The following is a 57,671-nucleotide window of genomic DNA, read 5'->3' on the forward strand; positions in this document are numbered from 1 at the left end:
GCATCGGCGGGTTGAGCAGCGTGGCGCCACCGGCCCGGAACAGCTGGGCCGGGCGGCCGCCCTGGCGTGTGGTCGTACCTCCCGTCGGAACGAGGAACCCCGGAGTCCCGGTGACCTTGCGGTGGAAGTTGCGCGGGTCGAGGGCCACCCCCCACACCGCCTCGTACACCCGGCGCAGCTCGCCGACGGTGAACTCGGGCGGGCAGAACGCGGTGGCCAGCGACGAGTACTCGATCTTGGAGCGGGCCCGCTCCACGCCGTCGGCGAGGATCTGGGCGTGGTCGAAGGCCAGCGGGGCGACGGGCTCGCCGTCGCGGCCGTAACCGCCCTGCTGGAGCAGTTCCTCGACCGGGGCCCAGCGTGCGTTGCTGGCGTCGCCGCCCGCGCGGGGTGCGGGCAGGTCGGGGGCGAGCGCGAGGTGTGCGACGCTGACCACCCGCATGCGCGGGTCCCGTCCGGGGTCGCCGTAGGTGGCGAGTTGTTCCAGGTGTGCTCCGTTGTCCTGCGCGGGGGCCGAGGGGTCGTGCGCGTGCAGCCCGGTCTCCTCGGCCAGTTCGCGCGCCGCCGCCTGGTTCAGGTCCTCGTCGGCCCGCACGAAGCCACCGGGCAGTGCCCACCGCCCCTGGAAGGGCGGCTCGCCCCGGCGTACCGCCAACGCGCACAGCGAATGACGGCGAACGGTCAGCACGACCAGGTCCACGGTGACGGCGAAGGGCGGAAAGGCTGACGGGTCGTAGGGCATGCCGCGATCATAGTCGTCTGCCTGACGATAAACACGTCCTTCCCTGGTGGGCACCGCTGACGCTTCCGCTTCGTCGCGTTATGGGGCGGGCCGCCTCCCGCCCGGTTCAGGTCGCGGTCTCCTCCGTTCCCTCGGTGCGGATACGGGTGCCCGCCGGGTGCCGGGTGCCCGGCCGCGGGGCCCGGCCGGGGGCCGGACCGGGGCCCGTCGGCCCAAGTCGCCGACCGGGCACGCGGGCGGCGCGGGGGCCGTCCCCGGCGGCGGCGACGGCGGACCGCAGCCGGCGGCGTCGGCGGATACGCGCGGCCGGATCCGGCGCGTCGGCCGGTACCGCTTCAGGGGTCGGTGCCGGGTCCGTCGGGTCCGTCGGGGCCGTCGGGGCCTCGGTCGCCGGTTTCGCGGCCGTCGGATGGGCGGGCTGCGGAGGTGTGACCGTGAGGTTGGCAGGTGCCGGTTCCGCGGCCGTCCGATTCGCGGGCGGTGCCAGGGGCTTCGCGGACGGCGCGCCTTCCTCCGCGGGTTCCGTGCCCGGCGCTCCCCCGGTCCGGCCCGGTCGCAGGCAGCGGCGGACCGACTCCACGTCCAGTCCGTCATTGCACGCCTGGTGCAGAAGGCGGGCGAAGAGGTAGTCCGGGTCGGCCGCCATCGCCATGGCCAGGGCCTCGCGGGCCTCCAGTTCGTCGCCGGTGGACCAGGCGACCCAGCCTGCCAGGGTCAGCGGAGCGGCGGCGTGCTCGGCGTACGGTCCGACGCAGCGGCGGGCGAGGGTGCGCCAGAGCCGGAGCGCCGGGGCCGCCTCGTCGCCCTCCATCCACGCGGCGGCGCGGTCGCGGGTGTTGCGGTCCTGGAGGCCCAGGATCAGCCGTGCCGCCTCGTCGTGTCCGATCAGGCCGTCGTCGCGCAGGTCGGCCGGGAGGGTGCCCGCCACCGGGGTCGCCGCGGCGAGGCGCTGGAGGGCGCGCTCGGCCAGGACGATGGTCTCCTCGGACACCTCCGCGCGGCCCGCCTCGTCGAGGATGCGGGGCACCAGCGCCACCCCGGCCGCTTCGAGGGCGGCCTCCTGCTCCCGCGCCGCGGCTGCCTCCCAGGGTTGCAGGCGGGCGCGCAACTCCTTGAGGGTTCCCCGGACTTGGAGGCCGGCGTAGGTGGCCGCGGCGGCGAGCACGGAGGTGCCGGGCAGCCCCATCGGCGTACCGTCCTCGGGACAGCAGTCCTCGACGGGGCAGCAGTACGACCAGTAGCGGCCGTCGGAGACGCACAGTGCCTCGATGACCGGCACGTCGAGGTCGCCGCACTGGACGCGCAGCAGCTGGACGAGGCGGGCGAGCCGGCGTTTGACGTCCCGGCCGCGCTCTCCTGGCGCGGGTTCCTGGCAGACGTAGGCCACCATCTGTTCGGGTTTGGCGCCCCGGCGCTCGCTGCCGGTCACCAGGCCCCTGGCCAGCTGCCGCGCGGCCTCTTCCCAGTCCTCCTCGTGCGCGGGGATGCCGAGCCGGGCCCGGCCGCCGAACCTGCCCTTGCCTCCGCTGTCGTGCAGGGCGACCAGGACCATGCTGTCCTCCGGCCGGTAGCCCAGCAGATAGGGGAGGGCGTCGGCCAGTTCGGCCGCGGAGCGCAGGGTGATCTGCGCGGTGGTGTCGCTGTGATTCGTCATGCGCCGACGATCTCGCGGATCCGCCGATCCCGCTCGGGCCTGTGGATAAGTCGAATCAGGGACACGACAAGGCGTCGAGGGTTGTCCACAGATCCGCCGCCGGCCCGCCCGTTCGTCGGTCCCGTCCTGTTGTATGGAACGCATGGAGCACGAGCACACGAGCAACGCGGATCTCCGGGCACGGGCGGATGCCGTCCTCGTCCGGCTCGTCGGGGACGCCACGGGCGCCGCCCGGCTGCGCGAGGACCAGTGGCGGGCGATCGAGGCGCTGGTCGCCGAGCGGTGCCGGGCGCTGGTCGTGCAGCGCACGGGATGGGGCAAGTCCGCGGTGTACTTCGTGGCGACCTCGCTGCTGCGGGCCCGCGGCAGCGGGCCGACGGTGATCGTCTCGCCGCTGCTCGCGCTCATGCGCAACCAGGTGGAGGCGGCGGCCCGCGCCGGCATCCACGCCCGGACCATCAACTCCTCGAACACCGAGGAGTGGGAGGACGTGCAGGCCGCGATCGCCGCCGGGGAGGTCGACGTCCTGCTGGTCTCGCCCGAGCGGCTCAACAACCCCGACTTCCGCGATCAGGTCCTGCCCAAGCTGTCCGCGGCGACCGGGCTGCTGGTCGTGGACGAGGCGCACTGCATCTCCGACTGGGGCCATGACTTCCGCCCCGACTACCGGCGGCTGCGCACCATGCTGGCCGACCTCCCGCCCGGCGTCCCCGTGCTGGCCACGACGGCGACGGCCAACGCGCGGGTGACCGCCGATGTCGCCGAGCAGCTGGGCACCGGCGGCAACTCCGACGCGCTGGTGCTGCGCGGCCCGCTGGACCGGGAGAGCCTGAGCCTGGGGGTGCTGCGGCTGCCGGACGCGGCGCACCGGATGGCCTGGCTCGCCGATCACCTCGACGACCTGCCGGGCTCCGGGATCGTCTACACCCTCACCGTCGCCGCCGCCGAGGAGGTCACCGCGTTCCTGCGGCAGCGGGGCCACACCGTCGCCTCGTACACGGGCAGGACGGAGAACGCGGACCGGCAGCAGGCGGAGGAGGACCTGCTCGCCAACCGGGTCAAGGCGCTGGTCGCCACCTCCGCGCTCGGCATGGGTTTCGACAAGCCCGACCTCGGTTTCGTGGTCCATCTCGGCTCGCCAGCCTCCCCCATCGCCTACTACCAGCAGGTGGGCCGGGCCGGCCGCGGGGTCGAGCACGCGGAGGTGCTGCTGCTGCCGGGCCGGGAGGACGAGGCGATCTGGGAGTACTTCGCCTCGCTCGCCTTCCCCTCCGAGGACCTGGTGCGGCGCACCCTGGACGTCCTCGCGCACGCGGACGGACCGCTGTCGCTGCCCGCGCTGGAGCCCCTGGTCGAGCTGCGCCGCTCCCGGCTGGAGACCATGCTCAAGGTCCTCGACGTGGACGGGGCGGTGCGCCGGGTCAAGGGCGGCTGGCTCGCGACCGGGCAGCCGTGGTCGTACGACGCCGAGCGGTACGCGTGGGTGGCGCGGCAGCGGGCGGCCGAGCAGCAGGCGATGCGGGCGTACGCGAGCACCACCGAGTGCCGGATGGAGTTCCTGCAACGGCAGCTGGACGACGAGGGGGCCAAGCCGTGCGGGCGCTGCGACAACTGCGCGGGGCCGCGCTTCACGGCCGACGCCTCCTCGGCGGCGCTGGACGCGGCGCGCAGCGATCTGGGGCGCGCGGGGGTGGAAGTGGAGCCCCGGCGGATGTGGCCGACGGGGCTGGGCGCCATCGGGATCGGCCTCAAAGGGCGTATCCCGGCCGGTGAGCAGGCGGCGCCGGGGCGGGCGCTGGGACGGCTCTCGGACATCGGCTGGGGCAACCGGCTCCGCCCGCTGCTCGCGCCGCGGACGCCGGACGGGCCCGTGCCGGACGACGTGGCCCGCGCCGTGATCGAGGTGCTGGCCGACTGGGCCAAGGGGCCCGGCGGCTGGGCGCCCGGTGCCGCGGGTGCCCAGCCGAGACCGGTGGGGGTGGTCACCGTCGCCTCGCGCAGCCGGCCCCGGCTCGTCCACTCGCTGGGCACGCGGATCGCGGAGACCGGGCGGCTGCCGCTGCTGGGGTCCCTGGCGTACGACGAGGACGCGCCCCGGATGTCGCGCAGCAACAGCGCGCAGCGGCTCAAGGCGCTCGACGGCACGCTGGTGGTACCGCCCGCCCTCGCGGCGGCGCTGGCCGGGGCGGACGGTCCGGTGCTGCTGGTCGACGACTTCACGGAGACCGGCTGGACCCTCGCGGTCGCGGCGCGTCTGCTGCGCCGGGCCGGTGCGAAGGGGGTGTTGCCGCTCGTGCTCGCGATTCAGGGCTGAGCCGGGTGAGGGGCGCACGGTCCCAGAGCCGGGGTTGTGCGACCCGAGGGCCGGGCGGCGATCGGGCCACCGAAAGCAGGGGGCGATCGTACGAACGCCCTGAAGGTGGGCTGGCGACCGACCCGACGGTCAGGCGAGGTTCGACCCGAGGGCCAGGCGATGACAGACCCGAGGGCCAGGCGATGATCGACCCGACGGTCAAGCGGCACTCGACCCCCCGGCCAGACCGCGACCGACCCGCCCGTCAAACGGCACTCGACCCCCGGCCAGACCGCGACCGACCCGACGGTCAAGCGGCGTTCGACTCCAGGGCCAGACGGCGACCGCCCGCCCGTCAAGCAGCACTCGACCCCCGGCCAGACCGCGACCGACCCGGCGGTCAAGCGGCACTCGACCCCAGGGTCAGACGGCGACCGACCCGAAGGCGGGGTGGCGATCGACCCAAAGGCCAGACTGGTGAACGGCCGCCAGGTCGGGCGGTGTCGGCCGTCAGGCCGGACCGGTGAACGGCCGTCAGGTCGGGCGGTGTTCGGTCGCAAGGGGGGGGGATGGCGTGCGTCCCCGAAGATCAGACGGCGAACGGCCCGAGGGCCAGACGGCGAACGGCCCGAGGGTCGCGCGGTGTCCGGGTTACCCGTCCTGGAGACGCGCGAGCGCCCCATGCGTCAGCCGTCCGAGCCTTGGGTAGGGATATAAGCCACGCACCACCCGATACCCGGCGGCAGCCCCAATTGCTCGTTGCCGCATTCCAGTTCGACAGGAAGAATTGAGATCCGCTCCCCGCACGGCCCGTCCGTGATCCGGTCGGGCTTCGCTGCGGTGCGCGGTCCCCGAATCCGACCTCGCCCGTTGTGTGGGCGCGTAGCCGAAGGGAGGAACGTGACCTTCGGATTCGCCTCGTCCCCGGCGGCCTCGTTGACGACGTCCACCGCTTCCGCCAGCCGTGTGCTGGAGCCGGCGGAGTGGGCCGCCGCGGGAATCCCGCTGCTGCGCAACCCGCGTGAGGTCGTCAGCGGACTGCACGCCCGGCATCAGCCGCGGCCGTCCACCGCGGTCGTGGCCGTCCTCGACCCGGAGGAGCGGCTGTGCGCCAGCGCGTCGTTCACCCGCCGGGCCGCTCCCGCGGACGGCTGGATGTTCCGCAACGCCCTGCTGTCCCAGCTGCGCCGGGTCATACCGCACGACCTGCGCCGCCGTACCCCGGTGCGCACCGCCGTGCTGCTCTACTGCCGTGAGGGCGACGCGCGTTGGACCGAGGAGGACGGCGCCTGGATGTGGGGGCTGCGCGACGCCTGCACGCTGCACGGGCTGCGGTGCGGTGCGTACATCACGCTGACCCACGACGGCTGGCAGGTGCTGGGCGAGGGGCGCGGTGGCCGCCGTCCGCATGCGCACTCGGCGCCGGAGCCGTTCGCCACGGCGGATGCGCCGCCGCCCGTACCGCGCACCGGCGGACCGGTCTCCGAGGTCCTGCGCCGAGCGGCGGCCCGCTGAGGGACGGCGCGGGTCCGGCAGCCCGACGCGCCTTCCCCACCGGGAAACCCCAGGCGATCACGGCACCGGGGAAGGCGGCAACCGCCCCACGGCCGGCGCCGAGGCGCGCGCACGGCATGCCGAAGGGCGCACCGTGCGGTGCCCCCTCGGGCGGCTGCCGGCTCCCGGAGCCCGGCGCGTGGTTCAGGCGCCGGTGCCGAGGGCCGCGTTGATCTGCTGCGGGTCGCCGCAGACGATCAGCAGGGCCTTGGCGCGGGCGTGGGCCAGCGAGAGGACGTCGGCGGAGGGGGCGCCCCCGTTGACGGCCACGACGACCACCGGGCGCGAGGCGGCGCGGGAGGCGATGGCGGCGTCCGTGTAGAAGACGTCGTCACCCGCGTCGTGCTGCGCCCAGTAGGCGGCTTCGCCGAAGGACAGCTCGTGCTCGGCCCACGGGTGCTGGGCACCCGTGGTGATCACCAGCACGTCGCCGGGGGCGCGGCCCGAGTCCAGCAGCAGGTCGACGGCCTCCTCGGCGGCGTCGATCGCACCCTCGGCCGAGGCCGGGATCAGCTGGATCTGCGGACCCGCGACCGCGGTGGGGGCAGCCGGACCGGAGGGACCGGGCTTGGCCGGAGCCACGTCACGCGGCGTGCGCTGCACCGGCGGCGTAGGCCGCTGAGGGCCGGGACGACCGGGGCGGGACGGCGCCGCGGGACGGGGGCCGGGTACGGGGCGAGGGGTCGGGGCGGTGCGGCCGCTGGCCGGCGTGACGCGGGGACCCTGGGCACTCTCGTGAATCTGAGGCTCCTCGGGAATGAGAGGCATGAGCTGATTTTTATCAAACGTTGAGGTGGCGCTGATGAACGGGGTGGCACATCAGTGCGATCGGAACCGTCAGAAGTCGAAGCCGAGCTGGCCCTCGATTTCCGGAACGCTTCCGTCCGCCCAGTTGCGGGCCTTCTTGAGGTGCCGCCACTGGGGCAGCGCATCAAGATACGCCCACGACAAACGGTGGTGCGGGGTGGGGCCCCGCTCCTCCAGTGCGGCCTTGTGCACGGGCGACGGGTACCCGGCGTTGTCCGCAAACCCGAAGTCTGCATGGTCGACAGCCAGTTCGGCCATCATTTTGTCGCGCTGAACCTTGGCGATCACCGAGGCCGCCGCGACGGCGACGCACGAGCGATCGCCCTTGATCACCGTGCGCACCTGCCACGGGGCACCGAGATAGTCGTGCTTTCCGTCGAGGATCACGGCGTCGGGGCGGACCGGCAGGGCGTCCAGGGCGCGGACCGCGGCGAGCCGCAGTGCGGCCGTCATCCCCATGCCGTCGATCTCCTCGGGGGAAGCATGCCCCAGCGCGTAGGCCGTCACCCACGACCGCAGGATCTCGTCCAGGGCGGTGCGCCGCTTGACGGTCAGCAGCTTGGAGTCGGTCAGGCCCGCGGGCGGTCGGCGCAGTCCGGTGATCGCCGCGCAGACGGTGACGGGCCCGGCCCAGGCGCCGCGCCCCACCTCGTCGACACCGGCGATGACCTTCGCTCCGGTCGTGGCACGCAGGGAGCGCTCGACGGTGTGAGTGGGAGGTTCGTACGGCATGGCGCCCTTAGATTACGCCGCCAAGTGCGCCCGCCGACACCCCGGCCTCACAGGGGACGGCGGAAGCACCGGCCGGCGGGGTGCCGTAGCGGAATCCGGATCACCGGATTTGCGACAGCATATCGAGTGGGGCCGTCGTCATGGTGGCCGCGGGAGGGCGGAAGGGGAGGAGTACCGGCCGTTCCCGGATGCCCGGATCGACCTTCCTCCCACCGGCGTTACCCCGAAGGTACGCACTCGTCGGTCGCCCCGGCCTCGCCCGTCCCACAAGCGGACCCTCCCGAGCCCGATCGCGTCCGCGAATCACACCTAGACCCTGGGGCCGGGCAGGTCAGGCGGTCTCCTTGCGCGGGACGTACCGGATGCTGAGGACGATGACGGCGAGGAAGCAGAGCGCCACCAGGACGACGCTCAGACGCAGGCCGAGCAGGGTGTCGGGCATGCCGATCAGGGAGCCGAGCAGCGCCACGCCCACCGCCATGCCCACCTGGCGGGCGGTGTTGAGGACACCGGAGCCGAGGCCGGCGTAGGCCGGGTCGATGGCCAGCAGCGCGGCGGCGTTCAGGCTCGGGGAGAACACGCCGCAGCCGAGGCCGGTCAGACCGGTGCCGACCGCGAACAGCGGCCAGCTGCCCTGATCGGTGACGCCCAGGAGCAGGGTGCTGCCGACCAGGGAGGACAGGGCGCCGGTCCACAGCAGGAACCGCGGGCCGCGGTGCACGAGGCGGCGGTTGAGGACGATAGTGCCGAAGACCCAGGCGACGGAGAAGGGCAGGAAGTACACGCCGGTCCGCTCGGCGCTCAGGCCCCACCGCTGCTGGAGGTAGATGGCGAGCATGAACTGGAGCCCGTAGCCGCCGAACTGGAAGGCGAAGCCGTTGGTGACGGAGGCGGAGAAGGCGGAGCGGCGGAAGACGGCCGGCGGAAGCATCGGGTGCGGGGAGCGGGCCTCGACGGCGACGAACGCGACGGCGGTCAGCACCGAGACGGCCAGCAGCAGGAGCGGGACGGGGGCGGCCCAGCCCAGCGAGCCGCCCTCGATGAGGTAGGCGACGCTCGCGGAGAGGGCGGTGATGCCGGTCAGCTGGCCGGGCAGGTCGGCGCGGGACGCGCGGCGGGGGGTCTCACGGGCGTGGCGCCGGGCGAGGTGGAGGGTGACCAGGCCGACGGGCACGTTGATGACGAAGATCGAGCGCCAGCCGAACAGTTCGGTCAGGGCGCCGCCGCCGAGCGGGCCGGCGACGAGGGCGAGGCCGCCGGTGGCACCCCAGACCGTGATGGCCTTGGCGCGCTCCAGCGGGTCGGGGTAGGTGCGGGCGATGATGGCCAGGGTGGTGGGCAGCAGACCGCCGGCCGCGATGCCCTGGAGGAAGCGGGCCGCGACCAGGACGGTCAGGTTCGGGCTGAGCGCGCACAGCAGGGAGGCGGCGGTGAACGCGGCGAGCGAGGAGACGAACAGCCGGCGCGCCCCCCAGCGGTCACTGATGCTGCCCGCCGTGAGCAGGAGGGCGGCCAGCGGGATGGTGTAGCTGGTGACGACCCACTGGAGGGCCGCCATCGAGCCGTGGACGTCGCGTTCGATGGCGGGCAGGGCGATGTTCAGGGCGCTGCCGTCCAGCAGGATCATGAAGAAACCCAGGCAGACGGCGGCAAGGGCGAGCGCGGTGTGACGCGCGGCGGGCGCCGGGTCGGCCGACGCTAAGGACGGGGGTGCGGCCGGAGGTGCGGGCGTGGGTGTGGGTGGGGTTACGGCCGGAGGTGCGGGCGGGGCTGTCGGCTGCCGCGTCGCGTTCGTCGGTGCGTCGGGGACGGCGGTCATGACGGGAGCCCCCTTTCGGTCGGGGTGCGGTGCGGTGCGGTGACGTGCGATGGCGAGCGGGGTCCGGGGTGGGCCGCCAGCCGCGCCAGGGCACTCTTCGCGGCCTCGGTGGCCCGGCGGAACGCCGACGGGTCCTGCTGAGCGCGGGCGAGCACGTAGCCGCCCTCGACCGTGGCGATGACGAGCGAGGCCATGGCCCCGGCATCGGTGTCCGCGCGCAGTTCGCCGTCCCGTACACCCTCGGTGAGCACATCGGCGATGCGCTGGTGCAGCCATGCGAAGAACTCGGCCACGGGAGCCCGGAGTTGGTCGTCGGCGACGACATCGGGGTCCTGGACGAGCCGGCCGACGCGGCAGCCGGCGAGCGGGGCGCGTTCCATGTCGAGGAAGGCACCGAGGCGCTCCAACGCCGTCGTACCGCTGCCGAGCGCCGCCTGAGTGGCGCGGCGCAGTTGCTCCGCGGAGTGCCGGATGGCGGCGGCGGCCAGGCCGGCCTTGCCGGAGAAGTGGTGGTACATGCTCCCCTGTCCGGCGCGGGAGCGTTTCTGGATCATCGCCGGGCTGGTGGCCGCGTAGCCGCGTTCCCACAGCAGTTCGGCGGCGGCCTCGACAAGGAGGTCCTTCGTCGGCTTCATGCCGGCGGCTGTCGGCTTCATACCACGATCGTACATACTAGTAGGTACAGAAGGCAAGGCCGTGTATTCATCCCGGACCGTCACCGCAGGTAACAGGCCAGAGAACACAACGCGGTCCCGCATACCGAGACGATCCCTGAGACACCGATATAAGCCTCGGGGTCAAACTTGGTCGCCGGTGTAACTTTGCATCGCACTTGCACCGCGCACCTCAACCCGCCCCGCCCTCCCTCGGCGCGGCGGTCGTGTTTGTTCTCATCGGCCCTGATCGAAGGTGAACGTACGTGGAGCGCTTCCCGTGCGCAGGTGGCGTCCCCATAGCCGTCGTCGGCATGGGGTGCCGCTTTCCGCGCGCCAACAGCATCGCGGAATTCTGGGATCTCCTGATGGCCAACTCCGAGGCCGTGACGCGGATCCCCGAGGACCGGTTCGACATCGACGACCACTACGCCGGCCGCACTCCCGCGCCCGGCAAGACCGTCTCCCGCGACGGCGGTTTCCTCGATGACGCCTTCTCCTTCGACGCGGCGTTCTTCGGGATCTCGCCGGTCGAGGCCAGGAGCATGGACCCGCAGCAGCGGATCCTGCTGCACGTCGTATGGGAGGCGCTGGAGTCGGCGGGGATCGCGCCGGCCGGCCTGGCCGGTTCCCGCACCGGTGTGTTCGTCGGCCAGGCGACCGCCGAGTACGGCGAATCCGGCCGCCCCGCCGAGGGCCCCGGCGTCCGGGACACCGTGGGCGGGCGCCTGCGGGCGGTCACCGCGGGCCGTGTCTCCTACGCGCTCGACCTGCGCGGACCGAGCCTGGTGCTGGACACGGCGTGCTCCTCCTCGCTGGTGGCGGTGCACGCCGCCCGGCAGAGCCTGCTGACCGGGGAGAGCGACCTGGCGATCGCGGCGGGCGTCAACATCATCGTGTCCCCGCAGGACTCCATCGCGTACTCGCAGGGCGGCATGCTCTCGCCGGACGGCCGGTGCCGGTTCGGCGACGCGTCGGCCGACGGGTTCGTACGCAGCGAGGGCGTCGGCGCGGTCGTGCTCAAGCCGCTGCCGGACGCGCTGCGCGATGGCGACCCGGTGCTCGCCCTGCTGCTCGGCAGCGCGGTCACCAACGACGGCCAGGGCAGCGGGCTGTTGCTGAAGCCCGCGGTCTCCGGCCAGGTGCAGATGCTGCGTGAGGCGTGCCGCAGCGCGGGGATCGAACCGGCCCAGCTGGACTACGTCGAGGCGCACGGCACCGGCACGCCGACCGGCGACACCGTGGAACTGCGGGCGCTGGCCGAGGCGGCGGGCGGTGAACGGCCGGTGCGCTGCGGCTCCGTGAAGACCAACATCGGGCACGCGGAGGCCGCCGCCGGCATCGCCGGGCTGATCAAGACGGTGCTGATCGCCCGCCACGGCGTCATCCCCGCCTCCCTGCACCTGTCCGACCCGCACCCGCTGCTCACCGGCGAGCGGCCGGCCGTCCGCGTCGTCACCGAGAACACGCCGCTCGCCAAGGCCGGTCCGCGGGGGCTGCTGGGCGTCAGCTCCTTCGGCCTGTCCGGCACCAACGCCCATGTGATCGTTGGCGAGTTCACCGACGAGCGGCCACCGGCCGCACAAGCCGCGCCGGTGTCCGGGGGCGCCCGTCTCCTGGTCCTCTCCGCCCGTTCGGCCGCGGCGCTGCGGCGCCTGGCGGCGTCGTACGCGGACCACCTCGGACCGGGCGGCGCGGGCCGCGGACAGGCGCTCGGCGACATCTGCGCGACCGCGGCGACGCGCCGCGACGCGGGCCCGCACCGGCTGTGGGCCGTCGGTGCCTCACACGACCAACTTGCGGCAGTGCTGCGGGCGTTGGCGGCCGGTGAGCGCACGCCGGACGGCGGATTCGGCGAGGCGGGGTTCACCGGGCCGCGGCGCCGCGTCTTCGTCTTCTCCGGGCAGGGTTCGCAGTGGCTCGGCATGGGCCGCGGCCTGCTCGCCGCGAACGAGGCGTTTCGGACCACGCTGCGCGCCTGCGACCGGGCGGTGCGCGAGGAACTGGGCTGGTCCGTCGAGGAGTTGCTGACGCGGGAGGCCGACCGGTTCCCCGGCGGGGTGGAGTTCGTCCAGCCCACGCTGTGGGCAGTGCAGGTGGCGCTGGCGGCGGCCTGGCGGAATCTCGGCGTGGAGCCGGAGGTGTGCGTCGGGCACAGCATGGGCGAGGTGGCGGCGGCCTGCGTCAGCGGCGCGCTGTCGCTGCGGGACGCGGCGGCGGTGATCTGCCGCCGCAGCCGGCTGATGCGGCGGATGGCGGGCGAAGGCGCCATGCTCGTCGTGGAGTTGTCCGCCGACCGGGCCCGCGAGGCCGTCGCCCGCACCCCGTCGGTGTGCGTGGCCGCCGAGAACTCCCCCACCTGCACCGTGCTCGCGGGCGACCCGGACGCCCTCGCGGACCTCTCGGCCCGGCTGGAGGCGAACGGGGTCCTGTGCCGCCCGGTGGACGTGGACGTGGCCTCGCATTCCCCGCAGATGCGCCCATTGCACGGCGAACTCGCAGCCGACCTGGCGGAGTTGTCGCCCCGGACCGCCGACGCCGCCCTGTTCTCCACCGTCCGCTGCTCCTCCATTACCGGTCCCGAGCTGGACGCCGGCTACTGGGCGGACAACCTCTGCGAACCGGTGCGGTTCCACGCGGCCGTACGACAACTCGCCGACCGAAGCGACGGGTTGGAGAACGTCTTCCTGGAGATCAGCCCCCACCCGGTGCTCACCGCCTCGGTCACCGACACGCTCACGGCCGACGGGGCGCCCGGCACCGCCGTACCCTCGCTGCGGCGCGACACCGACGAGGTGGCCGAACTCCTGCGTGCGGCGGGCAAGTTCTTCGCGGCGGGCGGCCCGGTGGACTGGTCGCGGTGGTACGGCGCTCCGGTACGGCCGGTGCCGCTCCCCCATTACCCGTGGGAGCGCACCGAGTTCCGGCAGGCACCGGCCGCCCCACGCCCGGCACCGGAGCCCCTCGTCGGCCGGGTGGAGCTTGGCCGATGGGGCATCGCCGCCTGGGCGGAGCAGTTGGGCGTGGCCGGGGCGACGGTGCTGCCGCCCGCCGTGCAGATCGCCGCCGTACTCGACGCGGCCGCGCGGTACCTTCCCGAGGCGATGTTCGCGGTACGGGACGTACGGCTCGCCCCCGCCCCGGTCCTGCTCCCCGACCCCGAGGCGGCCGTGCTCGCCATCGCGCTGGAGCGGTCCGGTGACGCCTGGCGGGCGGTCGTGGAACTGGAGCAGCCGGACGGCGCCGCGGGGATCTTCTGCTCCTCGGCGCGGCTGTGCCCGGTGGACGACAGCGACGGCCGCCGGGCGCCGGGCGAACTGGACCGTGCCCTGGCCCGCTGCCGGCAGTACCTGTCCGCCGCCGGATTCCGTCGGCTCGCCCTCGGCTACGGCCTGGAACTCGCCGACACGTCCGGCGCGGTGGAGCAGCTGTGGCGGCGGCGCGGCGAGGCGGTGGCGCGGATCCGGCCGGCCAAACCGGCGCCGGGGCTGTGGGAGACGGCACTGCTCCCGCTGCTCGCGGCCTGGCCCGAGGCGCGCCGGACCGGCGAGGCGGACCGCGGTTTCCTGCCCACCGGCTTCGAGAGCGCCCAGCTCTACGGCGAGCTGCCGGACGACTTCTGGAGCCTGGCCGCCGTCACCGCGGGGCCCGGCCCGGACGAGGCGCGCGGTGAGGTGCTGGTGCTCGACGGAGAGGGGCGGGTGCTGGCGGAGTTCCGCGGGATCTCCCTGCGCCGTCCGGGACACCCGCGGCGTCCGGGGCACCCGCGGCGTCCGGAACGCCAAGGCCGTCCGGTGGCGTCCTCGCTGGCCGGCGCGCTGCCGGTGCGGCTGCCCCTGCTCGGGGTGTCGCTGCTGGACGCCCCTCTCCTGGGCCCCGCGCGGCCGCTGCTGTCCCGGTTCGCCACCATGATCCGGCCACCGGCGGCCGGGCGGTGGCCACGGCTCGACGAGCACCCGGCGCAACGGTCCGCGCCGCGCCCGGTGGAGCACCGCGCCGTATTCCCGGCGCACACCGGCAAGGTTCGGGCGACCGCCCCGCACCCGCAGCCCCCACACCCGCAGCTCCCGCACGCGGAGCCCCCGTACCCGCACCCCTCGCCCACGGACCCCGCCGGCATGCTGATCGCCGCCGCCTGCGAGGTGCTCGGCGTCGCCAGGGCCGATCTCGACGCGCGCCGGTCGCTGCGCGATCTGGGGCTGGACTCGCTCATGGCCGTCCAGCTGCGCAACCGGCTGAAGACCGGGTGCGGGGTAGACATCACCGCGGGACGGCTGCTGGGCGGGGAGAGCCTGGAGCGGATCGTCCGGGACCTGACGGTGGGAACCGCGGCCGTGTGATCCGGTTCGGCCTGCCGACTCCCGGCGGCAGGGCAGCGGTTCAGGGGCCGTCACGCCGAACCGGCGTGACGGCCCCGGCACTTGTCGCGCTGCCGAACCCCGCCGCACGCCCACGGACGACCCGCTACGCCAACGACCAGCACCGCGAGCGGACTTCCGCCGGTCAGGCCGCTCCCGGCACCCAGTCGGGCAGTGCCTCGGTCCGCTGTGTCCACTCGGCGGGCGGTGCCCCCGCCTTGCCCGCGGCGAGGACGCCGCCCACGATCGCGCAGGTGGTGTCCACGTCGCCGCCCACCCGTGCCGTCGTCCAGAACGCCGTCTCGAAGTCGCCGAGGCCGCGCGCGGCGGACCACAGGGCGAAGGGCACGGTGTCATGGGCGGTCCTGCGGCGTCCGCAGCCCAGCACGGCGGCGACGGTGGCGGCGTCGCCGTAGTCGAGCATGTCGCGGGCGCGGCGCAGGCCCTGGCCGACCGCGCTCTTGGGGACGAGCGCGATCACGCCGTCGAGGAGCGCCTCGGGGGCGGGCGGGCCGTCCGGGGAGCCGGCCAGGGCCGCGGCCGCCGCCACCGCCATGGCGCCGACCACCGCCTCCCGGTGCTGGTGCGTGGGGTAGGCGGAGATCTCGGCCTGGTGGGTGGCCTGCTCCGGGTCGTCGGCGTACCAGGCGCCCAGGGGCGCGGTACGCATGGCCGCGCCGCTGCCCCAGGAGCCGCGCCCGTGGAAGAGGGCGGCGGCGGGCCCGCGCCAGTCCTCGCCCTGGCGGACGAGGTTCAGCAGCCGGCTCGCGGTGGGGCCGTAGCCCCGGTCCGGGTCGTGGTGCTCGGCGAAGGAGTGGGCGAGGGCGTCCTGGTCGATGCGCTGGTGGGCGGCGAGCACGGCGAGGACGGAGCAGGCCATCTCGGTGTCGTCCGTCCACGGCCAGGGGCCGGGCGGCAGTTCGCGGCGCTTGAGCAGGGGGTGCCGGGCCGGGACGAAGAACTGGGCGCCCAGGGCGTCGCCGACGGCCAGTCCGCGCAGGCTCGCCAGGGCGCGCTCTAGGCGTCCACGGGGGGAGAAATGTGCGGTCATCGCTCCCCCACTCTATCCGGTGGCCCAGTCCGGCACCGGTTCACGCCAGCGTTCGAAGGGCCGGTCGAGGGTGTAGCGGCCGTCCTCGCCGAGGACGAGCATCCGCATCTCGGCGTTGTCCGGATTGGACAGGGATTCGAATTCGGCGACCGTCCAGTGGAACCAGCGCATGCAGAACAGCCGCATCGCGAGGCCGTGGGTCACCAGGAGCACGTTGGGCGGATGGTCGGGGGCCTCGAAGCTGCGGAACAGGCTCTCCAGGAAGCCGCCGACCCGGTCGTAGACGTCGGCGCCGGACTCGCCCTGCGGGAAGCGGAAGAAGAAGTGGCCGTAGGCGTCGCGGTAGGCCTTCTGGAGGCGTACGTCGTCGCGGTCCTGCCAGTTGCCCCAGTCCTGCTCGCGCAGCCGGGGCTCCTCGCGCACGCGTATGAGGTCGGGGTCGAGGGCGAAGGCGCGCAGGGTCTCGTGGGTACGGCGGTACGGCGAGACGTACACGCTCACCCGTTCGGAGCCGAACAGCTCCCGGAGCCTTACGCCGGTCTCCTCGGCCTGCCGCCGGCCGAGGTCGGTCAGTGCCAGGGCGTGGTCCGGCTCGCGCTCGTACACGGAGTCGTCGGTGTTGCCGGTGGACTCGCCGTGCCGGACGAGGACGATGCGCCGTGGTCGTGCCATGCCGAAACCCTAGATCGGGGGGCGGCGAACCGGGGAATCGAACGGGGCCCATACAGCGCACGTCACACCCCCGACTTCCGGACCGACCGGAGGACCGACCGGCCGGTATCCCGGTGTCGGACGATCCGGGAAGGCCGGTGCTAGACGATCCAGGACGGCTCCAGGTCGACGATGTCCCCGGAGAGGGCCGCGATGTCCGCCTCGGTCTGGGCGCGCAGGGCGAGGCGCTCGATCCGTTCGGTGCGGTACTTGCCGTGTTCGGCGGCGGCCCGCCACATGGAGAGGATCAGGAACTCCTGCTCGGGGGCCTCGCCGAACATCCCGCGGATCATGCCGGGCGAGCCCGCCATGGCCGGGTTCCAGACCTTCTCCTGCATGAGGGTGAAGTGCTCCACCCGCTCCTCACGGACCCGGCACAGGGCGAGTCTGAGCAGGTCGGAGTCGGTGAAGCGGGGTTCGAAGCCGGTCTTCACATCGAAGCGGTACTCGAACAGTCTGACCTGGGCGTCCTTGAAGGTGCCCACCTGGGCGGCGGCGAGGCGGTCGTGGGAGCGGGCCATGAAGGAGTCGTAGAAGGCGCGGCTCTCCCAGAAGGCGACGATGTGCGCCACGTCGGGCCGCCGCCGGCTCCAGCCCCCGCCCTGTCCCCGGAAACCCGGCTCTCCGGGAAGCCCCGCCCATTTCCGCTGCCCCCGCTCGAACCCCCGGCGGTCCACCACGGTGCAGCGAATCCACTTGACCAGCACCGCGCCATCGTAAGGCCAGCGGACATGGCGCCGGTCACACTCCGGGGGACTTCGTCCGCGCGCGGGGAGGCGGGTACGTGGCACGATGGGCAAGGTTCCTCGGCCGCATGGGAGTTGGGGACGAGGTGCGCACAGGGAAGGGGAGGCCCGGTGACCGGTTTCAGCAAGGGGATGCGCAAGGTCGAGGTCGCGCTCAAGTGGGACCCCAGTCCCGCGGGTACGCCGCCCACCGATCTCGACATCATCGCCGCGACCTTCGACGCGCGGGATCCCTACGGTGCCCCGGCGTACCTGGTGCACTTCGACAGCCGCTCGCCCGACGGCACCATCTTCCTCAACCGTGACAGCACCGACGGGCGGGGCTTCGGCTGGGACGAGGTGATGACCCTGGAGGTCGACCGGCTCAGCGAGCGCTACGGCCGGGTGGTGGTGGGCGTCGTCATCCAGCAGCAGCCCGCGCGCCGTACGTTCTCCGGGGTCCTCAACCCCGCGATGCGCGTCCGCGAGGGATACACCGTGCTGTCCGAGGACGACTTCACCTCGGTGCACGACGCCACCGCCGCCACCGTCGCCGAGTTCGTCCGCAACGACTCCGGTGAATGGATCTTCCACCCCGGCGTCCACGGCTTCCACGAGGCCCCGGAGGACTTCACACGGGTGATGGGCCGGGCACAGCAGGCCTGACGACGGCGCGGGGTCCGGCGTACGAGCGGCGGGGAGCGGACGTCCGGCCGCGTGCACCGCGTCTGCCCGGTAGCGGTCCGCGAGGGGTACCCCTGCGCATCGAGACCACCGGGACGCCCGGCCTCGGCCGCGGCGTGAAGGCCGGCACGGCCACTCCCCCGGGAAGACCCGCAGCCGCAGGAGACGTTGCCGTTCCCGGCTGGCGTACGCCGCGCCCGGCACCCAACGGCGAAGGGGCGCCGACCAGTTGGCCGGCGCCCCTCACTTCAGCGGGTCACTCGCGAAGCGTCAGCTGCAACCGCTCGTCGAGCCGCAGCCCTCACAGATGTAGCAGGAGCCGGCGCGCTGCATCTTGGTGCCGCAGGAGAAGCAGAGCGGGGCGTCGGCCTGGATGCCCAGCTGCATCTCCACCAGCTCGGCGCTGGTGTGGGCCTGCTTCGGGGCGGCCTTCACGGACTCGGCCTCGGCCTTCGGGGCCGCGACGGCCTTCGGCTCCTGGGCGCGGGGCGCCGACTGGGCCAGGCCCTCGACGTCGACCTCGTCGTCGGCCGGCTCGTAGGAACCGGTCTCCAGGTGCCGCTGGCGCTCCTCGGCGGAGTGGATGCCGAGGGCGGAGCGGGTCTCGAAGGGCAGGAAGTCCAGCGCCAGGCGGCGGAAGATGTAGTCCACGATGGACTGCGCCATCCGCACGTCCGGGTCGTCCGTCATACCGGCCGGCTCGAAGCGCATGTTGGTGAACTTCGAGACGTACGTCTCCAGCGGCACGCCGTACTGGAGGCCGACGGAGACCGCGATGGAGAAGGCGTCCATCATGCCCGCGAGGGTCGAGCCCTGCTTGGACATCTTCAGGAAGACCTCGCCGAGACCGTCGTCCGGGTAGGAGTTGGCGGTCATGTAGCCCTCGGCGCCGCCGACGGTGAACGACGTGGTGATGCCGGGACGGCCCTTCGGGAGGCGCTTGCGGACCGGGCGGTACTCGACGACCTTCTCGACCGCGGTACGGATCGTGTCCTCGGCCTTCTCGGCGATCTCGGCCTTCTCCTCCTCCTTCTTCTTGGCGGAGAGCGGCTGGCCGACCTTGCAGTTGTCCCGGTAGATCGCGAGCGCCTTGACGCCGAGCTTCCAGGCCTCGAAGTAGATCTCCTCGACCTCCTCGACGGTCGCCGTCTCCGGCATGTTGACCGTCTTGGAGATCGCGCCGGAGATCCAGGGCTGGATCGCGGCCATCATGCGGACGTGGCCCATCGGGGAGATGGCCCGCTCGCCCATGGCGCAGTCGAAGACCTCGTAGTGCTCCTGCTTGAGACCGGGGGCGTCGATCACATTGCCGTTCTCGGCGATGTGGGCGACGATCGCCTCGATCTGCTCCTCCTGGTAGCCCAGGCGGCGCAGGGCCTGCGGCACGGTGCCGTTGACGATCTGCATCGAGCCGCCGCCGACGAGCTTCTTGAACTTCACGAGCGCGAGGTCGGGCTCGACGCCGGTGGTGTCGCAGGACATCGCCAGACCGATGGTGCCGGTCGGGGCGAGCACGGACGCCTGGGAGTTGCGGAAGCCGTTCTTCTCGCCGAGGCGGACCACGTCCTGCCAGGCCTCCGTGGCGGCGGCCCACACCGGGGTGTCCAGGTCGTCCATGCGGACGGCCTTGCCGTTGGCGTCGGCGTGCTGCTTCATGACGCGCTGGTGGGCGTCGGCGTTGCGGGCGTAGCCGTCGTACGGGCCGACGACCGCGGCCAGTTCGGCGGAGCGGCGGTAGGCGGTGCCGGTCATCAGGGAGGTGATGGCGCCGGCCAGGGCGCGGCCGCCCTCGGAGTCGTACGCGTGGCCGGTGGCCATCAGCAGGGCGCCGAGGTTGGCGTAGCCGATGCCGAGCTGGCGGAAGGCGCGGGTGTTCTCGCCGATCTTCTGGGTCGGGAAGTCCGCGAAGCAGATCGAGATGTCCATCGCGGTGATGACCAGCTCGACGACCTTCTGGAAGCGCTCGGTCTCGAAGGACTGGTGGCCCTGGCCGTCGTCCTTGAGGAACTTCATCAGGTTCAGCGAGGCGAGGTTGCAGGACGTGTTGTCCAGGTGCATGTACTCGCTGCACGGGTTCGACGCGGTGATCCGGCCGGACTCGGGGCAGGTGTGCCAGTTGTTGATCGTGTCGTCGTACTGGATGCCCGGATCGGCGCAGGCCCACGCGGCCTCGGCGATCTTGCGGAACAGCGACTTGGCGTCGACCTCCTCGATGACCTCGCCGGTCATCCGGGCGCGCAGCCCGAAGTCGCCGCCCGCCTCGACGGCCTTCATGAACTCGTCGTTCACGCGGACCGAGTTGTTGGCGTTCTGGTACTGGACGGAGGCGATGTCGTCGCCGCCCAGGTCCATGTCGAAGCCCGCGTCGCGCAGGACGCGGATCTTCTCCTCCTCCTTGACCTTGGTCTCGATGAAGTCCTCGATGTCGGGGTGGTCGACGTCGAGCACGACCATCTTGGCGGCGCGGCGGGTGGCGCCACCGGACTTGATGGTGCCGGCGGAGGCGTCGGCGCCGCGCATGAAGGAGACCGGTCCCGAGGCGTTGCCGCCGGAGGAGAGCAGTTCCTTGGAGGAGCGGATGCGGGAGAGGTTCAGGCCGGCGCCGGAGCCGCCCTTGAAGATCATGCCCTCTTCCTTGTACCAGTCGAGGATCGACTCCATGGAGTCGTCGACGGACAGGATGAAGCAGGCGGAGACCTGCTGGGGCTGCGGGGTGCCGACGTTGAACCAGACCGGGCTGTTGAAGCTGAAGATCTGGTGCAGGAGCGCGTAGGCGAGCTCGTGCTCGAAGATCTCCGCGTCGGCGGGCGAGGCGAAGTACTTGTGGTCCTCACCGGCCTTCCGGTACGTCTTCACGATGCGGTCGATCAGCTGCTTGAGGCTGGTCTCGCGCTGCGGGGTGCCGACGGCACCGCGGAAGTACTTGCTGGTGACGATGTTGACCGCGTTCACCGACCAGAAGTCGGGGAACTCGACGCCACGCTGCTCGAAGTTGACCGAGCCGTCGCGCCAGTTGGTCATGACGACGTCACGGCTCACCCACTCGACCTCGTCGTACGGGTGCACGCCGGGGGTGGTGTGGATGCGCTCGATGTGCAGTCCCTTGGTGCCCGCCTTGCCGCCCTTGGCTCGGGAACCTCGTGCCGGACCGCTCGCCGTCTCTGTCATGCCGCCTCCCTGATACGGGCAAAACGCCCTGAAGTGCCCCGATGTTCCCGTGGCACGGTGTTCTGTCATGTGTCGCGGGCACCCTCAGCTGCCACCCGCGACAGGTCCTCGGTCGCCGCTTCCCGCGGCCGGAGTCCGGGCCCTCCCCCGGTCTCCCGCGCGCCGGTCAGTCGGCGGCTTGCGCGGGCTGGGGGACCTGGGAGGTCCCGCCCGTCCCGCGCTCGTCTTCCTGGCTCCCCGCGGCCGGTTCGCCCGTCTTGTCCGTCCCGTCCGCCGCGTCCCCGGTGGTGCCGGGCATCGCCTGCCGCAGCTCCGCGATGGCGGCCTCGAAGTCCTCCAGCGAGTCGAACGCCCGGTAGACCGAGGCGAACCGCAGATAGGCGACGAGGTCGAGCTCCTGCAACGGGCCGAGTATGGCCAGGCCCACGTCGTGGGTGGTCAGCTCGGCGCTGCCGGTGGCCCGCACCGCCTCCTCGACGCGCTGGCCGAGCTGGGCGAGCGCGTCCTCGGTGACAGGCCGGCCCTGGCACGCCTTGCGCACGCCGTTGATGACCTTGGTACGGCTGAAGGGCTCGGTGACCCCGGACCGCTTCACCACCATGAGCGAGCACGTCTCCACGGTCGTGAAACGACGGGAGCAGTCGGGGCACTGGCGGCGCCTGCGGATCGACGTGCCGTCGTCGGTCGTACGACTGTCGACCACACGGCTGTCGGGGTGCCTGCAGAAGGGGCAGTGCATGATCTCCAACCCTCCTCACAGCAGACTCGATAGCCTCGCCGAGCCCCATGGGCCTCGCGAAGCAGCCCTAAGCATAGGCGATCGTCGAGCCGTCTCCGACCGGGGTCACCACAACTTGTGGGCTGCCGTAGCCATCCAACCACTAGATGTGGGGATCGGCTTATTCCCCGAGGCCGGATCGCGTGTCGCGCGGGCATGGCCGGGGAGGAGCGCTTCGCGGGCCCCGGACGACCCGTCCGGAAGGACACGCGGGCGCGGAGCCGTACCCCTGTGGCGGTTGCGGGGATACCGTGGGCGCCGCACGGAGGACGCGTAGGACTCCCGTGCGGGAACGGGCCCCTCGCCGGGTGGGGCGGGTCCCGGATGGCAGACTGGGGAAGCGCTCACGAGGTCGGCGACCCCGGCAGGAAAGAGTACAACGCACGACAAAGAGCACTTTGTCCCGCCCCGCGCCCCGCCCGTGCCGCACTCGCACCGCGTCGACCCATACACCCAAACACGCGATCACAACAGGTGAATCGCACTTTTTCACTCGAACGTGTGTTTGGCGCAACCTTTCGAAAGCAACTACCGTTGTCCAGCAGGGAGACCATCGAGAGGGGCCGACGTGACCACCACCGCAGACAGTGCCACCATCACCGCCCAGGACCGCTCCCAGGGCCGAGTCGAGCCGGTACATGCGATGAACGAAGCCACGAATCCCGAGGGGCCCCGGCGCTCCCTGCCGGGCCGACCTCCAGGCATCCGGGCGGACAGCTCCGGACTCACCGACCGGCAGCGCCGGGTGATCGAGGTCATCAGGGACTCCGTACAGCGGCGCGGGTACCCGCCGTCCATGCGGGAGATCGGCCAGGCCGTCGGCCTCTCCAGCACCTCCTCCGTGGCGCACCAGCTGATGGCGCTGGAGCGCAAGGGCTTCCTGCGCCGCGACCCGCACCGCCCGCGCGCCTACGAGGTGCGCGGCTCCGACCAGGCCGTCTCGGTGCAGCCCACGGACACCAGCGGCAAGCCCGCCGCGTCGTACGTCCCGCTGGTCGGCCGGATCGCCGCCGGCGGGCCGATCCTCGCGGAGGAGTCCGTGGAGGACGTCTTCCCGCTCCCCCGCCAGCTGGTGGGCGACGGCGAGTTGTTCGTCCTCAAGGTGGTCGGCGACTCCATGATCGAGGCCGCGATCTGCGACGGCGACTGGGTCACCGTGCGCCGCCAGCCGGTCGCGGAGAACGGCGACATCGTGGCCGCCATGCTCGACGGCGAGGCCACGGTGAAGCGCTTCAAGCGCGAGGACGGCCACGTCTGGCTCCTCCCGCACAACGCGGCCTACGAGCCGATCCCCGGCGACGACGCCACCATCCTGGGCAAGGTGGTCGCCGTACTGCGGCGCGTGTGACGCCCGCGGCGAGCGGCCCCCCGCTCGCTCCCTGACCGGGCCCCGGAACCTCTGCGCCGGTTCCGGGGCCCTGCCTTTGCCTCCGGGACCCGGCCTTGACCCAAGGCGCGGTGGGCCCTACGCGGGGCTCTCGGCCTCCGCCTGCCGCGCCACCGCGTCGATCGCCGCGAGCGACCTGCGGGCCTGGTTGGGGTCCGTGGTGTACCAGAAGTCGGGCAGGGACGCCTTGAGGTAGGAGCCGTACCGCGCCGTGGCGAGGCGCTGGTCCAGTACGGCGACCACGCCCCGGTCCCCCGACGCGCGGACGAGTCGGCCGGCGCCCTGGGCCATCAGCAGGGCGGCGTGGGTGGCGGCCACCGCCATGAACCCGTTGCCCCCCGCGTCCTCCACCGCCTTCTGGCGGGCACTCATCAGCGGATCGTCGGGGCGCGGGAAGGGGATCTTGTCCATGACGACCAGCTGGCAGCTGGGTCCGGGCACGTCCACGCCCTGCCACAGCGACAGCGTGCCGAACAGGCAGGTCTTCCGATCGGCCGCGAAGTTCTTGATCAGCTCGCCGAGCGTCTCCTCGCCCTGGAGCAGGATCGGGTACTCGGGGATGCGCGAGCGCAGTTCCTCGGCGGCGAGCTGCGCGGCCCGCATGGAGGAGAACAGCCCGAGGGTACGGCCGCCGGCCGCCTGGATCAGCTCCGTCAGCTCGTCCAGCATGTCGCCGCGCTCGCCGTCCCGCGCGGGGCGGGCCAGGTGCTTGGCGACGTACAGGATGCCCTGCTTGCGGTAGTCGAAGGGGGAGCCGACGTCGATGCCCTTCCACTGCGGCAGGTCCTCGCCCTCGGCGCCCTCGGGGCCGAGCCCCAGGGAGGCGCCGACTCCGTTGAAGTCGCCGCCGAGCTTGAGGGTCGCGGAGGTGAGGACGACGGCGCGGTCGGCGAACAGCTTCTCCCGCAGCAGCCCCGAGACGGACATGGGGGCGACGCGCAGGGAGGCGCCGAAGCGGTCGTGCCGTTCGTACCAGACGACGTCCCACTCCGAGCCGTTCAGCACGCGTTCCGCCACGTCGTGGACCGACTCGACGGAGGCCAGGGCCTGCTTGCGGACGGCGTCCTCGTCCTGGACGGACTTGTCGCGGGTGGCGCCGATCGCGGAGATGACCGTACGCGAGGCGTCCCGCAGCGTCATCAGGGCGTAGCCGAGGTCCTCCGGGATCTCCTCCAGGCGGCCCGGCAGGGCCAGCTCCATCAGCCGCTCGAAGCCCTCGGCGGCGGTCTGGAGCTGGTCGGCCGCCTTCTCGTTGACGAGTTTCGCGGCGCGGCGCACGGCCCGGTTGACCTGGCCGGGGGTCAGCTCGCCGGTGGCGACGCCGGTGACACGGGAGACGAGTTCATGGGCCTCGTCCACGATCAGCACTTCGTGCTGCGGCAGCACCGGGGCGCCCTCGATGGCGTCGATGGCCAGCAGCGCGTGGTTGGTGACGACGACCTCGGCGAGCTTGGCGCGCTCGCGGGCCGCCTCCGCGAAGCACTCGGCGCCGTATGCGCACTTGGTGGCGCCCAGGCACTCCCGCGAGGAGACCGAGACCTGCGCCCAGGCGCGGTCCGAGACGCCGGGGGTGAGGTCGTCCCGGTCGCCGGTCTCCGTCTCGTCCGACCAGTCCCGCAGCCGCAGCAGGTCCTGGCCCAGCTTGCTGGTGGGCGCGGCGGCCTCGAACTGGTCGAAGAGGCCGTCCTCCTCGTCCTGGGGCATGCCCTCATGCAGCCGGTGCAGGCACAGGTAGTTGGAGCGGCCCTTGAGCATCGCGAACTCGGGGCGGCGGCGCAGCAGCGGGTGCAGCGCGTCGACCGTGCGCGGCAGGTCCCGCTCCACGAGCTGGCGCTGGAGGGCGAGGGTGGCCGTCGCCACGACCACTCTCTCCCCGTGCGCGAGCGCGGGCACGAGGTAGCCGAGCGACTTTCCGGTGCCGGTGCCGGCCTGGACCAGCAGATGGGATCCGTCGTCGATCGCCTCGGCGACCGCTTCGGCCATGGTCACCTGGCCGGGGCGCTCCGTGCCGCCGACCGCGGCGACGGCGGCGTGCAGGAGTTCGGGGAGGGAGGGCTTCGTCATAGCCCGACCACCCTACGGCCCGGCACTGACAATCGGAGGCCGTTCACCGCCATCGTGCACCCATCGTGAGACCCCGCTCACCCGGCGCTACAGCACATCGCGCAGCACCCGGTCCCGGATCATGAGCGCGGCCCGCTTGTCCGGCAGCTCGACCTCGGCCGCGTACCGGAATCCGGCACCGAGGAACGCGGCGAGCGAGGGGGTGTTGCGATGATCGGGTTCGGCCACGACGCGGGCGCAGGCGGGGCGCCGGTCGAGGATCAGGTCGGCCACGGCGCGCAGCAGCGCGGAGCCGAGCCCCCTGCCCCGGTCACCCGCGGCGCCGAGGAGCAGGTGGATGCCGGTGTCGTGGGGCAGGACCGGGCAGTGCAGGGCCAGCGGGTCGAGGTCGGCGCGGTAGATCTCCCAGTAGCTCATCGGGGTGCCGTCCAGCACGCCGAGGCAGGGCACGCTCCGTCCGTCGCCGTCGAGTTGGGCGCGCAGATGGTCCGCGGTGCGGTGCCGGGGCCCGGCCAGTTCCCAGAACTCGGCGACGGCCGGGTCGTTCATCCAGGCGTGCACGAGCGGGAGGTCCCTATCGAGGCGGACGGGAATCAACTGGAAGGTGCCGACGGGGGTTCGGACCGGTTCCCAGGGGGTGCGGACGCCGTCGAGGAGGTCGTCGGCGGTTCCCTCCAGGAGATCACCGGTCATCCCGTCGCCGAAGAGGTCCAGGAACTCGGTGGGGGCGGTGCGCACGTCGGTGGGCGGCACGGCGGGTTCCTCTCTGCTCTGCTCAAGGGCCGTACGGGTGGAGGGGGTTGGCGATGGTGACGTACACGGACTGGGTGTCGACCGGGCCGGCGAGTTCGTCGAGACCGTGCAGCCGGGTCAGCAGGTTGGCCTTGCAGCGCAGGACGGGCGAGTCGAGCAGCCGGGCGGGCAGGGGGGTGCGCAGGGCCGCGGGGCCGGTGGCGAGACCGGTGAGGAAGCGGCGGAACGCGGCGAGCAGCAGCCGTTCGTCGGCGAGGCGCTGGGAGCCGAGGGCGCCGATCAGGCCGAACACGTTGTTGACGGCGAGGTAGTAGGCGAAGCGTTCGTCGGTGACCTCGTCGGAGACGAAGGTGTCGCTGTGCTCGCCGATGCCGGGCAGCCGGGCGTCGAGTTCGGCGCGGCGGGAGGCGCGGAAGTAGTAGCCCTGGTTGTCCCGGTAGCGGCCGCCCCTGGGCCAGCCGTCGCGGTCGAGCAGGACGAGGGTGTTCTGCTGGTGCGCTTCGAGGGCGATGCCGGCCTCGGCGTCCAGCCAGAGAACGGGGCGGACGACCTGCTCCAGGTAGCGCAGGAACCACTCCGTGGCGACGGCGGCGACGGGACGGCCGGTGCGGGCGGCGAGCCGGGCGACGAGCAGGGCGAGCCGGGAGCGCATGGGCGGGACGGGGGTGGTGGCCGTACCGGAGGCGGTCCCGGTACCGGGGGCGGTCTCGATGCCCAGGGCGGTCTTCGTACCGGGGGTGGCTCCCATCCGGTCGAGTGGCCGGGGCGAGAGGAGTCCGGCGAGGCAGCCGGCGTCGTCGGCCGGGGTGAAGGGGTTGTGCCGGATCATCACGTCGAGGCCGGGCACCGGCCGCCCGTCCGGGTCGTCCACGGCGAGCCACGCCGGGTCGCGCACGATGTCGAAGCCGGGGTGGGCGGCGCTCCACTGCCTGGACAGGCCCGCGCGCAGCAACCGGTGCACCTCGACGCCGCGCCGCAGCTCCTTGCGCAGGTTCTCCCGGCGGGAGTTGGTGATGCGCAGGCCCAGCGACAGCTTGAGCATCGCGGGCGCGCCGGAGCGGTAGACGGTGCGCACGGAGGAGGTGGGATGCCAGGCGGGGCCGTGCGCGCCGAGGTCCCTGAGGAGTCCGGCGTCGAACAGGGCGGCGACGGGGGCGCGGTGTCGTACCTCGCGAGCCTGCCAGGGGTGCAGCGGGAGGGCGGTGTATCCGTCGGGCAGGGACAGGGCGGTGCCGGCCAGGTGCCGGACGAGGTGGTCGGCGGGGACGGGGCGGCCGCGTTCGGTCCAGGCCGACTCGGTGGCGAGCAGACTGGGCGCCACCGCCAGCCAGTGCAGCGGGAAGGAGCCGCGCAACTCCGGGGAGTAGAGGGGGACTTCGGCCTCGGTCAGGCCCTCGCGGCTCTTGGGGGTCGGGTGCAGGGGGTGGCCGAGGAGGAGGGCCTGTTCGGCGCCGAGGAAGAGGTCGGGGCCGTCGGCGGGGTGGGCGCGCCGGTGGCGGACGAAGACGGCGGTACGACGCAGGGAGTCGGCGACCCGTGCCACGAGGTCGCCGTCGTCGCCGCCCGCGCTCTCCCTGGTGAGCAGCGCCGCGAGGGTGACGGCGTCGACGGGCCGGGCGGTCTCGGGGGCGTCGGCGAACCGGGGCGGGCCGAAGCGGTGCCAGCCGGTCGGGGACCAGTAGCGGACCGGGACGAGCAGGCGGGTGCCGGTGGCGGGCAGCGCGATGCGCAGGGTGCCGGTCGTCGGGGCGGGCAGGCCGGTCTCCCGTACCCAGCAGCGCAGCAGGTTCTCCACGGCGGCGGCCCCCGCCGCGGCGGAGGCGTCGGGGTCGTCCAGCGCTTCCGGGCCGGGCTCGGTGTGCCGGCTCGGGTCCACGGTCCGCCGGCGCTGCTGCGGAACCGCCTCGGCGTACGGCGCGCCCGTCCCGGCGGCTCCCGGTTCATCGGGGACACCGGAACGGCCGTCGGGGGTGGGGGTGGCGTTCAAGACGGCTCCTCGGGGCGTGGGCGGGTCGGGCGCGGGGTATGTCGACGGGGGCCGGGGCAGGCGGCCCTGGGAGACGGCAGGGGGTGGCGCGATGTGCCTGACTGAGTGATCAGCCAGTGCAGTGAGCCGGTCCGTGGGCCTCGGCCTCGCGGGCTACGGCCCCCACCGCGTCGGTCAGCCGGTCCAGTACGGCACTCGTCTGCTCGTCGCTGATCGTCAGCGGCGGCAGCAGCCGGACCACCGAGGAGTGCCGCCCGCCGAGCTCCACGATGAGCCCCCGCCGCAGGCACTCGCGTTGGACGGCGGCGGCGAGTCCGGGAGCGGCGGGCCGGGGAGCGCGGGCGGGCTCGCCGGGGAAGGCCACGGCAGCGGAGTCAGGGGCACCGGGCTTCACCTGGAGAGGAGCGGCGCCGGCGTCGTCATCGCCGGGCTTCCCCGCGAAGGGAGCGGCACCGGAGTCGTAGCCGCCGGGTTCCCCGTCGGCGGGCGCGGCGCCACGGCCGTCACCGACGCGCTCGGCGTGGCCCGCCACCGCCCCCTCCGGCTCCACCAGTTCCACCCCGATCATCAGCCCCCGCCCCCGGACCTCCCCCACGCACGCCAACCCCCCGATGTCGGCCCGCAGTTGCGCCATGATCCGCGTACCGAGCCGGTCCGCGCGCTCCGCCAGGCCGTTCTCCCGGACGTACGCGAGCGTCGCCGTGCCCGCCGCCATCGCGAGCTGGTTGCCGCGGAACGTGCCCGCGTGGGCGCCCGGTTGCCAGACGTCGAGGTCGTCGCGGTAGACGATGACGGCCAGCGGGAGGCTGCCGCCGATGGCCTTGGAGAGGACCATGACGTCGGGGGTGATGCCGCTGTGGTCGACCGCCCAGAAGGCGCCGGTGCGGCCGACGCCGGTCTGCACCTCGTCGGCGATCAGCGGGATGCCGCGGTCGGCGGTGAGGCGGCGCATCCGGCGCAGCCAGTCGTCCGGGGCCGGGTGCACCCCGCCCTCGCCCTGCACCGGTTCGAGGATCATCCCGGCGGGCAGCGGCACCCCGGACTTGGGGTCGTCGAGGAGCGACTCGGTCCAGCGCGCGGCGAGTTCGGCGCCGTACGGGCCGCCGACGCCGAAGGGGCAGCGGTAGTCCTGCGGGTACGGCAGCCGGATGGCCCGGACCTCGGACGCGCCGCCGGAGACGGCCAGCGCGCCCTCGGTCATGCCGTGGTACGCCCCGGTGAAGGCGAGGATTCCGGTGCGGCCCGTCGCGGCCCGGACCAGTTTGAGCGCCGCCTCGACCGCGTCCGTCCCGGCCGGCCCGCAGAACTGCACCCGCGCCCGCCCGGCGAGACCCGCCGGGAGGGTACGGAACAGCTCGGTGATGAACGCGTCCTTGACCGGGGTCGCGAGGTCGAGGACCGACAACGGGGCGCCGGAGTCGAGGACTTGGCGCACGGCGGCCAGGACCACCGGATGGTTGTGGCCGAGCGCGAGCGTGCCCGCGCCGGAGAGGCAGTCCAGGTAGCGGCGGCCGTCCGCGCCCTCGATGGTCAGCCCGCGCGCCCGCACGGGCACGATGGGCAGGGCCCGCGCGTAGGTGCGCGCCGAGGACTCGCGCGCCGACTGGCGCCGCAGAATCCCCTCGTGCACGGCACCCGCCGGCCCCTGCGTCTCTTCCGCCAACGACTCGGTCACGGCCACGGCTGGCTGTCCTCCCGCTGCATACAGGCGAGTTGATCCACGGGGCCAAGGACAGACAGCGGGCCCCCCACCGCCTACAACCGCCGACCGTGCCCCGGAGTCACGGCCTGACCCGGACCGATACGCGAGCCCACGCGCCGCTCGTAGCGAAACCGTTGCCGTTCCGGCAAAGGTCCCGGCCGCCGAACGCATAGGGTGTGATGCCGTTCCGAAAGGTCTCGGCACCGGCCCGAACTCTCCGTGAGGAGGCCGCCGGTGCCCTGGCCGAGCGCCGAAGTTCCGTCATCACACGGGGAGTCACGAGCATGCGATCCATACGGCCGTCGTCCACCACCCGGCGGGAAAGGGGCAACCGCAGCCGCCGCGCCTCGACCTCGCTGGCGGCGGTCGCCCTCGCCTCGGCGCTGGCGCTGACCGCCACCGCCTGCAGCGGCGACGACCAAGCCGACGGCAACCCGTCCGCCTCCGCCGCCGCGATCGGCACCGGCGACGGAAAGATCAAGATCCCGGACGATGTGCGCCGCAAGCTCAAGGAGCACGGGATCGACATCGACAAGTGGAAGAACGGCGCCTGGAAGGACTGGAACCGCAAGGACTGGCTGCGCGAGGCCAACGACTTCATCAACCCGATCATCAAGGGCCTGTGGGACCCGAACCGGATGCGGCACGCGGGCGACCCGGACAAGGGCGTCGACGACAACGACATCTCCGGTGACCAGGGCGTGACCGACCCGACGCCGCAGCCGGTGAAGGCGCGGCAGGTCGCGGCGCCGTACCACGCCAGCGCGGCCACCTCGGGCAAGGTGTTCTTCGACTCCCCCGAGGGCCACATGGTCTGCTCGGGCACGGTCGTGGAGGACCCCGCGCACCCCGGCAAGTCCAACCTGGTGTGGACGGCGGGCCACTGTGTGCACGCCGGCAAGAGCGGCGGCTGGTACCGCAACCTCGCCTTCGTGCCGTCGTACAACAACGCGGCGCAGTCGGTCGGCCAACTCCAGCACGCCACCCGCGAGCAGATCGCGCCGTACGGCGTCTGGTGGGCGGACGCCGCGCAGACCTCCCAGCAGTGGATCGACAAGGGCGGCGAGACCGGCGGCGACGGAGCGCCGTACGACTTCGCGGTCATCCATGTGACGCCGGAGCAGGGCAACGGCGGCAAGTCGCTGGAGGAGACGGTCGGCGGGGCGCTGCCGGTGGACTTCAACGCGCCGGCCGTGCCGAAGGTGCCGCACATGACGGCCTCGGGCTATCCGGCGGCGCCGCCGTACGACGGCCAGCTGCTGTACCAGTGCGAGGACAAGCCGGGCCGGCTGTCGATGAACCAGGCCGACCCGACGATGTACCGGATCGGCTGCACCATGACCGGTGGCGCCTCGGGCGGCGGCTGGGTGGAGACCGGCTCCGACGGCAAGCCGGCGCTGGTGTCCAACACCTCGATCGGCCCGGTGACCTCCGGCTGGCTGGCGGGTCCCCGCTTCGGCGATGTGGCCAAGGGCGTGTACAAGTCGGTCAGCGACAAGTTCGCCGGGCAGTAGTCCTCGCCCTCGGGCCGCGCGACGCTCGTAGGACCTCGTGACTGTACGACCGTACGGCGTAGGCCCGCCGCCCCCGACGAGGGGACGGCGGGCCTACGTGCTGCTGCCGTGGGTCAGCCCGCGGAGACCGGTGTGTACGGCGCGAGGTCCGCGGCCAGTTCCTCGTGCACCCGGACCTTGAGCAGGGTGCCCTCCGCGGTGTGCTCCTCGGAGATCACCTCGCCCTCGGTGTGGGCGCGGGCGACCAGCTTGCCGTGGGTGTACGGCACCAGCGCCTCGACCTCGACCTCGGGACGCGGCAGCTCCGCGTCGATCAGCGCGAGCAGCTCGGCGATGCCCTGGCCGGTGCGGGCCGAGACCGCGATGGAGCGCTTCTCGACGCGCAGCAGCCGCTGGAGGACCAGCGGGTCGGCCGCGTCCGCCTTGTTGATCACGACGATCTCGGGCACGCCGGTGGCGCCGACGTCCCGGATGACCTCGCGCACGGCGGCGAGCTGCTCCTCGGGGGTCGGGTGCGAGCCGTCCACCACATGCAGGATCAGGTCGGAGTCGCCGACCTCCTCCATGGTGGAGCGGAACGCCTCGACCAGGTGGTGGGGCAGGTGCCGGACGAAGCCGACGGTGTCCGCCAGGGTGTACAGGCGGCCGCTCGGGGTCTCCGCGCGGCGCACGGTCGGGTCCAGGGTCGCGAACAGCGCGTTCTCGACCAGGACGCCGGCGCCGGTGAGCCGGTTGAGCAGGGAGGACTTGCCGGCGTTGGTGTAGCCGGCGATGGCGACGGAGGGCACCTTGTTGCGGCGGCGCTCCTGGCGCTTGATCTCGCGGCCGGTCTTCATGTCCGCGATCTCCCGGCGCATCTTCGCCATCTTCTCGCGGATCCGGCGCCGGTCCGTCTCGATCTTGGTCTCACCGGGACCACGCGTGGCGAGGCCGCCGCGACCGCCACCCATCTGCCGGGACAGCGACTGGCCCCAGCCGCGCAGCCTCGGCAGCATGTACTGCATCTGGGCGAGCGCGACCTGCGCCTTGCCCTCGCGGGACTTGGCGTGCTGGGCGAAGATGTCCAGGATCAGGGCGGTGCGGTCGATGACCTTGACCTTGACCACGTCCTCCAGCTGGATCAGCTGGCCGGGACTCAGCTCACCGTCGCAGATCACGGTGTCCGCGCCCGATTCGAGGACGATGTCACGCAGCTCCAGGGCCTTGCCGGAGCCGATGTAGGTGGCCGCGTCGGGCTTGTCGCGGCGCTGGATGACGCCGTCGAGCACGAGCGCGCCCGCGGTCTCCGCGAGGGCGGCCAGCTCCGCGAGGGAGTTGTCGGCGTCCTGCGCGGTGCCGGTGGTCCACACGCCGACGAGCACGACCCGCTCCAGGCGGAGCTGGCGGTACTCGACCTCGGTGACGTCCTCCAGCTCGGTGGACAGACCCGCCACGCGGCGCAGGGCCGCGCGCTCGGAGCGGTCGAACTGGTCGCCGTCCCGCTCTCCGTCGATCTCGTGGCTCCAGGCGACGTCCTCTTCCATCAGGGCATCGGCCCGAAGATTCTCGGGGTGGGCGTGCGCCGTGCGCTTGGCGTCCTGGGAAGGGGAAGAAGAGGAGGTCATTGGATCCTTACGTCGATGGGAGTGCCGTGAGGCCGTCGGTACGGCGGCCCGGCCGGGCCGCTCGTCTTGGTCAACGCTCGGGTACCCCGGTAGATTCCCGTGTCCCGCGCGCCGCCGACCCGAAGATGTTCGCACGAGCCGCCGCACCGCGTCACCGGGATATCGCGGCGCGGAGCGGCGGCCGTCGCCCTCGGGCGTGTCGGGCCCGGCGCGGTCTCACCGGTGGGCCGGGCGCTTGGTGGCCTTTCCGGACTTTGCGGGCGGGTCGGCCGGTTTCCAGTCGGGGTGGCCCGGCATCGGCGGAGTCTTGTCGCCGTACAGCCAGCCGTGCAGGAAGCCGGTGAGGTCCCGGCCGGCTACCTGGGAGGCCAGCTTGATGTAGTCCTCGGTGGAGGCGTTGGCGTCGCGGTGGTCGCGGACCCAGAGCCGCTCCAGCCGCTCGAAGGCCGGGCGGCCGATCTCCTGCCGCAGGGCGTAGAGGGCGAGGGCCGCGCCGTCGTAGACGCTGGGCCGGAAGATGCTGATCTTCTGGCCGGGCTCGGGCAGCCTGGGCCGGGCGGGCGGTCCGCCGGAGGCGCGCCAGCCGTCGGAGGCGCCGTAGGCGGCCTTCATCCGGTCGATCATGGGCTGGTGGCCCTTCTCCTGCGCGTACAGGGCCTCGTACCAGGTCGCGTGCCCCTCGTTCAGCCACACGTCCGACCAGGTGGCGGGACTGACGCTGTCGCCGAACCACTGGTGGGACAGCTCGTGCACCATGACCGACTCCACGTACCACTTGGGGTAGCCGGGCTCGGTGAACAGCTTCTTCTCGAAGAGGGAGAGGGTCTGTGTCTCCAGTTCGAACCCGGTGGTGGCGTTCGCCATGATCACGCCGTACGTCTCGAACGGGTACGTGCCGACCTTGCTCTCCATCCAGGCGACCTGGTCGGGCGTCTTGGCGAGCCAGGGTTCGAGGGTCTTGCGGTCGGCGCTGGGCACCACGTCCCGCAGCGGCAGCCCGTGGGGGCCCTCGCGGCGCGGCACGGCGGAGCGGCCGATGGACACCTGGGCCAGCTCGGTGGCCATGGGGTGCTCGGTGCGGTAGGTCCAGGTGGTGCTGGAGCCGGCGCGCTTCGAGCCGGTGGGCAGGCCGTTGGCGACGACGGTGTAGGCGTTGGGCGCCGTGACCCGGAAGGTGAACATCGCCTTGTCGGACGGGTGGTCGTTGCACGGGAAGACCAGGTGGGCGGCGTCGGCCTGGTTCGCCATGACGAGGCCGTCGGTGGTGGGCACCCAGCCGCCGTCGCCCTTCTGGTCCCCGGTGGGCCGGGGGTCGCTGGTGTGCCGCACGGTGATCCGGACCCAGTCGCCCCGGCGCAGCGGGTGGGCGGGGGTGACGACCAGGTCCTCCCCGGCACTGGCGAAGTCCGCGGGCACCCCGTCGACCTCGGCGGAGCGGACGGTGCCGCGGGCGAAGTCCAGGTTGAGGCGGTCCAGGTCGGCGGTGACCCAGGCGTCGATGGTGGTGACGGCCTGGAGCGGCTTGTCGTCGCTGCCGGGGTAGGTGAGGTCCAGGTTGTACGACGCGACGTCGTAGCCGGGGTTGCCCAGCGTCGGGTACAGCCGGTCACCGATGCCGAGCGGCACGGGCGGCGCGGCCGCGCCGAGCAGACACAGGGAGCAGAGGGAGGCGGCGGAGGCGAGCACGGCGCCCTTACGGCGGCGGAGGGCCGTGCGCTGCCGGGTGGCGGGGGCGGGGGTGGCCCGGCGGTGGGGGGCGGGGCCGGGGGTGGCGCGGTGGCGGGGGTTGAGCAGCATGGACCACGGCTACCAGCGCCCGCGCGCCGGGCGGCGGCGACGCGCGCCCGTCCCACCCGAACGGATTGCCTCGGGTGAGCGGGCCGACCGAACGGCGTGCCTCGCGTGAGCGGGACGCCCGGAAGCGTGGCCTCGGGTAAGCGGCGCGCCTAAACGACCCCCCTTGCTACGGCGTTCGCTCGCTACGGTGTCCGCGGGGCCGGGGTCTGGTGCCGGGTGCGGCTCACGTCGTACACGCCCGGCACGTCCCGCATGGCGCGCATGAGGGCCGGCAGGCCCGCGGCGTCGGGGAGCTGGAGGGTGTAGGTGTGCCGCACCCGCTGCTCGCTCGGCGGTTCCACCGTGGCGGAGACGATGTCGCCGCCCGCCAGCGCGATGGCCTCGGTGAGGTCGGCGAGCAGACCCCGGCGGCCGAACGATTCGGCGACCAGGGTGACCCGGCACGCCGTGCTCTCCCCCCAGCGCACTCCGATCTCCGTGCGCCCCCTGTTCTTCATGTGCGCCACCGCCGCGCACTCCACTCGGTGCACGGTCACCACTCCCCCGCGTACCGGGAAGCCGGTGATCTCGTCGGGCGGCACGGGCGTACAGCAGCCGGCGAGGCGTACGGCGGCGCCGGGGCGGTCGGTGCGGACGTCGGCGCCCTGGGTGCGTCCCGCGGGCCCGGTCTCGTAGGCGTGCCGGTCCGGGAAGTCGGCGTCGGCGCGGTAGCCGGCCGGCTCCTCGGCGGGAGCGCCGCCGCCGGGGTGAGTGGCCAGCCAGCGCTGGATGGCGATGCGCGCGGCCGGGGTGTGCGCGTGCTCCAGCCACTCGCGGGAGGGCTCCGACGCGGGGTCCTGGCCCATCAGGAGTTCGACGGTGTCGCCGTCCTTGAGGACCGTGCTCAGCGTGGCGAGGCGGCCGTTGACGCGGGCGCCGATGCAGGCGTGCGCGTCCTCGCCGTACTGGCCGTAGGCGGCGTCCACGCAACTGGCGCCCTCGGGCAGGCCCAGGGTGCCGCCGTCCGGGCGGAAGACGGTGATCTCGCGGTCCTGGGCGAGGTCCTCGCGCAGGGTGGACCAGAAGGTGTCGGGGTCGGGCGCGGCCTGCTGCCACTCCAGGAGGCGGGAGAGCCAGCCGGGCCGGGTGGGGTCGGCGCGCTCGCCGTCGTCGGGGGCGGGGTCGTCGGGGGCGGCGGTGCCGGAGGCGTAGGGGTTGCCGAGCGCGACGACGCCGGCCTCGGCGACCTTGTGCATCTGGTGGGTGCGGATGAGGACTTCGACCACCTGTCCGTCGGGGCGGGCCACGGCCGTGTGCAGCGACTGGTACAGGTTGAACTTCGGTACGGCGATGAAGTCCTTGAACTCCGAGACCACCGGCGTCATACAGGTGTGCAACTCGCCGAGCACGCCGTAACAGTCGGCGTCCTCGCCCACCAGCACCAGCAGCCGGCCGAAGTCGGTGCCGCGCAACTGCCCGCGTTTACGGGCCACTCGGTGCACGGAGACGAAGTGGCGCGGGCGGATGAGGACTTCGGCGGTGATACCGGCCTCGCGCAGCACCGCCCGCATCTCGTCGGCGACCTCGGCGAGGGGGTCGGCGGTGCGGGCGGCGTTCTGCGCGATGAGTTCCCTGGTGTGCTCGTACTCCTCGGGGTGGAGGATGGCGAAGACCAGGTCCTCCAGTTCGGTCTTCAGGGCCTGGACGCCGAGGCGTTCGGCGAGCGGGATGAGGACGTCGCGGGTGACGCCCGCGATCCGCGCCTGTTTTTCGGGGCGCATCACGCCGAGGGTGCGCATGTTGTGCAGCCGGTCGGCGAGTTTGATCGACATGACGCGCACGTCGCTGCCGGTGGCGACGAGCATCTTGCGGAAGGTCTCGGGTTCGGCGGCGGCGCCGTAGTCGACCTTCTCCAGCTTGGTGACGCCGTCGACCAGGTAACGCACCTCCTCGCCGAACTGCTCGCCGACCTGATCCAGCGTCACCTCGGTGTCCTCGACGGTGTCGTGCAGCAGGGAGGCCGTCAACGTCGTGGTCTCGGCCCCGAGTTCGGCGAGGATGAGGGTCACCGCGAGGGGGTGGGTGATGTACGGCTCGCCGCTCTTGCGCATCTGGCCGCGGTGCGAGGACTCGGCCAGCACGTAGGCGCGGCGCAGGGGTTCGAGGTCGGCGTCGGGATGGTGGGCGCGGTGCGCCTCCACCACATGGCCGATCGCGTCGGGCAGTCTGTCGCGGGCGGCGGGCCCGAGCAGCGCGGCCCGGCCGAGCCGGCGCAGGTCGATCCTGGGCCGGGACTTCCGGCGCACCGTCGCGGGCGCCACGGCGGCCTTCGCGGCCGTGGGCACTACCGGGACCGGGGTCGCAGGGTTCGTTGCCTCCGCACTCATGGGCACCTCCGGCTCGTGGACCGGCGGACGGATCCCCAGGGCATGCGCGGCGCAGGGCGCCGACGCTCCCCCGTCCGTGCCGGTGCTTGATGCTATCGAGCCCACCACGTGCGGCAGACCGCCTCTCGCCGAGCGTGAAACGGATCACCCATTCGAGCGACGAAAAGGAGGTTTAGATTTTGCGCCACCTGCCCTCCCGTCGCCCGTGGATTCGATCCGGCCCCGGTACCGGGAACCGCTGCTCCGGGGTGTCCGGGGCCGCCGCAGCGGCTGTTCCGGAAGGTCAGCGAAGCGCGCTTTCCAGCCACTCGGGGTCGATCTCGCCCTCGGCGACGATCACCGCGGGTCCGGTCATCTCGATCTGCCCGTCCGGCCGTTCGGTGATGACCAGCCGGCCGCCGGGCAGGTCCACGGTGTACGTCGCCGGGGTGCCGGTGACGGCCGGGTCCACGCCATCGCGGCGGGCGGCGGCCACGGCGACGGCGCAGGCGCCGGTGCCGCAGGAGCGGGTCTCGCCGGAGCCGCGCTCGTGCACCCGCATCGCAACATGGCGGGGGCCGCGGTCCACGACGAACTCCACGTTGACGCCCTCCGGGTAGGCGCTCTCGGGGCTGACCGGCGGCGGGGTGTACAGGCTTCCGGCGTGTGCGAGGTCGGCGACGAAGGCGACCGCGTGCGGGTTGCCCATGTTGACGTTCCGCGCGGGCCAGTCGCGCTCGCCGACGCGCACCGTGACGTCCCCTCCGGGGAGGCGGGCGCTGCCCATGCCGACGGTCACGTCCCCGTCCTTGGCGATGTGCACGCTCTTGACGCCGCCGCGGGTGGCGATGGTCAGATCGCCCTCGGCGGCATGCCCGGCGTGCTGGAGGTAGCGGGCGAAGACGCGGACGCCGTTGCCGCACATCTCCGCGATCGAGCCGTCGCTGTTGCGGTAGTCCATGAACCACTCGGCCGCGCCGGCCATCCCCCGCGCCTCGGGGTGCGCGGCGGAGCGCACCACGTGCAGCACGCCGTCGCCGCCGATGCCGGCCCGGCGGTCGCACAGGGCGGCCACGGCGGCCGGGGACAGCTCGATGGCGTTGTCGGGGTCCGGGACGATCACGAAGTCGTTCTCCGTACCGTGCCCCTTGAGGAAGGCGATCCGCGTGCTCATTCCTCGATCGTACGGGGTGGGTACGACAGCGGTCCCCCGGCGGCTGCGGCGACCGTAGCCGGCCCGGCGGCCACGGCGGCCCGGCGGCCGTCGGGAGCCCTGGGCGCGCGGTCAGCGCAGGCGGGCGACCCGCCACACGGCGAGTACGGCCACCACGGCGACCAGCAGGGCGTAGCCGAGGACGACGCGCCAGTCCGGGCGGCGGCCGGAGCCGCGCGGGGGCAGGCCGGGCCAGGTGTAGCCCACACGCCGGGCGGCCATCATGCCCCAGCCCGCGGCGCAGCAGCAGATCAGCAGGCCGAGCATCGCGATGACCGCGCCGCTGTCGCCGTCGAAGGCGAGCGGGAAGGCGAACATCAGGGAGCCGACGGCGGACAGTCCCACGATGGGCGCGAGCTGCCAGATGCGCAGCCGGCGCTGCGGGCGCAGCTCGACCTCGACCTCGGGGCCGCTGCTGTACATCTCCTCGGGCGCCGGGCCGTCGGCGGTCACGCCGTCCGCGCTCTCGTCGGGCCCGTCCTCGGCGAGCCGGTCCCCGGCTTCTACTTCGGCCTCTGCGAGGGGATGCGCGCCCTCGGCCGGGCCGTGCTCGTCCACTGCCCGGAAATCGTCCTGGAGATCGTCCCGAAAGCCGTCTCGAAGGTCTTCCTGCAGCCCCTCGTCCCGGTCCGATCGGTCACCCTCGGTGGTGACGTGCTCAGCACCTGATGCGGTGTCGCGAGGGCCGGCCTCCATCGCCACGCGCCCTCCCAACTAGGACTCCACTTGGTCGATCGAAGCACGATGATGGCACGGCGCCGAAGGCGCCGATGACCGGCGGCGCATCCCGATGCCATCACGTGATCAGGCTGTAACCGGTCGTTCGACCAACGTCAGGGCCTGCCGCGGAAGTTCCCCGCGGTCGGCTTCGGCGCCGCTCAGCCAGTGCACACGCGGGTCGCGGCGGAACCAGGAATCCTGCCGGCGCGCGAAGCGCTTGGTGGCGCGCACGGTCTCCGCACGCGCCTCCGCTTCGGTGCACTCCCCGGCGAGCGCCGCGAGTACCTGCTGGTATCCCAGCGCGCGCGACGCCGTGCGCCCCTCGCGCAACCCCTGCGCCTCCAGGGCCCGCACCTCGTCCACGAGACCGGCGTCCCACATCCGGTCGACACGCCGGGTGATCCGGTCGTCCAGCTCCGGGCGGGCCACGTCGACGCCGATCTGGACGGTGTCGTAGACCGAGTCGTGGCCGGGGAGGTTGGCGGTGAAGGGCTGGCCGGTGATTTCGATCACTTCCAGGGCGCGGACGATACGGCGGCCGTTGCCGGGCAGGATCGCGCGGGCGGCCTCGGGGTCGGCGGCGGCCAGGCGGGCGTGCAGGGCGCCGGAGCCGCGCAGCGCCAGCTCGTCCTCCAGGCGGGCGCGGACCTCGGGGTCGGTGCCGGGGAACTCCAGGTTGTCGACGGCGCCGCGGACGTACAGCCCGGAGCCGCCGACGAGGATCGGCCAGCGGCCCTCGGCGAGCAGCGCGTCGATGTGGCCGCGGGCCAGCTTCTGGTACTCGGCGACCGAGGCGGTGACCGTGACGTCCCAGACGTCCAGGAGGTGGTGCGGTACGCCGCCGCGCTCCTCGGGCGTCAGCTTGGCGGTGCCGATGTCCATCCCCCGGTAGAGCTGCATCGAGTCGGCGTTGACGACCTCGCCGCCGAGTTGCTGGGCCAGGAAGACGCCGAGATCGGACTTTCCGGCCGCGGTGGGTCCGACGACGGCGATGACGCGGGGGGTGGGGGATGCGCTGCTCACCGCCCCAGTCTCGCAAACCTCGCGGCGGGGTCTCGAACGAGTTACGTGACGGAGCCGGTCGCCGGGTCGTTGCCCGAGGTGAGGTGCCGTGTGCGGGCGGTCCGCGGCGGTGACCTGGGCGGCGCGGGCGTGCGCACCGCGTGACGCGGGAAACCCCCCGCGCGAGTACCGTATGGAGTGGATATGGGCGTGATTTCACGGCTTCCGGGCAGGGTGTCCGCAGGGAGCCGTTTCGCGAGGGAAGGTTGATCATGGGTCTGTTCGACAACATGAGGGCCAAGCTCGGCCCGGCCAAGGACAAGGTGTCCGACCTCGCGCGCCAGCACGGCGACAAGGTGCAGCAGGGCCTCGACAAGGCCGCCAAGGCCGTGGACGAGCGGACCAAGCACAAGTACAGCGACAAGATCCAGGCGGGCACGGGCAAGGCGAAGGACGCCATGGACCGCCTGGCCCACATGGACGAGCACCCGGAGGGCACACCGGGCGCCCAGCCGAATCCCCCTGCGCCGCCGCAGGGGCCGCCGCCGGCCTCGTGAGCCGGTCGGGCCGGGCCCGTCAGGACCAGGTCGCGACCAGGTACCCCACGCCGTACGGCGCGTCCTCGTACAGCAGGCTGCCGTCGAGGTCCGTGCCCTCGGCGGCGCCGGCCAGGATCTGCCAGGGGGCGCGGCCGGAGGACTTCAGGGTGCGGGCGAGGTCGGCGTCCAGGGAGCGCAGGGCCGGGAGGTCGGCCGTGGCCAGGGCGCGGGCGGCTGCCGCGTCGTAGGGTGCCGCGCGTTCGTCCAGGTAGCCCGGAGCCTTGACCGTCCGGCAGGCGCTGCCGTCGCCCAGGACGAGAAGGGCCACGCGGCCGGCCCGGTCCGCGAGTTCCCGGCCGGTCCCGGCGCAGTGCGCCGGCGTGCGCGTCTCCTCGGCGCCGAGGCCCTCGATGGGGGCGTCCGCCCAGCCGGCCCGCGCCAGCAGCCAGGCGCCGACGGCCAGCGAGGACGGCAGTCTGCGCGCCGTCGCGGGGTCCTTTCCGGTCCCCAGGCGGACGTCCAGGGCGACGCCGTACCCCCGGAACGAACCCGGCGCGCCCGACGGGTACGGGCCGCCCTCGCCCGGCCCGGCAGGTCCGACGACCACCAGCAGGTCCGGGCGGGCGGCCGCGAGCACGCCCAGCGCGTCCGTGCAGGCCGCGCGCGCGGTGTCCAGTTCGGGTGCGGCACCCGCGGCGACCTCGGGCACGAGCAGCGGGGGGCAGGGGCAGACGGCGGCGGCGACAAGCATGATCGGCAGGGTAACCCGGCCGCGGCGGCCGCGGGCAGCCCGGCTGACACCGCACACCTGCGCGCCCGGCGTCAGCCGCGTCCCATGACCCGGCCGGCGCGTCAGCCCCGTCTCATGGCCCAACCGGCGCGTCAGCCGCGTCTCATGGTCAGCCCGGCGTCAGCCGCGTCCCATGGCCCGACCAGCACGTCAGCCGTGTCCCAAGGCCCGGCCGACCGCCGGTTCCAGGCGGCGGTTCCGGGAGGTGGCCAAGAGCCGTCGGGCCGCTCGGCCGCGCGCCCGCTGGTCACCCCCTCCGCACCTCTTGAGCCCCGCCTCAGTCGCAGCCGCACCCGCTCGCCGCCGCCGGCAGCGGCGCCGGAACGCCGACCTTCGGCAGGCCCAGCATCACGCCGGCCGGCTTGGCGGCCTCGGCGGCCGTGCGCTTCTCCCACGCGTCGCCGGCGCGCGTGCGGCGCACGGCGAGGGCCGGGCCCTCGGCGAGAAGGTGGTGCGGGGCGGCGTACGTCACCTCGACGGTCACCACGTCACCGGGCCGTACCTCCTGCTCCGGCTTGGTGAAGTGGACCAGCCGGTTGTCGGGAGCGCGGCCGGAGAGGCGGTGCGTGGCGCCGTCCTTGCGGCCCTCGCCCTCCGCGACCATCAGCTCCAGCGTGCGGCCGACCTGCTTCTTGTTCTCCTCCCAGGAGATCTCCTCCTGGAGGGCGACGAGCCGCTCGTACCGCGCCTGGACGACCTCCTTGGGGATCTGGTCGTCCATGGTCGCGGCGGGGGTGCCGGGCCGCTTGGAGTACTGGAAGGTGAAGGCCTGCGCGAACCGCGCCTCGCGCACGACGTGCAGCGTCTCCTCGAAGTCCGCCTCGGTCTCGCCGGGGAAGCCCACGATGATGTCGGTGGTGATCGCCGCGTGCGGGATCGCGGCGCGCACCTTCTCGATGATCCCGAGGTACCGCTCCTGCCGGTAGGAACGGCGCATCGCCTTGAGGACGGTGTCCGATCCCGACTGGAGCGGCATGTGCAGCTGGGGCATCACGTTCGGCGTCTCGGCCATGGCGGCGATGACGTCGTCGGTGAAGTCACGCGGGTGCGGGGAGGTGAAGCGGACCCGCTCCAGGCCCTCGATCTTCCCGCAGGCGCGCAGCAGCTTGCTGAAGGCCTCGCGGTCGCCGATGTCGGAGCCGTACGCGTTGACGTTCTGGCCGAGCAGCGTGATCTCCGAGACGCCCTCGGCGACCAGCGCCTCGACCTCGGCGAGGATGTCGCCGGGCCGCCGGTCCTTCTCCTTGCCGCGCAGCGCGGGGACGATGCAGAAGGTGCACGTGTTGTTGCAGCCGACGGAGATCGACACCCAGGCGGCGTACGCGCTCTCGCGCCGCGTCGGCAGCGTGGAGGGGAACGCCTCCAGCGACTCGGCGATCTCGACCTGCGCCTCCTCCTGGACGCGGGCGCGCTCCAGCAGCACCGGCAGCTTGCCGATGTTGTGCGTGCCGAAGACGACGTCGACCCAGGGCGCCTTGCGCACGATGGTGTCGCGGTCCTTCTGCGCGAGGCAGCCGCCGACCGCGATCTGCATGCCGGGCCGGGAGGCCTTGCGCGGCGCGAGCCGGCCGAGGTTGCCGTACAGCCGGTTGTCGGCGTTCTCCCGCACCGCGCACGTGTTGAAGACGACGACGTCCGCGTCACCGTCGGCGTCCTCCGGCGCCCGCACGTACCCGGCCTCTTCCAGCAGTCCGGCCAATCGCTCGGAATCGTGGACGTTCATCTGGCACCCATAGGTGCGGATCTCGTAGCTCTTGGGTGCGGGCACGTCCACTGCGGGGCTCCGGTCGCTGCTGCTGGTCATGGCTCAAGGGTAGGCGGTCCGGGGGACGGCTCCGCCGCCCCGTTCACCGGGGTGCCCTTCCGGCCAAGGGGCGGGCGGGGGGGCTTGCCGGGGACGCGGCCGCCCTGTCGGCCATGGCGGAAAAGCGGAATGCCCTCCTGGCGGCACGTCCTCCGAGCCGCCTGAGCGGCACGCGCCCTTTGAGCCGCGGTTTCCGGAATCGGCGCCGGGAGCACCGGGGCGGGAACGCCCGGTCCGGGGCGGCCGCCGGATTTCGCCGGTGGCCTGGTCGGCTGCTTGACCGGCTTTGGCGGGGACTGCTTGGCTACCCCGGTTCCCCGGCCAGATCCGCTCACAGGGGGTTTTGTGCGCTCCCGCTGACCGGGGTGCGTCTCAGGGAACGGAGCGCGCCGTGCTGACCTTCGCCGCTGCCTGCCTGGTGCTCGTCGTGATCCCCGGCCCCGACCAGGCCCTGATGACCCGCAACGCGCTGGCCGGGGGGCGCCGGGCCGGGCTGCTGACCATGCTCGGCGGGTTGCTCGGCCTGAGCGTCCATGTCGCCGCGGCCTCGCTCGGCGTCTCCGCCCTGCTGCTGGCCTCCGCCACCGCCTTCACCGTGCTGAAGGTGGTGGGGGCGACCTACCTGGTCTGGATGGGCTGCGCGACCCTGCGCGGCGCCCGGCGGACCCTGCGGGACGGCACCCCGGACGACGGCGCCGAAGCCGGTACGGCACCCCGTGCGGGCCGGGGCCGCCGGATGCTGCGGCAGGGCTTCCTGTCCAACGCGCTCAACCCGAAGGTGGCCCTGTTCTTCGTCACCTTCCTCCCGCAGTTCCTGCCGTCGCGGGGCAGCGTGCTGCCGCGGGCGCTGCTGCTGTCCCTCGTGTTCGCGATCCTGTACCTGTGCTGGTTCACCCTGTACGTGACCAGCGTGGACCGGCTCGGCCGGATACTGCGCCGGCCGCGGGTGCGGGCCCGCGTCGAGCAGGTGACGGGGCTGCTGCTGATCGGTTTCGCGGCCCGACTCGCCCTCCAGTAGGCCGCGTTGGGCCGGTCGGGAAAAGCCGGTGGAGAACCGCGCCCCGGCATGCCTATGGTCGGCGGATGAACACACGGACCTTCCGCGTCACCGTGCGCGGTATCTTCGACGGCCTCACCGACGATCAGCGGGCCGCGCTGCTCGCCGACGCCGCCGCCCATGACGTGCTGCACGCCGCCTTCACCCCCGAGGGCAGCCTGACCTACGACATCGCCGCCCGGCCGGCCTTCGTCTTCCGCTTCTCGGCCACCGGGGAGGAAGAGGAGGACATCCTGGAGGCGACCGAGCGCGCCGAGACGGCGGCCGTGGCATGGCTGACCGAGCGCGGCTACGGCTTCAAGAACCTCCGCTCCTGCGCCGAGGACCTCTCCCAGGCCCCGCTGAGCAAACGCCAGCGCCGCGCGGCCCGTTCGTCCGGCACCTGACGCCTTCGCACACTTCCACCCCCTAAACTTGACTACTCAAGGAACTCGCAAGGAGCTGTTTCCGGATGGACACCGACCATGAGTGACGCCCTGGACGCCGCCCTGCGTCTGGTGCGGGCCCAGGCGGCGCTCGTACGGCGGTTCGACGCCCGGCTCGGCGGGCTGCACGGGGTGAGCCTCGCCGACTTCACCCTGCTGCTCCGGCTCGGGCAGGCACCCGGCGGCCGGATGCGCCGCGTCGACCTCGCCGAGGCGCTGGGGCTCACGGCCTCCGGGGTCACCCGCGCACTGGCTCCCCTGGAGCGGATCGGGCTGGTGAGCAGGGAACCGGACGCGCGGGACGCGCGCGTGGCCTACGCCTCGCTGACCGGCACGGGCCGGACCCGCCTGACGGAGATGCTGGCCACGGCCGAGGAAACCGCCGAGGACCTTTTCACCGCCCCGGCCTGGCGAGAGGAGGAAGTCCCCCTGCTCGCCAGCCTGTTGACCCGGCTGGGCGGCACCGGCGCGCGGCCCTGAGCCGCGGCGGCGGCACCCTGCCCGGAGGGGCTACTGGGCGCCCGTCCGCGTGGCGTCCTCCCGCGCCGCCGGTATCCAGCCCTGGCGGCGCAGGACCGACGACACGTCCGGTGCCCGGTAGTGCTCGCCCTTGAGGACCTTGCCGTCGGCGCGGCGGCTGACCTGTCCGTCCGGGCCGAGCTTGCTCATGTTGGCGCGGTGGATCTCGGCGATCACCTGGTCCAGGTCGATGCCGTGGACCAGGGCGGTGCCGTACGCGACGTACACCACGTCGGCCAGTTCGTGTGCCAGCTTGTCCAGCGGGCCGTCGACGGAGACCTCGCCGACCTCCGCGGCCTCCTCGGCGAGCATGTCCCAGCGATGGGCGGCCAGTTCGGGCGAGACCTCGGTGGGCGTGCTGCGGGCGTCCAGGCCGAAGGCGCGGTGGAACTCACGGACGAGATCGGCGGGCGAAGTGCTCATGCGTCGACTTTAACGGCCCCCACTGACAACGCCCGCCGCCCGACCGTCTCCTCCGCTCCTTGCCACCATCCCCTCCGGCCCCGGACCGCCTGCCGGCCCGGACCGCCGACCGCCTTCCGGCCCCGCCCGCCGAACGCCTTCCGCCCCTGCCCGCGGCCCACCTCACAGCCGCGGCCCTGGTCAGCGTCGTACCTCGGCTGGCAGGATCGCCGCATGTCCAAGCTGTTCGCGCGCGTCGGCAGACGCCGGGCGCTGCCGGCCGTGGCCGCCGGTGCCGTCGTCCTCGGTCTGCTGCTGTGGTGGCTGCTGCCGCTGGGCGAGAAGCCGCCGGGCGGCACGATCGTCTTCAGCACCGGCACCCCCAAGGGCGTCTACCAGGAGTACGGCGAGCGGCTGCGCGCCGAACTGGCCAAGGACATGCCGGGTCTGAAGGTGGAGCTCCTCAACAGCGCGGGCTCCCAGGAGAACGTGCGGCGGGTGGCGACCGGGCAGGCCGACTTCACCATCGCGGCGGCCGACGCGGTGCAGACGTACCAGCTCGGGCACGGCAGCGGCGCCCGGAACCTGCGCGGGGTGGCCCGGCTCTACGACGACTACGTGCACCTCGTCGTGCGCAGCGACTCGGACATCCACGGCATCGCGGACCTGCGGCACAAGCGGGTGGCGACCGGGCTGCCCGACTCGGGCGTGAAGCTGATCGCCGACCGGGTGCTGCGGGCCGCCGGCATCGACCCGCGCACGGACATCACTCCCGCCGCCGACGGCATAGACACCGGGCCCGGCCGGCTGCAACAGGGCGCGATCGACGCGTTCTTCTGGTCGGGCGGCCTGCCCACCAAGGGACTGGTCGCGCTGGCCAGGAAGGGCGCCTTCCGGTTCATCCCGATCGACGCCGACCTCGTCACCAAGCTGCACGCACAGGGCGAGGACACGCGCTACTACCGGGCCACCAACATGCCCGAGTCGGCGTATCCGGGCGTCCAGCACGGCGTCCAGGTGCCGACGGTCGCGGTGTCCAACCTGCTGATCACCCGCGCGGACATGGACCCCCGGCTCGCCGAATGGGTGACCCGCACCGTGATCAAGAGCCGCGACGGCATCGGCGCCCATGTCCACTCCGCCCAGCTGGTCGACCTGCGCACCGCCATCTACACCGACCCCCTCCCGCTCCAGGAGGGCGCCCGCCGCTACTACCGCTCGGTCAAGCCCTGAACCTCGGCACCGACACCGTCACCCGCAGTCCCCGCGGCTCGTTGGGGCCGTAGGCGATCGAGCCGCCGCCCGCCTCCAGGAGGGCGCGGGTGATGGACAGGCCGAGCCCGGACCCCTTGACGTTCTGGTGGCGGCCGCTGCGCCAGAACCGGTCGCCCACGCGCGCGAGTTCCTCCTCGGTGAGGCCGGGCCCGGTGTCGGTGACGACGACCCTGGAGGTGTCCCCTTCGGACGAGACGGAGACGCGCACGGCGCCGCCCTCGGGGGTGAACTTCACCGCGTTGTCGATCACCGCGTCCAGCGCGCTGGACAGGGTGATCGGGTCGGCCCAGCCGGTGGTGGCCGGGCAGTCGCCGGTCAGCCGGACCCCCTTGGCCGCGGCGGCCGGCGTCCAGGCGGCCAGCCGGTCCTCGGCGAGCGCGCCGATGTCGGTCAGGCTCAGATCGGCCTCGGCGTGCTCGGCGAGCGCCAGGTCGAGCAGGTCGTCCAGGACGTGGGCGAGGCGCTTGCCCTCGGTGCGCACCGAGGCGATCTCCGCGTTGTCCTCCGGGAGTTCGAGCGCGAGCAGTTCGATGCGCAGCAGCAGCGCGGACAGCGGGTTGCGCAGCTGGTGGGAGGCGTCCGCGACGAACGCGCGCTGCTGTTCGAGGACTTCCTCGACGTGGTCCGCCATCTCGTTGAACGAGTGGGCGAGGCGCCGGAGTTCCGGGGGACCGCCGGCGGGCGCGACGCGGGATTTCAGCCGCCCGGTGGCGATGTCGTGGGTGGTGGCGTCCAGTACCCGTACGGGTCGCAGCACCCACCCGGTCAGCCGCAGTGCCGCGCCGACGGCGAGCAGCATGGCGGCGATCTCGCCGGCCCCGATGAGCAGCCAGCCGTGCAGGATGCGCCCGCGCAGTGGCCCGGTGGGCGAGTCGGTGACGACGACCGCGATCACGTCCCCGTCCCGGATCACCGGTGAGGCGACCACCAGCCGGCTGTCCCGCCAGGGCCACGCCTGCTGCGGGTCGTGGCTGCGCCGGCTGAGCAGCGCCTCGTCGAACGCCTCCCGTACCTCCCCCGCCGGCGGTACGAACCAGTCGCCGGGCGCGTTGGCCATGGCGGAGCCGTTGCGGTAGAAGACGCCGGCACGTATGCCGTAGACGTCGTAGTAGCTGTCGAGTTCGCTGCGCAGGGTCTCCCAGCGCTCGTCCGTGCCGGTGCGCTGGGAGCCGCCGGGGCCCTCGGTGACGAACTGGGCGAGCGCGGCGAAGCGTGCCGTGTCGTCGATCCGGTCGACCACGACCCGCTGCTGCTCGGACGCGGCCATGCTGACGGCGAGCGGGACGCCGAGGGCGAGGAGTACGGCCGCCATCAGGACGATGAGCAGCGGCAGCAGCCGTGTGCGCACGCGATCCCCGCTAGGCGGCCGGGGCGACGAGCCGGTAGCCGACGCCGCGGATGGTCTCGATGAGCGCGGGCAGGCGCAGCTTGGCGCGCAGCGAGGCGACGTGCACCTCCAGGGTGCGTCCGGTGCCCTCCCAACTGGTCTGCCAGACCTCGCTGATGATCTGCTCCCGCCGGAAGACCACACCGGGGCGCTGGGCGAGCAGCGCCAGCAGGTCGAACTCCTTGCGGGTGAGCTGGACGACCGAGCCGTCCACGCTGACCTGGCGGGTGGGCAGTTCGATGCGTACCGGGCCGAGGTGCAGCAGGTCGTCGCCGGCCTGGGCGGGGTCCTCGTGGGCGGTGCGCCGGCTGACGGCGTGGATCCGGGCGAGCAGTTCCCCGGTGTCGTACGGCTTCACCACGTAGTCGTCGGCGCCCAGGTTGAGCCCGTGTATGCGGGAGCGGACGTCGGAGCGGGCGGTGACCATGATCACCGGGGTGCTGGTGCGTTTGCGGATCTTGCCGCAGACCTCGTAGCCGTCCTGGTCGGGCAGGCCCAGGTCGAGCAGGACCACGCCGAAGCCGTCGCTCTCGGGGACGAGGGCGCGCAGGGCCTCCTCGCCGTTGCGCGCGTGGGTGACATCGAAACCGTGCCTGGTCAGCACGGCGGACAGGGCCGCGGCGACATGGTTGTCGTCCTCGACGAGCAGCAGTCTCATTCCGGCCCCCTCCGGTTCAGTGGTCGTACGGACATCGTTTATCCGCCTTGCAGATCATGTGCCCGCACGCGGGCACCATGGCAGTGACGCCGATGGAGCAGGACGTCGTCAAGTGGCTTCCGGTTGCCCATGGCTTCCGTTATGCGGCCGATACGCATCCTGACGGGTGCCGCTACGAGATGTGCACGGCGGCTACCGGATCGTGATGCTCAGATCTCCCTCAGATGTGATGACGCAGGTCACAGGCCGTCATTACTGTCCTCCGAAACCGAGGAGGACGGAGCCGTGAAGCGATGACCGAAGTATCGGTGGCCAAGGAGGACAGGGCCGCGTCCGACGAACTGGTCGTCCTGAGCAGCGTCAACAAGCACTTCGGCGCGTTGCACGTGCTCCAGGACATCGACCTGACGATCGACCGCGGCGAGGTCGTGGTCGTCATCGGGCCCTCCGGGTCCGGGAAGTCGACCCTGTGCCGCACCATCAACCGCCTGGAGACGATCGACTCGGGCACCATCACGATCGACGGCAAGCCCCTGCCGCACGAGGGCCGGGAGCTGGCGCGGCTGCGCGCCGACGTCGGGATGGTCTTCCAGTCCTTCAACCTCTTCGCGCACAAGACCGTGCTCGAGAACGTGATGCTGGGTCAGGTCAAGGTCCGCAAGGCCGACAAGAAGCAGGCCGAGGAGAAGGCGCGGGCCCTGCTCGACCGGGTCGGTGTGGGCACCCAGGCCGACAAGTACCCCGCCCAGTTGTCCGGCGGTCAGCAGCAGCGTGTCGCCATCGCGCGGGCGCTGGCGATGGACCCGAAGATCATGCTGTTCGACGAGCCGACCTCGGCCCTCGACCCCGAGATGATCAACGAGGTCCTGGACGTCATGCGGCAACTCGCCCGTGAGGGCATGACGATGGTCGTCGTCACCCACGAGATGGGCTTCGCGCGGTCGGCCGCGCACCGTGTGGTCTTCATGGCCGACGGCCGGATCGTCGAGGAAGCCGCGCCCGAGCAGTTCTTCAGCAACCCGCGCAGCGACCGGGCCAAGGACTTCCTCTCCAAGATCCTGCACCACTGAGGCCGCGGGCGGCCGTCGCAGGCGCCCAGGGGTCGAATTCTCCGACGGGCCTCGTCCCTCACCACTTCGAAGGATGTTCAGCATGCAGCTCCGCAAGGTCACCGCCGCCTCGGCCGCCGTCCTCGCCCTCGGCCTCGCCGCCACCGCGTGCGGCGGCGGCAAGGACGACAACGGATCCTCCGGTGGCAAGAAGATCGCCATCGGCATCAAGTTCGACCAGCCCGGTCTCGGCCAGCAGACGCCCCAGGGCTACGCGGGTTTCGATGTCGACGTGGCCACCTATGTCGCCAAGAAGCTCGGCTACGGCCCGGACCAGATCGAGTGGAAGCAGTCCAAGAGCGCGGACCGCGAGACCATGCTCCAGCGCGGCGACGTCCAGTTCATCGCCGCCACGTACTCGATCACCCCCGAGCGCGAGCAGAAGGTCGACTTCGCCGGCCCGTACCTGCTGGCCCACCAGGACGTGTTGCTGCGTGCCGACGAGACGGCCATCAAGGCGCCGAAGGACCTGAACGGCAAGAAGCTGTGTTCGGTCTCCGGCTCGACCTCGGCCCAGAACCTCAAGGCCAAGCTGCACCTCGACACCGACCTGGTGACCTACCCGACCTACTCGGCCTGTCTCTCGGGCCTCCAGAGCGGCGCCATCGACGCCCTCACCACGGACGACTCGATCCTCGCCGGTTACGCCGCCCAGGCCCAGTTCAAGGGCAAGTTCAAGCTCGGCGGCTTCAAGATGACCAACGAGAACTACGGGATCGGCGTCAAGAAGGGCAGCGCCCTCAAGGCGAAGATCAACAAGGCCCTCCAGTCCATGGTCTCCGACGGCTCCTGGGCCGCGGCCGTGAAGAAGAACTTCGGCCCGGCCGACTACAAGAACGAGCCCGCGCCGAAGATCGGCGACGTCAAGAGCTGAGGCAACGCCCTGCCGGTGCGCCGCCGCCCACGGCGGCGCACCGTGGGCATCCCTACACGCGGAAGCGCGGGAGATCGTGTTCGACTTTCTTGGACATTACGACGTACTGGGCGCCTTCTGGACGACGGTGCAGCTCACCCTGCTGTCGGCCGTGGGCTCCCTGGTCTGGGGCACTCTGCTGGCCGCCATGCGGGTGGGCCCGGTACCGCTGATGCGCGGTTTCGGCACCGCCTACGTGAACATCGTGCGGAACATCCCGCTCACGGTGATCATCCTGTTCTCCTCGCTCGGTCTGAACCAGACGCTGGGCATCAGCCTGGGCGCCAAGGGCTTCGACGCGATCAACTTCAGGCTGGCCGTGCTCGGTCTGATCGTCTACACCTCGGCCTTCGTGTGCGAGGCGATCCGGGCCGGCATCAACACGGTGCCGGTCGGCCAGGCGGAGGCCGCGCGGGCCATCGGCCTCAGCTTCTCCCAGGTGCTGGGCCTGGTCGTGCTCCCGCAGGCGTTCCGCGCGACCGTCGGACCGCTGACCAACGTACTGATCGCGCTGACGAAGAACACGACGGTGGCCGCCGCGATCAACGTGGCGGAGGCGGCCCTGCTGATGAAGAAGATGATCGAGAACGAGGCGCAGCTGATGTCGATCTCGGCGGTCATCGCCTTCGGCTTCGTCTGCCTGACCCTGCCGACCGGCCTGATCCTCGGCTGGGTGGGCAAGAAGGTGGCGGTGAAGCGATGACTTCCGTCCTGTACGACACTCCGGGGCCGCGCGCCAAGCGGCGCAACGTCCTGTACACGGCGGCCTTCCTGGTCGTCCTCGCGGCCCTCGTCTGGTGGGTTTACAGCGCCCTGAGCGACAAAGGCCAGCTGAACTGGGCGCTGTGGAAGCCGTTCTTCTCCGGCTCCGAGGCGTACAGCACGTACATCTGGCCGGGACTCCAGAAGACCCTGGAGGCGGCGGCGCTGGCGACGGTCATCGCTCTTCCGCTGGGCGCGGTCCTCGGCATCGCCCGGCTCTCGGACCACGCCTGGGTGCGCGTGATCGCCGCGGTCGTGGTCGAGTTCTTCCGCGCGATCCCCGTACTGGTCCTGATGATCTTCGGGCTCGCGCTGTTCGCCCAGTACACCGGCGTCAGTTCGGACGACCGGCCGTTCTACGCGGTCGTCACCGGCCTGGTGCTGTACAACGCGTCGGTGCTCGCCGAGATCGTCCGCGCGGGCATCCTCTCGCTGCCCAAGGGCCAGTCCGAGGCGTCCCTGGCGATCGGTCTGCGCAAGGGCCAGATGATGCGGCTGGTGCTGCTGCCGCAGTCGGTCACCGTGATGCTCCCGGCGATCGTCAGCCAGTTGGTGGTCATCGTGAAGGACACCGCCCTCGGCGGCGCGGTCCTCACCTTCCCCGAACTGCTGAACTCGGCCAACACGATGAGCGGCTACTACGGCAACTTCATCGCCTCGCTCACCGTCGTGGCCGTGATCTACGTGCTCATCAACTTCTCGCTGACCTCCTTCGCGCACTGGCTGGAGGGCCGGCTGCGGCGGGGCAGGAAGTCGACCGGCGCGGTACTGGGCGCGCAGGACGTGGCGGACATCGCGGGTACGGCGGCGACCGGTACGGCGGCGACCGGCGCGGATCCGGCCGGTTCCGTCTCCGGTAGCGATGACATCGCCGGCACCAAGAAATGACGATCATTTAATTTGCACGATTCGGCCGGGGGCAGTGGCATGATCGCCACTGCCCCCGAGGGTCACTTGACGCATACTCCCCCAATGGGTTGCATACCTTTTGTGATCGTGCACCCGGCCTCACCTTGCTGTTCACCCATCGCCACCGAGGCATCGCCGCGGACAGGGGGCGTCGCGCCGTGGACCCGGTGATCATCGTCGGAGCGGGGCCCGTCGGGCTCACGCTCGCCCTGGCGCTGGCCCGCCAGGAGGTGCCGTCCGTCGTCCTGGACGAGGGACCCGGCAAGGAGGAGGCCCGGCCGGCGCGCACCGTCGTGCTGCGCGAGGACACCGCCGCGCTGCTGGAACGGCTGACCGGGGCGGCCCTCGACCACCATGGCGTGCGCTGGACCGGCTGGCGCTCGCTGCGCCGCCGGCAGGTGGTGGGCGAGATCGCCTTCGCCCCGGACGAGCCCGCCCCGGTGCACCTCGCCCAGCATGTGATCACCGGCCTGCTGCGGTCGGCCGCCGCCGGCCAGCCGCTGGTGGAGATCGCCACCGACAGCCGGCTGGACGCGATCGAGCAGGAGCCCTCCGGCGTCACCGCGCACACCCGTGGCCCCAAGGGCACCTGGTGGCGCGGGAGTTACCTGGTGGGCTGCGACGGCACCCGCTCGACCGTGCGCAAACTCCAGGACATCCGCTTTCCCGGCCGTACGGCGGTGGAGCGGCACGCGGTCGCCGCGCTGCGCACGGAACTCCCCTGGGAGGGGCAGGCGTTGCTGCACCGGATGCCGCCATGGCGGTCGTCCGGGCCCTTCGCCGGGGAGGTGACCGCGCGCCCCCTCCCGGACGGCGCCTGGCGCCTGGACTGGCTGCTGCCGCCGGGCAAGGACCTGGTCACGCCCGAACTGCTGGTGGCCCGCATCCGCGAAACCCTCGCGGGCTGGACCGACGGCTCCACACCGCCGTACGAGCTGCTGGACACCGGCGTCCACACCGTGCACCACCGGCTGGCCCGGCGGTGGCGCGACGGCCGGGTCTTCCTCGCCGGCGACGCGGCGCATCTGCTCGGCGCGCTGGGCACGCAGGGGCTCGACGAGGGGCTGCGGGACGCCGACAACCTCTCCTGGAAACTGGCCGCCGCCTGGCACCACGGGCCGCACGAGGCGCTGCTCGACAGCTACCAGGCCGAGCGGCGCGCGGTGGTCGCCGCCCGGCTGCGCGCCGCCGACCAGGCTTTGCCGGGGCTGCGCGGCGGGAGCGCGCTGCGGCAGATCGTGCCCGGTACGGCCCGCGGCCACGACGCGCTCCTCACCGACGGCCACCTGGGCCGCGGGGCGCTCGGCGCGCCGGGCGCGTACACGGAGTCCCCCCTCACGCCCGGCCGCCTCCAGGGTGAGATCCCGGTGGACACCGCGCCCGGCGCCCCGGTGACCGACGTCCGTGTCACGGCGGAGGACGGCTCCTTCGTCCGCCTCCGCGACCGCCTCGGCCGCGGCTCGCTGCTCGTCGTGCTGATCGCACCGGGCACCGGCGTCTGGGACCGCAAGCACTGGGTGTCCGCGGGGGTGATGCCCCGGCTGGCCGCCGCGGTGACGGCGCTGCCGCACCCCGCCGAGCTGCTGGTCGCCGAGGCCTATCCGGGCGCCCCGGCCCACAGCGTCCTCCTCGTCCGCCCCGACGGCCACCTGGTCACCACCTTCAACGGCGTCCGCCCCGCCGACCTCTACTCGGCAGCGGAGGCGACGGTGGGCGGAGCGGTGAGGGAGGGCGTGGAGGCGGGGGTGGGCTGATGGGGCGAGGGGCGCGATGAGGCGTCGGGGGTGAGGGACTGCCGGGGGTGGCAAGTTCGGGGGCGCGCTAACGGGGATGGGGGCGGGGGCGCGGAGGCGGCGGGGCTTGCGGGGGGGGTGGGAGGGGCGTGGGGTCTGAGGCTGTCGGGGGGGCTGGGAGGGCGCATGAGGGAGCGTGGGTTCCGGAGGCGCAGGGGTGGCACGGGTTCCGTGAGTGGCATGGGTTCCGGAGGGGCGTGTTTGCAAGTCACGTCCTTGAGGGTCGGGGGGCGGGAAGCTCCGGAATGCGCGCCTCGCCACACCTGAACGCGCAAGCCCCCGCCCCACACGACCCGGTGAGACCGCCCCGCCCCCGCACCGCCGCGAGCCTCCCGTCCCCGACAAGAGCCCCGAAGTCATACGCCTCTACGAGCCTCTGGACTCCCGCCCCCGATGAGTCTTCCCGGATTCCCCATGTGCCCTCGGAGCCCACGTCCTCGGCGCCCCGCGTGCTGATGAGGCTGAAGTCCGCCCAGGGTGCGCGCTGGGTGGCGGGGCGAGTCAGGGGTGTGGGGGGAGTGAACTCGGTGGTGTGCGGCACGCCGGAGCCGCTGCCGTTCGCTTGCTCGCTCCCCCCTCGCTCCCGCGCGCCGTCACCGTCCGTCCACATCGTGACCGTCTGTTGACCGGGTTTTCGGTGGCGTGCTGTACTCCCGTCGTGACCGACACCTGTGTGCGCCTGTGGCGGAGGGTCCATATGGACCTCGTCCGCTACGCGGGCTGTGTGTGTCGGCCGTCCTGCTGAATTCGCATCCCCTTTTTCCTCCGGGCGCCGCCGTGCGCCCGTTCCGCGAACCCTCTTCAGGACGGTGCACGTGTCCCTCTCGTCTGCCTCGACGTCTCCTTCGGCGTCCCCCGCCACCGGCTCCGCGCCGACCCAGGCGGACCTCCTCGCGTTCGTACGGCGCACGGCGGCCGATGCCGAACTGCTCACCTCTCTCCCGCTCGATCCGGAGGGCCGCACCTGGGTGCGGCTGGAGGGGCCCGGCGGCAGCGAGGCCTGGCTGATCGGCTGGCCGCCCGGTACCGGCACCGGGTGGCACGACCACGCCGAATCCGTCGGCGCCTTCCTCACCGCCTCGGGCGAGCTCAAGGAGAACTCGCTGGCCGCGCGGCTGCCCACCGACGGCTGGAAGACCCTGGAACTCACCGAGGGCGTGGACCGCGAACGCCGGCTGCCCGCCGGACAGGGCCGCGCCTTCGGCCGCCACCATGTGCACGAGGTCCTCAACGAGTCCCCCGACCGACACGCGATCTCCGTCCACGCCTACTACCCGCCGCTCCCCCGCATCCGCCGCTACAGTCGCTCGGGCCAGGTGCTGCGCCTGGAGCAGGTCGAACGCCCGGAGGACTGGCAGTGAGCGCCGCCCCACACCCTCACCCGGTCGGCATCGACGCGTTGCTGGAGCGGGTCCGCACCGGCTACCGGCGCATCGAGGCACGGGAGGCGTACGACACGGCGCGCACCGGTGAGGCTCTGCTGGTCGACATCCGGTACGCGGCCCTGCGCGAGCGGGACGGGCTGATCCCCGGCGCCGTCGTCGTCGAGCGCAACGAACTGGAGTGGCGCCTCGACCCGCAGGGCAGCCACCGCCTCCCCGAGGCCACCGGTCACGACCTGCGCATCGTGGTGATCTGCAACGAGGGCTACGCCTCCTCCCTCGCCGCCGTCTCCCTCCACCAACTCGGTCTGCACCGGGCCACCGACCTGGTGGGCGGCTTCCAGTCCTGGCGCTCGGCCGGCCTGCCGGTGACCCTGCCGGGGGCCTGACGACCGGCGTCCCTGGCAGGTCGACCCGGCACTGAACGCGCTGAGCACGGCGAACGCGACACCGCCACCGACAGTGCCAGCGCGTTCAGAAGTCGGACGTCTCGCCGAGGAAGTCCGTGTCCTCGCCCTCTTCCTCCAGGGCGCGGCGGACGATGCGCAGGGACATGCCCTCGGGGTAACCCTTGCGGGCGAGCATGCCGGCGAGGCGGCGGATGCGCTTGTCGCGGTCCAGACCCCGAGTGGCCCGCAGCTTGCGGGCGACGAGTTCCCGCGCGGTCTCCTCCTCCTGGTCGGAGTCGAGCTGTCCGACGGCCTCCTCGATCAGCGCCGAGTCGACCCCCTTGGTGCGCAGCTCCCGTGCGAGGGCCCGCCGGGCCAGCCCCCGGCCGTGGTGCCGGGACTCCACCCAGGCGTCCGCGAACGCGCCGTCGTCGATCAGTCCGACCTCCTCGAACCGCGACAGCACCTCCTCGGTCACGTCCTCGGGGATCTCCCGCTTGCGCAGGGCGTCCGCGAGCTGCTTGCGGGTGCGCGGGGTCCCGGTGAGCAGGCGCAGGCAGATCGCCCGTGCCCGCTCAGCCGGGTCCCCTGAAGACTCCCCCTGCTCGGCCCTCGACGAGGAGGGGGTGCCTTCGTCCTCACCGGGCGGCTCCCCGAAGCCGCGCCGTCGGCGGCCACGCCCCCGGCGACCGGTCGAGCCGCCCCCGTACGGCTCGCCGCTCCCTTCGCCCGGCCAGGCACCGTCTCCGTACCCGCCGACCCCGTATCCGCCGTCTCCACCGGCCGCGTACGCGTCGTCACCGCCCGGAGCAGGGGCCGGCCGGCCCCCGGTGCCCCTCCCCCGTGAGGCACCGGGGGCGGCGTGCTCGTACTCGGACCAGTCGGTTCGTCGTGTCACGGTCAGCTCTTGGCAGCGGCGGCCTTGGGCTTGGTGGCCTTGGCGGCCGGGGCGGCCGTCTTGGCGGTGTCCTCGGCCGGGGCGGCACCCGCGGCGTCCGCACCGGGCTCGGCCGACGGCTCCTCCGGCCGGACACCCACGCCCAGCTTCTCCTTGATCTTCTTCTCGATCTCGTTGGCCAGGTCGGGGTTGTCCTTGAGGAAGTTGCGCGCGTTCTCCTTGCCCTGGCCGAGCTGGTCGCCCTCGTACGTGTACCAGGCGCCGGCCTTGCGGACGAAGCCGTGCTCCACGCCCATGTCGATCAGGCCGCCCTCGCGGCTGATGCCCTGGCCGTAGAGGATGTCGAACTCGGCCTGCTTGAAGGGGGGCGCGACCTTGTTCTTGACGACCTTGCAGCGGGTGCGGTTGCCGACCGCCTCGGTGCCGTCCTTCAGGGTCTCGATGCGGCGGATGTCGATGCGCACCGAGGCGTAGAACTTCAGTGCCCGGCCACCGGTCGTGGTTTCCGGGGAGCCGAACATCACGCCGATCTTCTCGCGGAGCTGGTTGATGAAGATGGCGGTGGTCTTGGACTGGTTGAGCGCGCTGGTGATCTTCCGCAGCGCCTGGCTCATCAGACGGGCCTGGAGACCGACGTGGCTGTCGCCCATCTCACCCTCGATCTCCGCACGCGGCACGAGCGCGGCGACGGAGTCGATGACGATCAGGTCGAGCGCGCCGGAGCGGACCAGCATGTCCACGATCTCCAGCGCCTGCTCGCCGTTGTCCGGCTGGGAGAGGATCAGGTTGTCGATGTCGACGCCCAGCTTGCGCGCGTACTCGGGGTCGAGGGCGTGCTCGGCG

General features: G+C 72.7%; 47 protein-coding genes (2 of these 47 cut by a window edge). 19 read left to right on the top strand and 28 right to left on the bottom strand.

Annotated features, from left to right (window positions below):
- A protein-coding gene (locus AC069R_RS16630) for an NUDIX hydrolase (RefSeq protein ID WP_397983636.1) crosses the window boundary here: on the bottom strand, positions 1-742 show its 5' portion. 17 nt of this gene lie to the left of the window's left edge; only the first 742 of its 759 coding nucleotides appear in the window; the start codon lies at positions 740-742; the stop codon falls past the left edge of the window.
- 106 nt (positions 743-848) lie between these two features.
- The gene (locus AC069R_RS16635) at positions 849-2,396 is read right to left on the bottom strand and encodes a DUF4192 domain-containing protein (protein ID WP_478767511.1); all 1,548 of its coding nucleotides are present in this window, start codon (positions 2,394-2,396) and stop codon (positions 849-851) included.
- A 133-nt stretch (positions 2,397-2,529) separates the two neighbouring features.
- Here AC069R_RS16635 and AC069R_RS16640 point away from each other — a divergent pair, with 133 nt between their 5' ends.
- Entirely contained in the window at positions 2,530-4,710 is a 2,181-nt protein-coding gene (locus tag AC069R_RS16640; RefSeq protein WP_478767512.1) for a RecQ family ATP-dependent DNA helicase, read from the top strand.
- A gap of 879 nt (positions 4,711-5,589) precedes the next feature.
- A complete protein-coding gene (locus AC069R_RS16645; RefSeq protein WP_478767513.1) occupies positions 5,590-6,204 on the top strand; it encodes a hypothetical protein in 615 nt (204 codons plus the stop codon).
- A 183-nt stretch (positions 6,205-6,387) separates the two neighbouring features.
- Here AC069R_RS16645 and AC069R_RS16650 read toward each other — a convergent pair whose 3' ends face one another.
- The 4 genes from AC069R_RS16650 to AC069R_RS16665 all read right to left on the bottom strand — a co-directional run bounded on the left by AC069R_RS16650 (position 6,388) and on the right by AC069R_RS16665 (position 10,257).
- Complete coding sequence (locus AC069R_RS16650; RefSeq protein WP_478767514.1) at positions 6,388-7,011, bottom strand: hypothetical protein; 624 nt, start codon at positions 7,009-7,011, stop codon at positions 6,388-6,390.
- Between the two features lie 69 nt (positions 7,012-7,080).
- A complete protein-coding gene (locus tag AC069R_RS16655; protein ID WP_397983641.1) occupies positions 7,081-7,782 on the bottom strand; it encodes a ribonuclease HII in 702 nt (233 codons plus the stop codon).
- Between the two features lie 331 nt (positions 7,783-8,113).
- Positions 8,114-9,421: an MFS transporter gene (locus tag AC069R_RS16660; RefSeq protein WP_478767576.1), complete on the bottom strand. Its 1,308-nt coding sequence runs from the start codon at positions 9,419-9,421 to the stop codon at positions 8,114-8,116.
- Between the two features lie 176 nt (positions 9,422-9,597).
- Positions 9,598-10,257 (bottom strand): TetR/AcrR family transcriptional regulator, encoded by a 660-nt coding sequence (locus AC069R_RS16665; protein WP_478767515.1) that lies wholly within the window; start codon positions 10,255-10,257, stop codon positions 9,598-9,600.
- 263 nt (positions 10,258-10,520) lie between these two features.
- Here AC069R_RS16665 and AC069R_RS16670 point away from each other — a divergent pair, with 263 nt between their 5' ends.
- Complete coding sequence (locus AC069R_RS16670) at positions 10,521-14,594, top strand: type I polyketide synthase (RefSeq protein WP_478767516.1); 4,074 nt, start codon at positions 10,521-10,523, stop codon at positions 14,592-14,594.
- Between the two features lie 163 nt (positions 14,595-14,757).
- Here AC069R_RS16670 and AC069R_RS16675 read toward each other — a convergent pair whose 3' ends face one another.
- From AC069R_RS16675 to AC069R_RS16685, 3 genes are all read right to left on the bottom strand, one after another.
- Positions 14,758-15,663: an ADP-ribosylglycohydrolase family protein gene (locus AC069R_RS16675; RefSeq protein ID WP_478767517.1), complete on the bottom strand. Its 906-nt coding sequence runs from the start codon at positions 15,661-15,663 to the stop codon at positions 14,758-14,760.
- Positions 15,664-15,675: 12 nt separating this feature from the next.
- Positions 15,676-16,335, bottom strand: a complete 660-nt coding sequence (locus tag AC069R_RS16680) for a histidine phosphatase family protein (protein WP_478767518.1) — start codon at positions 16,333-16,335, stop codon at positions 15,676-15,678.
- A gap of 140 nt (positions 16,336-16,475) precedes the next feature.
- On the bottom strand, positions 16,476-17,081 hold the full coding sequence (locus tag AC069R_RS16685; protein WP_478767519.1) for a YdbC family protein: 606 nt from the start codon (positions 17,079-17,081) through the stop codon (positions 16,476-16,478).
- Positions 17,082-17,231: 150 nt separating this feature from the next.
- On the opposite strand from AC069R_RS16685, the gene AC069R_RS16690 reads away from it, so the two are divergent.
- A complete protein-coding gene (locus tag AC069R_RS16690) occupies positions 17,232-17,765 on the top strand; it encodes a TerD family protein (RefSeq protein ID WP_478767520.1) in 534 nt (177 codons plus the stop codon).
- A gap of 288 nt (positions 17,766-18,053) precedes the next feature.
- On the opposite strand, the gene AC069R_RS16695 is transcribed toward AC069R_RS16690, so the two are convergent.
- Entirely contained in the window at positions 18,054-20,951 is a 2,898-nt protein-coding gene (locus AC069R_RS16695) for a vitamin B12-dependent ribonucleotide reductase (protein WP_478767521.1), read from the bottom strand.
- A gap of 166 nt (positions 20,952-21,117) precedes the next feature.
- A complete protein-coding gene (gene nrdR, locus AC069R_RS16700) occupies positions 21,118-21,690 on the bottom strand; it encodes a transcriptional regulator NrdR (RefSeq protein ID WP_478767522.1) in 573 nt (190 codons plus the stop codon).
- Positions 21,691-22,297: 607 nt separating this feature from the next.
- Here nrdR and lexA point away from each other — a divergent pair.
- Positions 22,298-23,077, top strand: a complete 780-nt coding sequence (gene lexA, locus AC069R_RS16705; protein ID WP_037663236.1) for a transcriptional repressor LexA — start codon at positions 22,298-22,300, stop codon at positions 23,075-23,077.
- A 117-nt stretch (positions 23,078-23,194) separates the two neighbouring features.
- On the opposite strand, the gene AC069R_RS16710 is transcribed toward lexA, so the two are convergent.
- The 4 genes from AC069R_RS16710 to AC069R_RS16725 all read right to left on the bottom strand — a co-directional run bounded on the left by AC069R_RS16710 (position 23,195) and on the right by AC069R_RS16725 (position 29,601).
- Positions 23,195-25,180 carry an ATP-dependent DNA helicase gene (locus AC069R_RS16710; protein ID WP_478767523.1) on the bottom strand — a complete coding sequence of 662 codons (1,986 nt, stop codon included), beginning with the start codon at positions 25,178-25,180 and terminating at the stop codon, positions 23,195-23,197.
- Positions 25,181-25,267: 87 nt separating this feature from the next.
- Positions 25,268-25,933, bottom strand: a complete 666-nt coding sequence (locus AC069R_RS16715; protein ID WP_478767524.1) for a GNAT family N-acetyltransferase — start codon at positions 25,931-25,933, stop codon at positions 25,268-25,270.
- 22 nt (positions 25,934-25,955) lie between these two features.
- Positions 25,956-27,920, bottom strand: a complete 1,965-nt coding sequence (locus AC069R_RS16720) for an IucA/IucC family protein (protein WP_478767525.1) — start codon at positions 27,918-27,920, stop codon at positions 25,956-25,958.
- Positions 27,921-28,029: 109 nt separating this feature from the next.
- Positions 28,030-29,601: a diaminobutyrate--2-oxoglutarate transaminase family protein gene (locus AC069R_RS16725; RefSeq protein WP_478767526.1), complete on the bottom strand. Its 1,572-nt coding sequence runs from the start codon at positions 29,599-29,601 to the stop codon at positions 28,030-28,032.
- Between the two features lie 305 nt (positions 29,602-29,906).
- On the opposite strand from AC069R_RS16725, the gene AC069R_RS16730 reads away from it, so the two are divergent.
- On the top strand, positions 29,907-31,136 hold the full coding sequence (locus AC069R_RS16730; RefSeq protein ID WP_478767527.1) for a trypsin-like serine peptidase: 1,230 nt from the start codon (positions 29,907-29,909) through the stop codon (positions 31,134-31,136).
- A gap of 113 nt (positions 31,137-31,249) precedes the next feature.
- Here the strand turns inward: AC069R_RS16730 and hflX are convergent, their stop codons facing one another.
- The 6 genes from hflX to miaA all read right to left on the bottom strand — a co-directional run bounded on the left by hflX (position 31,250) and on the right by miaA (position 39,838).
- The gene (gene hflX, locus AC069R_RS16735) at positions 31,250-32,740 is read right to left on the bottom strand and encodes a GTPase HflX (protein ID WP_478767528.1); all 1,491 of its coding nucleotides are present in this window, start codon (positions 32,738-32,740) and stop codon (positions 31,250-31,252) included.
- Positions 32,741-32,956: 216 nt separating this feature from the next.
- The gene (locus tag AC069R_RS16740; protein WP_478767529.1) at positions 32,957-34,537 is read right to left on the bottom strand and encodes a M1 family metallopeptidase; all 1,581 of its coding nucleotides are present in this window, start codon (positions 34,535-34,537) and stop codon (positions 32,957-32,959) included.
- A gap of 182 nt (positions 34,538-34,719) precedes the next feature.
- The gene (locus AC069R_RS16745) at positions 34,720-36,903 is read right to left on the bottom strand and encodes a RelA/SpoT family protein (RefSeq protein WP_478767530.1); all 2,184 of its coding nucleotides are present in this window, start codon (positions 36,901-36,903) and stop codon (positions 34,720-34,722) included.
- 283 nt (positions 36,904-37,186) lie between these two features.
- On the bottom strand, positions 37,187-38,056 hold the full coding sequence (gene dapF / locus AC069R_RS16750) for a diaminopimelate epimerase (protein WP_478767531.1): 870 nt from the start codon (positions 38,054-38,056) through the stop codon (positions 37,187-37,189).
- A gap of 111 nt (positions 38,057-38,167) precedes the next feature.
- Positions 38,168-38,791: a hypothetical protein gene (locus tag AC069R_RS16755; protein ID WP_478767577.1), complete on the bottom strand. Its 624-nt coding sequence runs from the start codon at positions 38,789-38,791 to the stop codon at positions 38,168-38,170.
- A gap of 108 nt (positions 38,792-38,899) precedes the next feature.
- Positions 38,900-39,838 carry a tRNA (adenosine(37)-N6)-dimethylallyltransferase MiaA gene (miaA, locus tag AC069R_RS16760; RefSeq protein WP_478767532.1) on the bottom strand — a complete coding sequence of 313 codons (939 nt, stop codon included), beginning with the start codon at positions 39,836-39,838 and terminating at the stop codon, positions 38,900-38,902.
- A gap of 251 nt (positions 39,839-40,089) precedes the next feature.
- On the opposite strand from miaA, the gene AC069R_RS16765 reads away from it, so the two are divergent.
- The gene (locus AC069R_RS16765; RefSeq protein ID WP_478767533.1) at positions 40,090-40,374 is read left to right on the top strand and encodes an antitoxin; all 285 of its coding nucleotides are present in this window, start codon (positions 40,090-40,092) and stop codon (positions 40,372-40,374) included.
- Between the two features lie 19 nt (positions 40,375-40,393).
- Here the strand turns inward: AC069R_RS16765 and AC069R_RS16770 are convergent, their stop codons facing one another.
- Both AC069R_RS16770 and miaB read right to left on the bottom strand, forming a co-directional pair.
- Positions 40,394-41,107, bottom strand: a complete 714-nt coding sequence (locus AC069R_RS16770) for a class III extradiol dioxygenase subunit B-like domain-containing protein (protein WP_478767534.1) — start codon at positions 41,105-41,107, stop codon at positions 40,394-40,396.
- A 316-nt stretch (positions 41,108-41,423) separates the two neighbouring features.
- Entirely contained in the window at positions 41,424-42,950 is a 1,527-nt protein-coding gene (miaB, locus tag AC069R_RS16775; RefSeq protein ID WP_397983664.1) for a tRNA (N6-isopentenyl adenosine(37)-C2)-methylthiotransferase MiaB, read from the bottom strand.
- Positions 42,951-43,341: 391 nt separating this feature from the next.
- Between miaB and AC069R_RS16780 the strand changes: the two genes are divergently transcribed.
- The 3 genes from AC069R_RS16780 (at position 43,342) to AC069R_RS16790 (ending at position 44,912) form a co-directional block, all read left to right on the top strand.
- Complete coding sequence (locus AC069R_RS16780; RefSeq protein ID WP_478767535.1) at positions 43,342-43,968, top strand: LysE family translocator; 627 nt, start codon at positions 43,342-43,344, stop codon at positions 43,966-43,968.
- 65 nt (positions 43,969-44,033) lie between these two features.
- A complete protein-coding gene (locus AC069R_RS16785) occupies positions 44,034-44,393 on the top strand; it encodes a DUF6204 family protein (RefSeq protein ID WP_478767536.1) in 360 nt (119 codons plus the stop codon).
- Positions 44,394-44,471: 78 nt separating this feature from the next.
- Complete coding sequence (locus AC069R_RS16790; protein ID WP_478767537.1) at positions 44,472-44,912, top strand: MarR family winged helix-turn-helix transcriptional regulator; 441 nt, start codon at positions 44,472-44,474, stop codon at positions 44,910-44,912.
- 30 nt (positions 44,913-44,942) lie between these two features.
- On the opposite strand, the gene AC069R_RS16795 is transcribed toward AC069R_RS16790, so the two are convergent.
- Positions 44,943-45,374, bottom strand: a complete 432-nt coding sequence (locus AC069R_RS16795) for a pyrophosphohydrolase domain-containing protein (RefSeq protein ID WP_397983666.1) — start codon at positions 45,372-45,374, stop codon at positions 44,943-44,945.
- A 213-nt stretch (positions 45,375-45,587) separates the two neighbouring features.
- Between AC069R_RS16795 and AC069R_RS16800 the strand changes: the two genes are divergently transcribed.
- Complete coding sequence (locus AC069R_RS16800; protein WP_478767538.1) at positions 45,588-46,586, top strand: TAXI family TRAP transporter solute-binding subunit; 999 nt, start codon at positions 45,588-45,590, stop codon at positions 46,584-46,586.
- Here AC069R_RS16800 and AC069R_RS16805 read toward each other — a convergent pair.
- Together AC069R_RS16805 and AC069R_RS16810 are read right to left on the bottom strand one after the other, a co-directional pair.
- On the bottom strand, positions 46,576-47,976 hold the full coding sequence (locus AC069R_RS16805) for a sensor histidine kinase (RefSeq protein ID WP_478767539.1): 1,401 nt from the start codon (positions 47,974-47,976) through the stop codon (positions 46,576-46,578). The two genes, AC069R_RS16800 and AC069R_RS16805, sit on opposite strands and share 11 nt — an antisense overlap.
- Before the next feature lie 10 nt (positions 47,977-47,986).
- The gene (locus AC069R_RS16810; protein WP_478767540.1) at positions 47,987-48,673 is read right to left on the bottom strand and encodes a response regulator transcription factor; all 687 of its coding nucleotides are present in this window, start codon (positions 48,671-48,673) and stop codon (positions 47,987-47,989) included.
- Between the two features lie 293 nt (positions 48,674-48,966).
- On the opposite strand from AC069R_RS16810, the gene AC069R_RS16815 reads away from it, so the two are divergent.
- The 8 genes from AC069R_RS16815 to AC069R_RS16850 all read left to right on the top strand — a co-directional run bounded on the left by AC069R_RS16815 (position 48,967) and on the right by AC069R_RS16850 (position 55,930).
- The gene (locus AC069R_RS16815; protein ID WP_471064745.1) at positions 48,967-49,743 is read left to right on the top strand and encodes an amino acid ABC transporter ATP-binding protein; all 777 of its coding nucleotides are present in this window, start codon (positions 48,967-48,969) and stop codon (positions 49,741-49,743) included.
- 82 nt (positions 49,744-49,825) lie between these two features.
- Entirely contained in the window at positions 49,826-50,656 is an 831-nt protein-coding gene (locus AC069R_RS16820) for a glutamate ABC transporter substrate-binding protein (protein ID WP_478767541.1), read from the top strand.
- A gap of 76 nt (positions 50,657-50,732) precedes the next feature.
- Complete coding sequence (locus AC069R_RS16825; RefSeq protein WP_397983672.1) at positions 50,733-51,398, top strand: amino acid ABC transporter permease; 666 nt, start codon at positions 50,733-50,735, stop codon at positions 51,396-51,398.
- Positions 51,395-52,345 (top strand): amino acid ABC transporter permease, encoded by a 951-nt coding sequence (locus tag AC069R_RS16830; RefSeq protein WP_478767542.1) that lies wholly within the window; start codon positions 51,395-51,397, stop codon positions 52,343-52,345. Before AC069R_RS16825 ends, AC069R_RS16830 begins: the two co-directional genes overlap by 4 nt.
- 179 nt (positions 52,346-52,524) lie before the next feature.
- On the top strand, positions 52,525-54,120 hold the full coding sequence (locus AC069R_RS16835) for an FAD-dependent monooxygenase (protein WP_478767543.1): 1,596 nt from the start codon (positions 52,525-52,527) through the stop codon (positions 54,118-54,120).
- 712 nt (positions 54,121-54,832) lie between these two features.
- Entirely contained in the window at positions 54,833-54,904 is a 72-nt protein-coding gene (locus tag AC069R_RS16840; RefSeq protein ID WP_309544753.1) for a putative leader peptide, read from the top strand.
- Positions 54,905-54,974: 70 nt separating this feature from the next.
- Entirely contained in the window at positions 54,975-55,520 is a 546-nt protein-coding gene (locus AC069R_RS16845; protein ID WP_478767544.1) for a cupin domain-containing protein, read from the top strand.
- On the top strand, positions 55,517-55,930 hold the full coding sequence (locus AC069R_RS16850) for a rhodanese-like domain-containing protein (RefSeq protein ID WP_478767545.1): 414 nt from the start codon (positions 55,517-55,519) through the stop codon (positions 55,928-55,930). Before AC069R_RS16845 ends, AC069R_RS16850 begins: the two co-directional genes overlap by 4 nt.
- Positions 55,931-56,015: 85 nt before the next feature.
- Here the strand turns inward: AC069R_RS16850 and recX are convergent, their stop codons facing one another.
- Both recX and recA read right to left on the bottom strand, forming a co-directional pair.
- On the bottom strand, positions 56,016-56,828 hold the full coding sequence (gene recX, locus AC069R_RS16855; RefSeq protein ID WP_478767546.1) for a recombination regulator RecX: 813 nt from the start codon (positions 56,826-56,828) through the stop codon (positions 56,016-56,018).
- A 2-nt stretch (positions 56,829-56,830) separates the two neighbouring features.
- Positions 56,831-57,671: the 3' portion of a recombinase RecA gene (recA, locus tag AC069R_RS16860; protein ID WP_478767547.1), read on the bottom strand. It continues 281 nt past the right edge of the window; the window shows 841 of its 1,122 coding nt (coding positions 282-1,122); the start codon falls outside the window, past its right edge; the stop codon is at positions 56,831-56,833.

The organism is Streptomyces sp. NPDC043952 (genome assembly GCF_056435325.1).

Bases quoted from the DNA above. Each gene is read 5' to 3' on its own strand.
- AC069R_RS16820 (WP_478767541.1), top strand. From the start codon at position 49,826: ATGCAGCTCCGCAAGGTCACCGCCGCCTCGGCCGCCGTCCTCGCCCTC.
- AC069R_RS16765 (WP_478767533.1), top strand. From the start codon at position 40,090: ATGGGTCTGTTCGACAACATGAGGGCCAAGCTCGGCCCGGCCAAGGAC.
- AC069R_RS16635 (WP_478767511.1), bottom strand. From the start codon at position 2,396: ATGACGAATCACAGCGACACCACCGCGCAGATCACCCTGCGCTCCGCG.
- AC069R_RS16830 (WP_478767542.1), top strand. From the start codon at position 51,395: ATGACTTCCGTCCTGTACGACACTCCGGGGCCGCGCGCCAAGCGGCGC.
- AC069R_RS16755 (WP_478767577.1), bottom strand. From the start codon at position 38,791: ATGGAGGCCGGCCCTCGCGACACCGCATCAGGTGCTGAGCACGTCACC.
- AC069R_RS16815 (WP_471064745.1), top strand. From the start codon at position 48,967: ATGACCGAAGTATCGGTGGCCAAGGAGGACAGGGCCGCGTCCGACGAA.
- AC069R_RS16810 (WP_478767540.1), bottom strand. From the start codon at position 48,673: ATGAGACTGCTGCTCGTCGAGGACGACAACCATGTCGCCGCGGCCCTG.
- AC069R_RS16785 (WP_478767536.1), top strand. From the start codon at position 44,034: ATGAACACACGGACCTTCCGCGTCACCGTGCGCGGTATCTTCGACGGC.
- AC069R_RS16730 (WP_478767527.1), top strand. From the start codon at position 29,907: ATGCGATCCATACGGCCGTCGTCCACCACCCGGCGGGAAAGGGGCAAC.
- hflX (WP_478767528.1), bottom strand. From the start codon at position 32,740: ATGACCTCCTCTTCTTCCCCTTCCCAGGACGCCAAGCGCACGGCGCAC.
- AC069R_RS16790 (WP_478767537.1), top strand. From the start codon at position 44,472: ATGAGTGACGCCCTGGACGCCGCCCTGCGTCTGGTGCGGGCCCAGGCG.
- AC069R_RS16665 (WP_478767515.1), bottom strand. From the start codon at position 10,257: ATGAAGCCGACAGCCGCCGGCATGAAGCCGACGAAGGACCTCCTTGTC.
- AC069R_RS16745 (WP_478767530.1), bottom strand. From the start codon at position 36,903: ATGAGTGCGGAGGCAACGAACCCTGCGACCCCGGTCCCGGTAGTGCCC.
- AC069R_RS16680 (WP_478767518.1), bottom strand. From the start codon at position 16,335: ATGGCACGACCACGGCGCATCGTCCTCGTCCGGCACGGCGAGTCCACC.
- nrdR (WP_478767522.1), bottom strand. From the start codon at position 21,690: ATGCACTGCCCCTTCTGCAGGCACCCCGACAGCCGTGTGGTCGACAGT.
- AC069R_RS16795 (WP_397983666.1), bottom strand. From the start codon at position 45,374: ATGAGCACTTCGCCCGCCGATCTCGTCCGTGAGTTCCACCGCGCCTTC.
- AC069R_RS16695 (WP_478767521.1), bottom strand. From the start codon at position 20,951: ATGACAGAGACGGCGAGCGGTCCGGCACGAGGTTCCCGAGCCAAGGGC.
- AC069R_RS16650 (WP_478767514.1), bottom strand. From the start codon at position 7,011: ATGCCTCTCATTCCCGAGGAGCCTCAGATTCACGAGAGTGCCCAGGGT.
- miaB (WP_397983664.1), bottom strand. From the start codon at position 42,950: ATGACCAGCAGCAGCGACCGGAGCCCCGCAGTGGACGTGCCCGCACCC.
- AC069R_RS16740 (WP_478767529.1), bottom strand. From the start codon at position 34,537: ATGCTGCTCAACCCCCGCCACCGCGCCACCCCCGGCCCCGCCCCCCAC.
- AC069R_RS16710 (WP_478767523.1), bottom strand. From the start codon at position 25,180: ATGACGAAGCCCTCCCTCCCCGAACTCCTGCACGCCGCCGTCGCCGCG.
- AC069R_RS16655 (WP_397983641.1), bottom strand. From the start codon at position 7,782: ATGCCGTACGAACCTCCCACTCACACCGTCGAGCGCTCCCTGCGTGCC.
- AC069R_RS16800 (WP_478767538.1), top strand. From the start codon at position 45,588: ATGTCCAAGCTGTTCGCGCGCGTCGGCAGACGCCGGGCGCTGCCGGCC.
- AC069R_RS16640 (WP_478767512.1), top strand. From the start codon at position 2,530: ATGGAACGCATGGAGCACGAGCACACGAGCAACGCGGATCTCCGGGCA.
- AC069R_RS16770 (WP_478767534.1), bottom strand. From the start codon at position 41,107: ATGCTTGTCGCCGCCGCCGTCTGCCCCTGCCCCCCGCTGCTCGTGCCC.
- dapF (WP_478767531.1), bottom strand. From the start codon at position 38,056: ATGAGCACGCGGATCGCCTTCCTCAAGGGGCACGGTACGGAGAACGAC.
- AC069R_RS16675 (WP_478767517.1), bottom strand. From the start codon at position 15,663: ATGACCGCACATTTCTCCCCCCGTGGACGCCTAGAGCGCGCCCTGGCG.